The 51,269-nt window shown below is 64.1% G+C and carries 50 protein-coding genes and 3 tRNA genes (1 of these 53 only partly in view); 33 read left to right on the forward strand and 20 right to left on the reverse strand.

Annotated elements, in window-relative coordinates:
* From typA to ACP15K_RS06135, 7 genes are all read right to left on the reverse strand, one after another.
* Window positions 1-589 carry the 5' portion of a translational GTPase TypA gene (typA, locus tag ACP15K_RS06105; RefSeq protein WP_424990067.1) on the reverse strand. The gene continues 1,229 nt to the left of window position 1, outside the view, so only the first 589 of its 1,818 coding nucleotides appear in the window; it begins with the start codon at window positions 587-589; its stop codon lies off the left edge, out of view.
* 96 nt (window positions 590-685) lie between these two features.
* Window positions 686-1,021: a DMT family transporter gene (locus ACP15K_RS06110; RefSeq protein ID WP_193142382.1), complete on the reverse strand. Its 336-nt coding sequence runs from the start codon at window positions 1,019-1,021 to the stop codon at window positions 686-688.
* A 4-nt stretch (window positions 1,022-1,025) separates the two neighbouring features.
* The gene (locus ACP15K_RS06115) at window positions 1,026-1,481 is read right to left on the reverse strand and encodes an Lrp/AsnC family transcriptional regulator (RefSeq protein WP_193142381.1); all 456 of its coding nucleotides are present in this window, start codon (window positions 1,479-1,481) and stop codon (window positions 1,026-1,028) included.
* 219 nt (window positions 1,482-1,700) lie between these two features.
* Window positions 1,701-2,327, reverse strand: a complete 627-nt coding sequence (locus ACP15K_RS06120) for a YitT family protein (RefSeq protein ID WP_193142380.1) — start codon at window positions 2,325-2,327, stop codon at window positions 1,701-1,703.
* Window positions 2,328-2,424: 97 nt separating this feature from the next.
* On the reverse strand, window positions 2,425-3,639 hold the full coding sequence (locus tag ACP15K_RS06125) for an NADP-dependent isocitrate dehydrogenase (RefSeq protein WP_193142379.1): 1,215 nt from the start codon (window positions 3,637-3,639) through the stop codon (window positions 2,425-2,427).
* A 156-nt stretch (window positions 3,640-3,795) separates the two neighbouring features.
* On the reverse strand, window positions 3,796-4,392 hold the full coding sequence (locus ACP15K_RS06130; RefSeq protein ID WP_193142378.1) for an HD domain-containing protein: 597 nt from the start codon (window positions 4,390-4,392) through the stop codon (window positions 3,796-3,798).
* A complete protein-coding gene (locus ACP15K_RS06135; protein WP_193142377.1) occupies window positions 4,392-5,045 on the reverse strand; it encodes an alpha/beta hydrolase in 654 nt (217 codons plus the stop codon). Before ACP15K_RS06135 ends, ACP15K_RS06130 begins: the two co-directional genes overlap by 1 nt.
* Window positions 5,046-5,207: 162 nt before the next feature.
* On the opposite strand from ACP15K_RS06135, the gene ACP15K_RS06140 reads away from it, so the two are divergent.
* From ACP15K_RS06140 to ACP15K_RS06200, 13 genes are all read left to right on the forward strand, one after another.
* Window positions 5,208-5,666, forward strand: a complete 459-nt coding sequence (locus tag ACP15K_RS06140; protein WP_193142376.1) for an Rrf2 family transcriptional regulator — start codon at window positions 5,208-5,210, stop codon at window positions 5,664-5,666.
* Window positions 5,663-6,715: a cysteine desulfurase family protein gene (locus tag ACP15K_RS06145; RefSeq protein ID WP_193142375.1), complete on the forward strand. Its 1,053-nt coding sequence runs from the start codon at window positions 5,663-5,665 to the stop codon at window positions 6,713-6,715. The genes ACP15K_RS06140 and ACP15K_RS06145 overlap by 4 nt, the downstream gene beginning before the upstream one ends.
* A gap of 78 nt (window positions 6,716-6,793) precedes the next feature.
* Window positions 6,794-8,320, forward strand: a complete 1,527-nt coding sequence (sufB, locus tag ACP15K_RS06150) for a Fe-S cluster assembly protein SufB (protein WP_424990068.1) — start codon at window positions 6,794-6,796, stop codon at window positions 8,318-8,320.
* A 98-nt stretch (window positions 8,321-8,418) separates the two neighbouring features.
* Window positions 8,419-8,739 carry a hypothetical protein gene (locus tag ACP15K_RS06155; protein WP_193142373.1) on the forward strand — a complete coding sequence of 107 codons (321 nt, stop codon included), beginning with the start codon at window positions 8,419-8,421 and terminating at the stop codon, window positions 8,737-8,739.
* A 3-nt stretch (window positions 8,740-8,742) separates the two neighbouring features.
* Entirely contained in the window at window positions 8,743-9,267 is a 525-nt protein-coding gene (locus ACP15K_RS06160) for a cupin domain-containing protein (RefSeq protein WP_424990069.1), read from the forward strand.
* Entirely contained in the window at window positions 9,264-9,575 is a 312-nt protein-coding gene (locus tag ACP15K_RS06165; protein WP_193142372.1) for a heavy metal-binding domain-containing protein, read from the forward strand. Before ACP15K_RS06160 ends, ACP15K_RS06165 begins: the two co-directional genes overlap by 4 nt.
* A 53-nt stretch (window positions 9,576-9,628) precedes the next feature.
* Entirely contained in the window at window positions 9,629-10,384 is a 756-nt protein-coding gene (gene sufC, locus ACP15K_RS06170; RefSeq protein ID WP_424990070.1) for a Fe-S cluster assembly ATPase SufC, read from the forward strand.
* The gene (locus ACP15K_RS06175) at window positions 10,384-11,670 is read left to right on the forward strand and encodes a SufB/SufD family protein (protein ID WP_424990071.1); all 1,287 of its coding nucleotides are present in this window, start codon (window positions 10,384-10,386) and stop codon (window positions 11,668-11,670) included. The genes sufC and ACP15K_RS06175 overlap by 1 nt, the downstream gene beginning before the upstream one ends.
* Window positions 11,670-12,182, forward strand: a complete 513-nt coding sequence (locus ACP15K_RS06180) for a YIP1 family protein (RefSeq protein ID WP_424990072.1) — start codon at window positions 11,670-11,672, stop codon at window positions 12,180-12,182. The genes ACP15K_RS06175 and ACP15K_RS06180 overlap by 1 nt, the downstream gene beginning before the upstream one ends.
* Window positions 12,183-12,195: 13 nt before the next feature.
* Entirely contained in the window at window positions 12,196-12,804 is a 609-nt protein-coding gene (locus ACP15K_RS06185; RefSeq protein ID WP_424990073.1) for a YIP1 family protein, read from the forward strand.
* Window positions 12,797-14,017: a cysteine desulfurase gene (locus tag ACP15K_RS06190; RefSeq protein ID WP_193142367.1), complete on the forward strand. Its 1,221-nt coding sequence runs from the start codon at window positions 12,797-12,799 to the stop codon at window positions 14,015-14,017. Before ACP15K_RS06185 ends, ACP15K_RS06190 begins: the two co-directional genes overlap by 8 nt.
* A 62-nt stretch (window positions 14,018-14,079) precedes the next feature.
* A tRNA-Arg gene (locus ACP15K_RS06195) sits at window positions 14,080-14,156 on the forward strand.
* A 654-nt stretch (window positions 14,157-14,810) separates the two neighbouring features.
* Entirely contained in the window at window positions 14,811-16,406 is a 1,596-nt protein-coding gene (locus ACP15K_RS06200) for an arylsulfatase (RefSeq protein ID WP_193142366.1), read from the forward strand.
* A gap of 104 nt (window positions 16,407-16,510) precedes the next feature.
* Here ACP15K_RS06200 and ACP15K_RS06205 read toward each other — a convergent pair whose 3' ends face one another.
* Together ACP15K_RS06205 and ACP15K_RS06210 are read right to left on the reverse strand one after the other, a co-directional pair.
* A complete protein-coding gene (locus tag ACP15K_RS06205; RefSeq protein WP_424990074.1) occupies window positions 16,511-18,463 on the reverse strand; it encodes a multiheme c-type cytochrome in 1,953 nt (650 codons plus the stop codon).
* 17 nt (window positions 18,464-18,480) lie between these two features.
* The gene (locus ACP15K_RS06210; RefSeq protein ID WP_424990075.1) at window positions 18,481-18,804 is read right to left on the reverse strand and encodes a DUF6476 family protein; all 324 of its coding nucleotides are present in this window, start codon (window positions 18,802-18,804) and stop codon (window positions 18,481-18,483) included.
* A gap of 149 nt (window positions 18,805-18,953) precedes the next feature.
* Here ACP15K_RS06210 and ACP15K_RS06215 point away from each other — a divergent pair, with 149 nt between their 5' ends.
* The 3 genes from ACP15K_RS06215 to ACP15K_RS06225 all read left to right on the forward strand — a co-directional run bounded on the left by ACP15K_RS06215 (window position 18,954) and on the right by ACP15K_RS06225 (window position 22,013).
* A complete protein-coding gene (locus ACP15K_RS06215; protein WP_424990076.1) occupies window positions 18,954-19,994 on the forward strand; it encodes a pseudouridine synthase in 1,041 nt (346 codons plus the stop codon).
* A 96-nt stretch (window positions 19,995-20,090) separates the two neighbouring features.
* Window positions 20,091-20,984 (forward strand): RNA polymerase sigma factor RpoH, encoded by an 894-nt coding sequence (rpoH, locus tag ACP15K_RS06220; protein WP_193142363.1) that lies wholly within the window; start codon window positions 20,091-20,093, stop codon window positions 20,982-20,984.
* A 57-nt stretch (window positions 20,985-21,041) separates the two neighbouring features.
* Window positions 21,042-22,013, forward strand: coding sequence for a Gfo/Idh/MocA family protein (locus ACP15K_RS06225; protein ID WP_193142362.1), 972 nt, complete (start codon window positions 21,042-21,044; stop codon window positions 22,011-22,013).
* Window positions 22,014-22,034: 21 nt separating this feature from the next.
* Here the strand turns inward: ACP15K_RS06225 and ACP15K_RS06230 are convergent, their stop codons facing one another.
* Both ACP15K_RS06230 and mdoH read right to left on the reverse strand, forming a co-directional pair.
* Window positions 22,035-22,616, reverse strand: a complete 582-nt coding sequence (locus tag ACP15K_RS06230; protein ID WP_193142361.1) for a YceI family protein — start codon at window positions 22,614-22,616, stop codon at window positions 22,035-22,037.
* A 20-nt stretch (window positions 22,617-22,636) separates the two neighbouring features.
* Window positions 22,637-24,394: a glucans biosynthesis glucosyltransferase MdoH gene (gene mdoH, locus ACP15K_RS06235; protein WP_424990077.1), complete on the reverse strand. Its 1,758-nt coding sequence runs from the start codon at window positions 24,392-24,394 to the stop codon at window positions 22,637-22,639.
* Window positions 24,395-24,645: 251 nt separating this feature from the next.
* On the opposite strand from mdoH, the gene ACP15K_RS06240 reads away from it, so the two are divergent.
* The gene (locus ACP15K_RS06240) at window positions 24,646-25,716 is read left to right on the forward strand and encodes a glycosyltransferase family 4 protein (protein WP_424990078.1); all 1,071 of its coding nucleotides are present in this window, start codon (window positions 24,646-24,648) and stop codon (window positions 25,714-25,716) included.
* Here ACP15K_RS06240 and ACP15K_RS06245 read toward each other — a convergent pair.
* The 6 genes from ACP15K_RS06245 to ACP15K_RS06270 all read right to left on the reverse strand — a co-directional run bounded on the left by ACP15K_RS06245 (window position 25,704) and on the right by ACP15K_RS06270 (window position 30,567).
* Window positions 25,704-25,778: transfer RNA gene (locus ACP15K_RS06245), tRNA-Glu, on the reverse strand. The genes ACP15K_RS06240 and ACP15K_RS06245 overlap by 13 nt on opposite strands.
* 225 nt (window positions 25,779-26,003) lie before the next feature.
* Window positions 26,004-26,078: transfer RNA gene (locus ACP15K_RS06250), tRNA-Glu, on the reverse strand.
* A gap of 76 nt (window positions 26,079-26,154) precedes the next feature.
* Entirely contained in the window at window positions 26,155-27,909 is a 1,755-nt protein-coding gene (gene recJ / locus ACP15K_RS06255; RefSeq protein WP_424990079.1) for a single-stranded-DNA-specific exonuclease RecJ, read from the reverse strand.
* Window position 27,910: 1 nt separating this feature from the next.
* Window positions 27,911-28,876, reverse strand: a complete 966-nt coding sequence (gene glpX / locus ACP15K_RS06260; protein ID WP_193142358.1) for a class II fructose-bisphosphatase — start codon at window positions 28,874-28,876, stop codon at window positions 27,911-27,913.
* A gap of 57 nt (window positions 28,877-28,933) precedes the next feature.
* A complete protein-coding gene (locus ACP15K_RS06265) occupies window positions 28,934-30,220 on the reverse strand; it encodes a homoserine dehydrogenase (RefSeq protein WP_193142357.1) in 1,287 nt (428 codons plus the stop codon).
* Between the two features lie 98 nt (window positions 30,221-30,318).
* Window positions 30,319-30,567, reverse strand: coding sequence for a hypothetical protein (locus ACP15K_RS06270; RefSeq protein ID WP_193142356.1), 249 nt, complete (start codon window positions 30,565-30,567; stop codon window positions 30,319-30,321).
* A gap of 47 nt (window positions 30,568-30,614) precedes the next feature.
* On the opposite strand from ACP15K_RS06270, the gene ACP15K_RS06275 reads away from it, so the two are divergent.
* The 10 genes from ACP15K_RS06275 to ACP15K_RS06320 all read left to right on the forward strand — a co-directional run bounded on the left by ACP15K_RS06275 (window position 30,615) and on the right by ACP15K_RS06320 (window position 41,319).
* Window positions 30,615-31,214: a TetR/AcrR family transcriptional regulator gene (locus tag ACP15K_RS06275; RefSeq protein WP_193142355.1), complete on the forward strand. Its 600-nt coding sequence runs from the start codon at window positions 30,615-30,617 to the stop codon at window positions 31,212-31,214.
* Window positions 31,215-31,244: 30 nt separating this feature from the next.
* Window positions 31,245-31,712, forward strand: a complete 468-nt coding sequence (locus tag ACP15K_RS06280; RefSeq protein ID WP_193142354.1) for a hypothetical protein — start codon at window positions 31,245-31,247, stop codon at window positions 31,710-31,712.
* A gap of 138 nt (window positions 31,713-31,850) precedes the next feature.
* Complete coding sequence (locus tag ACP15K_RS06285; protein ID WP_193142353.1) at window positions 31,851-33,287, forward strand: Glu/Leu/Phe/Val family dehydrogenase; 1,437 nt, start codon at window positions 31,851-31,853, stop codon at window positions 33,285-33,287.
* Window positions 33,288-33,335: 48 nt separating this feature from the next.
* Entirely contained in the window at window positions 33,336-35,276 is a 1,941-nt protein-coding gene (gene dnaG / locus ACP15K_RS06290) for a DNA primase (RefSeq protein WP_424990080.1), read from the forward strand.
* Window positions 35,277-35,403: 127 nt separating this feature from the next.
* The gene (gene rpoD / locus ACP15K_RS06295; RefSeq protein ID WP_193142351.1) at window positions 35,404-37,398 is read left to right on the forward strand and encodes an RNA polymerase sigma factor RpoD; all 1,995 of its coding nucleotides are present in this window, start codon (window positions 35,404-35,406) and stop codon (window positions 37,396-37,398) included.
* 90 nt (window positions 37,399-37,488) lie between these two features.
* Window positions 37,489-37,905 (forward strand): hypothetical protein, encoded by a 417-nt coding sequence (locus ACP15K_RS06300; RefSeq protein WP_424990081.1) that lies wholly within the window; start codon window positions 37,489-37,491, stop codon window positions 37,903-37,905.
* A 129-nt stretch (window positions 37,906-38,034) separates the two neighbouring features.
* Window positions 38,035-38,502, forward strand: a complete 468-nt coding sequence (gene nrdR, locus ACP15K_RS06305) for a transcriptional regulator NrdR (RefSeq protein WP_193142349.1) — start codon at window positions 38,035-38,037, stop codon at window positions 38,500-38,502.
* A gap of 4 nt (window positions 38,503-38,506) precedes the next feature.
* Window positions 38,507-39,619: a bifunctional diaminohydroxyphosphoribosylaminopyrimidine deaminase/5-amino-6-(5-phosphoribosylamino)uracil reductase RibD gene (gene ribD, locus ACP15K_RS06310; protein WP_424990082.1), complete on the forward strand. Its 1,113-nt coding sequence runs from the start codon at window positions 38,507-38,509 to the stop codon at window positions 39,617-39,619.
* A 15-nt stretch (window positions 39,620-39,634) separates the two neighbouring features.
* Window positions 39,635-40,561 (forward strand): ABC transporter ATP-binding protein, encoded by a 927-nt coding sequence (locus ACP15K_RS06315; protein WP_424990083.1) that lies wholly within the window; start codon window positions 39,635-39,637, stop codon window positions 40,559-40,561.
* A complete protein-coding gene (locus ACP15K_RS06320) occupies window positions 40,558-41,319 on the forward strand; it encodes an ABC transporter permease (RefSeq protein ID WP_193142347.1) in 762 nt (253 codons plus the stop codon). Before ACP15K_RS06315 ends, ACP15K_RS06320 begins: the two co-directional genes overlap by 4 nt.
* A gap of 18 nt (window positions 41,320-41,337) precedes the next feature.
* Here the strand turns inward: ACP15K_RS06320 and ACP15K_RS06325 are convergent, their stop codons facing one another.
* Both ACP15K_RS06325 and pepN read right to left on the reverse strand, forming a co-directional pair.
* Window positions 41,338-42,210: a lysophospholipid acyltransferase family protein gene (locus ACP15K_RS06325; protein WP_424990084.1), complete on the reverse strand. Its 873-nt coding sequence runs from the start codon at window positions 42,208-42,210 to the stop codon at window positions 41,338-41,340.
* 125 nt (window positions 42,211-42,335) lie between these two features.
* Window positions 42,336-44,885 (reverse strand): aminopeptidase N, encoded by a 2,550-nt coding sequence (gene pepN, locus ACP15K_RS06330; RefSeq protein ID WP_424990085.1) that lies wholly within the window; start codon window positions 44,883-44,885, stop codon window positions 42,336-42,338.
* A 147-nt stretch (window positions 44,886-45,032) separates the two neighbouring features.
* On the opposite strand from pepN, the gene ACP15K_RS06335 reads away from it, so the two are divergent.
* From ACP15K_RS06335 to ACP15K_RS06345, 3 genes are all read left to right on the forward strand, one after another.
* Window positions 45,033-45,410, forward strand: coding sequence for a VOC family protein (locus ACP15K_RS06335; protein ID WP_424990086.1), 378 nt, complete (start codon window positions 45,033-45,035; stop codon window positions 45,408-45,410).
* Complete coding sequence (locus ACP15K_RS06340; protein WP_424990087.1) at window positions 45,410-46,096, forward strand: helix-turn-helix transcriptional regulator; 687 nt, start codon at window positions 45,410-45,412, stop codon at window positions 46,094-46,096. Before ACP15K_RS06335 ends, ACP15K_RS06340 begins: the two co-directional genes overlap by 1 nt.
* 113 nt (window positions 46,097-46,209) lie before the next feature.
* Window positions 46,210-46,986 carry a gamma-glutamyl-gamma-aminobutyrate hydrolase family protein gene (locus ACP15K_RS06345; RefSeq protein ID WP_193142342.1) on the forward strand — a complete coding sequence of 259 codons (777 nt, stop codon included), beginning with the start codon at window positions 46,210-46,212 and terminating at the stop codon, window positions 46,984-46,986.
* Here the strand turns inward: ACP15K_RS06345 and ACP15K_RS06350 are convergent.
* Complete coding sequence (locus ACP15K_RS06350; protein ID WP_424990088.1) at window positions 46,956-47,450, reverse strand: GNAT family N-acetyltransferase; 495 nt, start codon at window positions 47,448-47,450, stop codon at window positions 46,956-46,958. The genes ACP15K_RS06345 and ACP15K_RS06350 overlap by 31 nt on opposite strands.
* 216 nt (window positions 47,451-47,666) lie before the next feature.
* Here ACP15K_RS06350 and ACP15K_RS06355 point away from each other — a divergent pair, with 216 nt between their 5' ends.
* Genes ACP15K_RS06355 through ACP15K_RS06365 form a run of 3 tightly spaced genes read left to right on the forward strand, consistent with a single transcriptional unit; the run spans window position 47,667 to window position 51,202 of the window.
* Complete coding sequence (locus ACP15K_RS06355) at window positions 47,667-48,125, forward strand: methyltransferase family protein (protein WP_193142340.1); 459 nt, start codon at window positions 47,667-47,669, stop codon at window positions 48,123-48,125.
* Window positions 48,126-48,174: 49 nt separating this feature from the next.
* Window positions 48,175-49,749, forward strand: a complete 1,575-nt coding sequence (locus ACP15K_RS06360; RefSeq protein WP_424990089.1) for a Re/Si-specific NAD(P)(+) transhydrogenase subunit alpha — start codon at window positions 48,175-48,177, stop codon at window positions 49,747-49,749.
* Between the two features lie 13 nt (window positions 49,750-49,762).
* Window positions 49,763-51,202, forward strand: coding sequence for an NAD(P)(+) transhydrogenase (Re/Si-specific) subunit beta (locus ACP15K_RS06365; protein ID WP_424990090.1), 1,440 nt, complete (start codon window positions 49,763-49,765; stop codon window positions 51,200-51,202).
* The last annotated feature ends 67 nt before the right edge of the window (window positions 51,203-51,269 follow it).

Raw genomic sequence — 51,269 nt, forward strand, 5'->3', positions numbered from 1 at the left:
GACGCGGGGCAGGGACGTGATCGACGATCAGGTCGAACAGCGCCGACAGATCCTTGCGTGGTCCGTCCAGTTGGTGATCGGCCCAGCCCGAGCGGCCCGAGGCATACATGTGCGGGAAATCAAGCTGGTCGTCATCGGCGTCGAGCGACGCGAACAGGTCGAACACCTCGTCCAGCGCGCGGTCGGGTTCGGCGTCGGGCTTGTCGACCTTGTTAAGCACAACGATGGGACGCAGGCCAAGCGCCAGCGCCTTCGAGGTCACGAACTTGGTCTGCGGCATCGGGCCTTCAGCGGCATCCACCAGCAGGACAACGCCGTCGACCATGCTCAGGATACGCTCGACCTCGCCACCGAAATCGGCGTGGCCGGGGGTGTCGACGATGTTGACGCGCTTGCCCTTCCATTCCACCGAGGTCGCCTTGGCGAGAATGGTAATGCCGCGCTCCCGCTCCAGATCGTTGCTGTCCATGGCCCGTTCGGCCACGGCCTGGTTTTCACGAAAGGAGCCGGATTGCTTGAGCAGTTCGTCCACAAGTGTGGTCTTGCCGTGGTCCACGTGGGCAATGATTGCGATATTCCGCAGGTCCATGTTCGTCAGCCTTGAAGGGATAAGTTGGACGCGCCTTACTGCGAGTGCAGCATAAAGGCCAGAGGAATCCCGTGATACAGGCCGGAAACCGGGCGTCTAGTGGCCCGAGGACGACGAGAACAGGTTGATGACAAGCACGCCCGAGATGATCAGCCCCATCCCGGCCACCGCCGCCAGATCCAGCTTCTGGCCGTAAAGCACCAGCCCGATCAGCGCCACGCCGATGATCCCCAGCCCGGACCAGATCGCATAGACGATGCCCACCGGCATGACCTTCAGGGTTCCCGACAACATGTAGAAAGAGACCGCATAGCCGACCACGACGATGATCGAGGGCCCAAGTCTGGAAAACTGGTCCGACGCGGCCAATGCGGTCGTGGCGATGATTTCGCTGACGATCGCGGCGAGCAGGTAATAGATGTGCTGGGGCATGGGTCTAGACGGGCAGGGCCGTGCTGTCCTTGAGATTTTCCAGCACGAAACTGGCAGATATCTCGGCCAAGTCCACCCGCGAAATCAGCGCCTGGTGCAGGGCGTCATAGGCCACCATGTCGCTGACCTGCGCCTTCAAAAGGAAGCCCGTGTCGCCGGACAGGCGATAGACGCACAGGATCTCGGGCATGGGGCCGGTCACCTCGGCCAGGGTCTTGACCCATTCGGGGCTTTGGTGCGGCGCGCGCAGGTGAATGAAGGCCGTCAGCGGGCAACCGACCGCCGTGGGATCGATCAGCGCCACCCGTCCGCGCACCACGCCCGCGGCTTCCATGGCGCGGATCCGCCGCCAGCAGGCATTGCGGGACAATCCGGCACGGCCTCCGATCTCTTCGAGAGGGAGGCTCGAATCGCTCTGCAGGATACGAAGTATCCGGCGGTCTGCGTCATCAATTTCCATGCTCAAGCCCCACTCGTGAGAGAGTTTCCCGATGATTTTCGCCAAGGCGGATGGCGTGGGAAAACTGCCCTTCAAGATGCGTGTTTACAGGATACCAGACCGGAAGGGTGGGCGTATAGACGAAAGAAGTTGCCAATTAACTCGCGCAATGCGGGAAATTTACTCGCTATGGGGGAGATATGGGAAAAACCGGCGGAAAGACGCCGTTTGCCCGGCAAGTCAGGGGGCGATGTAGCGATCCCGACGATGGTTGAAGGCGATCATGCCGTTCAGCACCACGGCGCCCAGAAGCGAATAGGCCACCACCGATGCAGGGAACAGGAAATAGGCGATGGTGAAAATCACCACGTCCACCGCCATCTGAACGTGGCCGGCACGAAATCCGGTCTTGTCCTGGATCAGCAGGGCCACCACCCCCAGCCCTCCAAGGCTGCCCTTGTGGCGGAACACCGCCAGCAACCCCAGCCCGGTGACGACGCCAAACAGAACCACGCCCAGAAGCGGGTTCAGGCTGTCCAGCACGAATGCCGTGGGCATGTAGTCGGTCAGCAGCGACAGGGCAGCAACACAGGCCAGCGACTTCAGCGTGAATTCGCGTCCCATCTGGGTCCAGGCAAGCCAATAGAACGGCAGGTTGATCAGGAAGAACCATGTGCCGAAGGACCATCCGGTCAGATAGGACAGGATGATCGCGACCCCGGCGGTCTGCCCGGTGATCAGCCCCAGGTGGGTCAGCAGGGTCATGCCAAGGCTGCAAAGCAGAACCCCGGCACTGAGACCCTGAAGGTCCTCGAGCGGCGAGTGGCGGACGAGATCGGGATCGGGAAAGGGAACGGGTGCTGGCATGGGTCTGCCATAACGCAGACGAACTAGGGCAGCAAGGCTGACTTAAGTTGCCAGGCCCACCGTGGGGCCTGGCCGACAAAATGCGCTCCTTGTTGGCTTAACCAACCAGCGCCTTGTTCAGATTTTCATCGATCTTCTCAAGGAAGCCCATGGTCGTCAGCCAGCCCTGATCGGGGCCCACCAGCAGCGCCAGATCCTTGGTCATGAAGCCCGACTCCACGGTGTCCACGATCACTTTTTCCAGCGTCTCGGCAAAGGCTTTCAGGGGGGCGTTGTTGTCCAGCTTGGCCCGATGCTTCAGGCCGCCGGTCCAGGCGAAGATCGACGCGATGGAGTTGGTCGAGGTCTGATGCCCCTGCTGATGCTGACGATAGTGCCGGGTGACCGTGCCATGCGCGGCCTCGGCCTCGACGATCTTGCCGTCCGGAGTCATCAGTTGCGAGGTCATCAACCCGAGCGAGCCGAAGCCCTGCGCCACGGTGTCGGACTGCACGTCGCCATCGTAGTTCTTGCAGGCCCAGACATAGCCGCCCGACCATTTCAGCGCCGAGGCCACCATGTCGTCGATCAGCCGGTGTTCGTACCAGATCTTGGCGTCGGCGAACTTGTCCTTGAATTCCGTCTCGTAGACCTCTTCGAAGATGTCCTTGAAGCGGCCGTCATAGGCTTTCAGGATGGTGTTCTTGGTGCTCAGATACAGCGGCCATTTCAACCCCAGCGCATAGTTGAACGACGCCCGCGCAAAGTCGTAGATCGACTTGTCGAGGTTGTACATCGCCATGGTCACGCCCGAGCCGGGTGCATCGAAGACCTCGCGCTCGATGACCTCGCCGTCCGCGCCTTCGAACTTGATGGTGATCTTGCCGGGGCCGGGGAAGCGGAAATCGGTGGCGCGATACTGGTCACCATAGGCGTGACGACCCACCACGACGGGCTGGGTCCAGCCCGGCACCAGGCGCGGCACGTTGCGGCAGATGATCGGCTGGCGGAAGATCACACCGCCGATGATGTTGCGGATGGTGCCGTTGGGCGAGCGATACATGCGCTTGAGCCCGAATTCCTCTACCCGCGCCTCGTCGGGCGTGATGGTGGCGCATTTGACCGCGACGCCGACTTCCTTGGTCTTTTCGGCAGCATCGATGGTGATCTGGTCATCGGTGCGATCACGCTCCTCGATGCCCAGGTCGTAATACAGAAGATCCAAATCCAGATACGGCAGGATCAGCTTGTCCTTGATGAATTGCCAGATGATGCGGGTCATCTCGTCGCCGTCCATCTCGACGATGGGGTTGTCTACCTTGATCTTGGTCACGGGGCACCTCGTTTGCGGTGATGCTGAGTCTCGGTGTCCTTGTCATATCGAATTCGGAGGCGCGGGGAAAGGGTTTGTATGCCGTTGTATACAAAAATGCTGTGCAGGACGCACCCGAAACGAAAACCCCGCGCATGATGCGCGGGGGGACTTGGGTCAGTTGGTCTGGAAAAAGGGCAGGATGCGGTGCCGGACCCGCTCCCAAAGCCCTGGCGCTCCGCGCTTGGCCGGGATGCCCACGCGGGTGTCGATGTTCTCCAGCGTCACGTTGTGCAAGATCCAGCTTCCGCCGCCCGAAGCCATGTTCAGCAGCGGCGGCTGGCAGCGGTCCAGCGCGCGGGCAAAACGGGCGTCGGGGCTTTCGCCGGTCTCGAACTCGTCCCAGAGCCTGCGCAGGTCGGATCCCTGATCGGCGGGCAGCAGTCCGAACAACCGATCGGCGGCCTTGCGTTCGGCGGCTTCCTTGGCGGCTTCGTCATGCGCTTCGTGGATCGGGAAGTCGCCCGCGTCGATCTCGACGATGTCGTGGATCAGCAACATGCGGATGACCCGGTCGATCGAGACCTCGGGCCCGGCCTGATCGGAAAGGATCAGGGCGAACATGGCCAGATGCCAGCTGTGTTCACCCGAGTTTTCGCGGCGCGAGCCGTCGGCAATGGGCGAGGCCCGCACGATAGTCTTCAGCTTGTCGATCTCCACCAGAAAATCGAGTTGCCGGTCCAGACGGTCGCCCGTCGTGCTGCCGTCGGCCATCAGCGCGAGGTTTCGGTCAGGCGGCGGCGGACATAGTCGTCCACCGAACCGATCATCGTGTCCATATGCGGATCTTCGAAGAAGTGCCCGGCGCCGTCGATTTCCTCGTGGGTGACGGTGATGCCCTTCTGCTCGTGCAGCTTGCCGACCAGCGACTGGGTATCGGCGGGCGGTGCCACGCGATCGTTCATGCCGTTGATGATCAGGCCCGAGGACGGGCAAGGCGCCAGGAACGAGAAATCGTACATGTTGGCGGGCGGGCTGACCGAGACAAAGCCGGTGATCTCGGGACGCCGCATGAGCAGTTGCATTCCGATCCAGGCACCGAAGGAAAACCCGGCAACCCAGCAATGCTTCGAGTTCTGGTTCATCGACTGCAGGTAGTCGAGCGCCGCGGCAGCATCCGAAAGCTCGCCCACGCCCTGATCGTATTCGCCCTGGCTGCGCCCTACACCGCGGAAATTGAACCGCAGCACGGTGAAGCCCATGTTGAAGAACGCATAGTGCAGGTTATAGACGACCCGGTTGTTCATGGTCCCGCCAAATTGCGGGTGCGGGTGCAGAACGATGGCGATGGGGGCGTCTTTCGCCTTCTGCGGATGATAACGACCTTCAAGACGGCCTTCGGGGCCGGGAAAGATTACCTCGGGCATCGGGCGGTTGACTCTCCTTGCGCTGACGGCTCTGCGAGGTGGCTTGACGCCCGATCCTCGGAAACTTAGAACAATTCTAATGAACTCAGCGGGTTTTGTTTCTCGGGATTTGCAAGTAACCATCCCGGCGAGAATGGTCAATGGCGCAGGGGGTTTGGAGCCATGAAACTCTCCACAAAGGGCAGATATGCCATGGTGGCTCTGACGGATCTGGCGCTTCAACCCGCAGATACGTTGGTCACCCTGGGTGAAATCGCGAAACGGCAGGACATTTCGCTGGCTTATCTGGAGCAATTGTTTGTCAAATTGCGCCGGGCCGGGCTGGTGGATTCCGTGCGTGGTCCGGGCGGTGGCTATCGGCTGTCGCGGTCGCCGACCGATATCCGGGTGTCGGAAATTCTGGGGGCGGTGGATGAAACCGTCAGCGCCCTGCACACCGGGGGGGCGGCTTCGGGCGGGCTGTCGGGGTCGCGGGCGCAGTCGCTGACCAACCGGTTATGGGAAAGCTTCTCGGCGCATGTCTATGTTTTCCTGCACCAAACCCGCCTGTCGGACATCGTCAGCAACGAATTGGCGCCCTGTCCGGCGGTGCCCAGCCTGTTGAAGATCGTCGACGAATGAGCCGCCGATCCCGCGTCTATCTGGACTGGAACGCCACGACGCCGCTGCGCCCCGAGGCGCGCGCGGCGATGATCGCGGCCATGGATCTGGTGGGCAACCCGTCGTCTGTCCATGCCGAGGGCCGTGCCGCAACGGCGGTTCTGGAAAAGGCGCGGGCGCAGGTGGCCGAAGCTTTCGGGGCGCAGGCGGCGGATATCGTGTTCACGTCGGGCGCGACCGAGGCCGCGGCGCTGGCGCTGGCAGGTCGCGATCTGTCGTCGTCGAACATCGAACACGACGCGGTGCGTGCCTGGACGCGGTGCGATCTGGCCTGCGACAACAATGGGCAGGTTGCGGTGGGCGATCCGGCGGCCACAGCCTTGCAGGCCGCCAACAGCGAAACCGGCATCGTGCAGCCGCTGCCCGAGGGGCTGGCGGTCTGCGATTTCACCCAGGCCTTTGGAAAACTGCCGGTGGCCTTCGATTGGTCCGGGGTCGAGATGGGCCTCATCTCTGCGCACAAATTGGGCGGCCCGAAGGGGATCGGTGCATTGGTGCTGAAACGCGGCACCGAGGTCGCCGCCCGGATCAAAGGCGGCGGGCAAGAGATGGGCCGCCGTTCCGGAACCGAAAACCTGATTGGAATCGCGGGCTTCGGGGCCGCAGCTGAAGCAGCGGCGCGCGAACTGGCCGATGGGATCTGGGAAAAAACTGCGGAAATTAGAAAAGTTCTAGATTCATCATTGGAAGCCGGAACGAATGAGACTATTTTTGTCGGGAAATCGGTGGAGCGACTCCCCAACACCTCCTGCGTGATTGCTCCCGGCTGGAAAGGCGAGACTCAGGTCATGCAGATGGATCTGGCCGGGTTCGCGGTTTCGGCGGGGTCGGCGTGCTCGTCCGGCAAGGTGCGCGAAAGCGCCGTGCTGCGGGCGATGGGCTATCCGCCGGAGCAGGCGTCTTGCGCCCTTCGGGTGTCGCTGGGACCGACGACGACATTGGACGAAGTGGAACGCTTCGCAGAAACCTGGACCCGCGCCTATGCCAAGGTCCGAAACCGCGCCGCCTGAGCGCAGCAGATGAACCCGCCGACCGGCGCGGACAAACAAGCGGCACGACAGTGCTGACGGAAGGAACGGAACAACAGGATGGCTGCATTGGACACCCAAACCGAAGTTCGCGAAGGCGTCGATCGGGAAACCGTCGAAACCGTCCAGTCGATGGCGGGCAAGTACAAATACGGGTGGGATACCGAGATCGAGATGGAATACGCTCCCAAGGGCGTGTCCCCCGACATCGTGCGGCTGATCTCGGAAAAGAACGAAGAGCCCGAATGGATGACCGAATGGCGTCTGAAGGCCTTCGAACGCTGGACCCAGCTGGACGAACCCGACTGGGCGATGGTCAGCTATCCCAAGATCGACTTTCAGGACCAGTATTACTACGCCCGTCCGAAAAGCATGAGCGAGAAGCCCAAGTCGCTGGACGATGTCGATCCCAAGCTGCTGGCCACCTATGAAAAGCTGGGCATCCCGCTGAAGGAACAGATGATTCTGGCCGGGGTGGAAGGCGCCGAGGATGCACCGGCCGAGGGCCGCAAGGTTGCCGTGGACGCGGTGTTCGACTCCGTCTCGGTGGGCACCACCTTCCAGAAGGAGTTGAAGCAGGCCGGCGTGATCTTCTGCTCGATTTCGGAAGCCATCAAGACCCACCCCGATCTGGTCAAGAAGTACCTTGGGTCGGTCGTGCCGGTTTCGGACAATTTCTATGCCACGCTGAACTCGGCCGTGTTTTCGGACGGCTCCTTTGTCTACGTCCCGCCGGGCGTGCGTTGCCCGATGGAACTGTCGACCTATTTCCGCATCAACGCGGAAAACACCGGGCAGTTCGAACGGACGCTGATCATTGCCGACAAGGGCAGCTATGTCTCCTATCTGGAAGGCTGCACCGCGCCGCAGCGCGATGTGGCGCAACTGCACGCGGCGGTGGTCGAGATCATCGTCGAAGAAGACGCCGAGGTGAAATACTCGACTGTCCAGAACTGGTATCCGGGCGACGAGAACGGCAAGGGCGGTATCTATAACTTCGTCACCAAGCGCGCCGATTGCCGGGGCGACCGGGCCAAGGTGATGTGGACGCAGGTTGAAACCGGCTCGGCGGTGACGTGGAAATACCCGTCCTGCATCCTGCGCGGCGACGACAGCCAGGGCGAGTTCTATTCCATCGCCATCACCAACAACTATCAGCAGGCCGACACTGGTACCAAGATGGTGCACCTGGGCAAGAACACCAAGTCGCGGATTGTCTCGAAGGGGATCTCGGCGGGCAAGGCCCAGAACACCTATCGCGGGCTTGTGTCGATGCATCCCAAGGCCAAGGACAGCCGCAACTATACCCAGTGCGACAGCCTGTTGATCGGCGGCGAGTGCGGGGCGCATACAGTGCCCTATATCGAGGTGCGCAACAACTCCAGCCGGGTGGAACACGAGGCGACGACCTCCAAGGTGGATGACGACCAGCTGTTCTATTGCCGACAGCGCGGCATGGACGAGGAAGAAGCGGTGGCCCTGGTGGTCAACGGATTCTGCCGCGAAGTGCTGCAGGCGCTGCCGATGGAGTTTGCCATGGAGGCGCAGCAACTGGTGGCGATCTCTCTGGAAGGCTCGGTGGGCTGATGATGCTATACTCCGGCCATGGGCCATCTGCGAACGCGTTGGGCGCCCTGGCGATTCCCGGCGTGGTGCGCGATGGCGTGGCTAGCGGAGGAAAGATCATGCAACCTGTTGTATTGCTTGTGGGCAAACTGCCCGGCATCGTCGGACATCTGGCCGATCAACTGGAGGACCTGCCGGTGCGCTGGCTGGGCGCCCATGACCATGGTGAGGTCATGCGCCAGCTTGATACCGAACCCTCGATTTCCTGCGTCATCATGGGCGCGGGTCTGGACGACAATATCCGGGGCGATCTGGTCGGGTTGATTGCCGAACAGCGCCCGGATGTGTCGATCCACCTGAAAGATCGGGCTTCGGGTCCGGAAGGCATGGCCGATTTCGTCCGCAAGGTCGCTGGCGCCATGGTTCTGAACAGGGGTTAGACGGTGGCAAGTCACGCGAACACCCATCCCGTGGTCAGGTTGGCCGATCTGGAGTTGATCCAGCGCGGCCCCGACCGGCCCTCGACCCGCTTCGGCGCGGCGCTGAACTCTTTCGGCACGCGGCTGGGGATGGGCGATCTGGGCCTGATGTATGTGACGGTCGAACCGGGCAAGCGGGCGTTTCCCTTCCACAACCATCTGGGCAATGACGAGGCCTTCGTCATCCTGGAGGGAAGCGGGATCTATCGCTTCGGCGCGGGCGAGCATCCGGTGCAGGCCGGCGATGTGTGCCTTGCCCCAAGGGGCGGTCCGGACACGGCGCATCAGTTGATCAACACCGGCACCGACACGCTGCGCTATGTGGGGATCAGCACGACGCATGATCCGGACATTGCGGAGTATCCCGACAGCGGCAAGTTCGCCGCCATCGGCATCGCGCCCGGCACCAGCTTCATGCAGGCCCATCTGCTGCATGTGGGTAAGCGCGAGGACGGGCGCGGGTATTGGGACGAAGAGGATCTGGGATGATCGTGACCACCACCAATACAATCGAAGGCCACAAGATCGCCCGCTACCACGGCATCGTGGTGGGCGAGGCCATTCTGGGCGCCAACGTGTTCCGCGATGTGTTCGCGGGCATCACCGATATCATCGGCGGCCGGTCGGGCGCCTATGAGAAGTCTCTGGGCGAGGCGCGCGCCACGGCGCTGGCCGAAATGGAACATCGCGCCAAACAGGCCGGCGGCAATGCCGTGGTCGGCGTCGATCTGGACTATGAAGTTGTCAACAACATGCTGATGGTGTCCGCCTCGGGCACCGCCGTCAGCATCAGTTAAACCGGACAGGCCCCGGCCTGTTCATGGAAATACGTCAGAAGCGGAACCGATTCATGTTGGAAATCAAGAACCTCCACGTCAAACTTGAAGAAGAGGACAAGCGAATCCTCAAGGGTGTGGACCTGAGCATCGAGCCCGGATCGGTCCATGCCATCATGGGCCCCAACGGCTCGGGCAAATCGACCCTGTCCTACGTGCTGTCCGGACGCGACGGCTATGAGGTGACCGCGGGCGCGGCCACTCTGGATGGCCATGACCTGCTGGAGCTTGAACCGGAAGAGCGGGCCGCCCTTGGCCTGTTCCTGGCCTTTCAGTACCCGGTGGAAATTCCCGGCGTCGGCAACATGACCTTCCTGCGCACCGCGGTGAATTCGCAGCGCAAGGCGCGCGGCGAAGAGGAACTCAGCGCCGCCGACTTCCTCAAGCTGATCCGCGCCAAGGCCAAGGCCCTGAAGATCGACGCCGACATGCTGAAACGTCCGGTCAACGTCGGCTTTTCGGGCGGCGAGAAGAAGCGCAACGAGATCCTGCAGATGGCGATGCTGGAACCGAAGATGTGCGTGCTTGACGAAACCGACTCGGGCCTGGACGTCGATGCCATGAAACTGGTGGCCGAAGGCGTGAATGCCCTGCGCAGCCAGGGCCGGTCGTTCCTCGTCATCACCCATTACCAGCGTCTGCTGGATCACATCAAACCGGATGTGGTGCACATCATGGCCGATGGCCGCATCGTGAAATCCGGTGGTCCGGAACTGGCGCTTGAAGTTGAACACAACGGCTATGCCGACATCCTTGCGGAGGCTGTGTGATGGCGCTGACGCAACCGAAACTGGATGCCACCGAGGCGCGTCTGGCGGGGTTGACCCTGCCAGAGTCGCGCGCGCTGGCCAGCAACCGGGCCGAGGCCCTGACCCGGCTGCGCGCCATGGGCCTGCCCGGACGGCGTGACGAGTACTGGAAATACACCCGCCCCGACACGCTGGTCGCGCCCGAGGCGGCGCCGGCAGCCGTCTTTGACACTGACGAGACGCCGGTCTTTGGCGAGGTCGATCGCGTGAAGATCGTCTTTGTGGACGGCGTCTATGATGCCGAAGCCTCGGATGATCTTGATCTGGCAGGGGTGTCCATCGAACGGCTGGCCGATGCGGAAGGTCACGACATCCATTGGTCCAAGGATCTTTACGGTGTGCTGGAAGCCCGCGGGCAGGATCCGGTCGATCGTCCGCTGGCGGCCCTGAACACGGCTTTTGCCACCGATGGCGTGCTGATCCATGTCACCGGCAAGGCTGCCAAACCGGTGTCGCTGATCTATCTGCACGCGGACGCGAACTCCGATGCGATCCTGCATCACGTGGTGCGTCTGGATGCCGGTGCCGATCTGACCCTTCTGGAAAACGGCCCCGCCGCTGCCCGCTTCAACAAGGTGCTGGAGGTGGATGTGGCCGATGGTGCCGCCTTCCATCATGTACGCGCGCAGGGGCGCGATCACGAACGCCGCGCCGCGACCCACATCTTTGCCCGTCTGGGCGAGGAATCGGTGTTCAAGTCCTTCACCTTGACCGCCAATGGCGTGCTGACCCGCAACGAGTGCGTGCTGGAACTGACCGGCGACAATGCGGTGGCCCATGTGGCCGGTGCCTGTGTCGGGGATGGCGATTTTCACCATGACGACACGGTGTTCATTACCCATGACGCCCTGAACTGCGAAAGCCGCCAGGTGTTCAAGAAGGTGCTGCGCAACGGCGCCACCGGCGTTTTTCAGGGCAAGATCCTTGTGAAGGCGGGTGCACAGAAAACCGACGGCTACCAGATCAGCCAGTCGCTGCTTCTGGACGGCGACAGCCAGTTTCTGGCAAAGCCCGAACTGGAGATCTATGCCGATGACGTGGTCTGTTCACACGGGTCGACCTCGGGCGCGATCGACGAGGAAGGGCTGTTCTACCTGCGCTCCCGCGGGATCGAGGAAGGTCCGGCCACCGATCTGCTGACGCTGGCCTTCCTGGCCGAAGCCATCGAGGAGATCGAGGACGAGACCCTGGCGGCGGAAATCCTGGCGCGTCTGGAAGCCTGGCTTGCGCGGCGGCGCGCCGGCTGATGGCGGTCACCACCGACATCCTGGCCACCTATCGCCACCCGCGACAGGTGCTGCGGCGGCTGCTGGCCGGTCCGGCGCATGAAGGTCGGGCGCTGGCCTACCTGATGCTGGGATGTGTGTTGGTGTTCGTCGCGCAATGGCCGCGTCTGTCGCGTCAGGCGGCACTGGATCCGAACCACGACATGGCCGAACTGGCCTCGGGCGAGGTTCTGGTCTGGATCTTCATGGCGCCGCTGGCGTTCTATGCGCTGGCGGCGCTGGCGCATCTGGTGGCGCGGATGCTGGGCGGACAGGGCACCTGGTACCGTGCCCGCATGGCAACCTTCTGGACGCTTGTGGCGCTCAGCCCGTTTTGGCTGCTGCGGGGCATGGTGTCCGGATTTCTTGGACCGGGGGTCGCGCTGGATGCGGTCACGCTGGTCTCTCTTCTGGTGTTCGCGCTGCTATGGGTCGCAACCCTGCGCGAGGCCGAACGCGCGGAACCGGTTGCGTCCGACGTGGCAGGCTCCTAGGTCAGGATCTATGGTGAACAGTACGTTTGATTTGACGCTTGGGGGGCTCATCCGGGCCGCCGTGGCAAGCATCCGCGACCCGCGCGCTGGCGCGCGTGCGGTGATCGGGGCGCAATTCCCCAACCAGATCCTGTGGATGGCCCTGGTGGCGGTGGTCACGGCCTCGGTGGTGATCGGGCAGGGCAGCCTGCTGCTGGTGGCCGGCGAGTCGGCGCTCAACAATCCGTTCCTGATGTATCCGCTGGCCATGTGTGGCATCCAGTTGGTGCTGCTGGTGGTGATGGTCCATGCCACCTATCGCATCGGGCGGATGATGGGCGGCACCGGCAGTTACAACGGCGCCCTGTCCATCGTGGTCTGGCTGCAGTTCGTGCTGGCCTGCCTGCAGGTGCTGCAGACCCTTGCCCTGTTGCTGGCCCCGCCGCTGGCCGACGTGCTGGGCATCGTCGGCCTGGTCCTGTTCCTGTGGCTGTTCACCAACTTCGTGGCCACGCTGCACGGGTTCAAATCGCTGCCGCTGGTCTTCGTGATGATCCTGGTGTCGGCCTTTGCCCTGACCTTCGTGCTGTCCATCGTCCTTAGCCTGCTTGGTATTGTCGGGCCCGGAGCTCTGAATGTTTGACATAGAAACGATCCGCGCCGATTTCCCGATCCTGTCGCGCGAGGTGAATGGCAAGCCGCTGGTCTACCTGGACAATGGCGCCTCGGCGCAGAAGCCGCAGGTGGTCATCGACGCGGTGACGCGCGCCTATGCCGAGGAGTATTCCAACGTTCATCGCGGGCTGCATTTCCTGTCGAACCTCGCCACCGAGAACTACGAGGCCGTGCGCGGCACCATTGCGCGGTTCCTGGGCGCGGCTTCCGAGGACAGCATCATCATGAACTCGGGCACCACCGAGGGCATCAACATGGTGTCTTACGGTTGGGCGGCGCCACGGATGCAAGCCGGCGACGAGATCGTGCTGTCGGTCATGGAGCATCACGCCAACATCATACCCTGGCACTTCCTGCGCGAACGGCAGGGGGTGGTGCTGAAATGGGTTGATGTGGACGCACGCGGCGATCTGGACCCGCAAAAGGTCATCGACGCCATCGGCCCGAAGACCAAACTGGTGGCCATCACCCAGCTTTCCAACGTGCTGGGCACCGTGGTTGACGTGAAGACGATCATCGCGGCGGCCCACGCCAAGGGTGTGCCGGTGCTGGTGGACGGCTCTCAGGGGGCGGTGCACATGCCGGTGGATGTGGCCGATCTGGACTGTGATTTCTACGCGATCACCGGGCACAAGCTGTATGGGCCCTCGGGGTCCGGCGCGATCTATGTCAAGCCCGAGCGCATGGCCGAGATGCAGCCCTTCTTGGGCGGCGGCGACATGATCCGCGACGTGTCGCGGGACTGCGTGACCTACAACAGCCCGCCGATGAAGTTCGAAGCCGGCACGCCGGGCATCGTGCAGATGATCGGGCTGGGGGCGGCGCTGGAGTACCTGATGGGGTTGGGCATGGACAATGTCGCGGCCCATGAACAGGCTTTGCGCGACTATGCCCGCACCCGTCTGGATGGGCTGAATTGGTTGAACGTTCAGGGGCAATCCGCTGACAAGGCTGCGATTTTCTCTTTCACTCTGGAGGGGGCTGCCCATGCGCATGACATTTCGACAGTGCTGGACAAAAAGGGCGTCGCGGTGCGCGCCGGGCACCATTGCGCCCAGCCGCTGATGGAATACCTGGGCGTCCCGGCCACCTGCCGTGCCTCCTTCGGCCTTTACAATACCAAGGCCGAGGTCGACGTTCTGGTCGATGCCCTTGAGCTTTGCCACGAATTTTTCGCCTGACGGGGCTCGCGCGCGATTTCCAAGTTGCGCGGTCCCGCGGCTTTGCCTATACGGACCCGCACGCACCTGTAGCTCAGCTGGATAGAGCGCTGCCCTCCGAAGGCAGAGGCCAGAGGTTCGAATCCTCTCAGGTGCGCCACCTCACATTCGTTGCTGTAGAACTCACCGAAGGCCTTGAAAAACAGGGCTAGACTAGGTGTTCGAAACCCCTCGTTCCGGCCGCAGGGCAAAGGCACTGCAAAAGCCAGTCTCAGGACCATTTTCTTCCGGAGCAGGCCGGAATAATCCCATATTCCCCAATGCTTTGAGGGAAATTACGTGGCACATTCGAGCGACTCCTCAATGGTATGATGAGGCCGGTCAACCGGCACCCCATATATGTCATCGACATATCAGGCTAATTGCATCCCAACACCTTGCGCGGGAACGTGTTTCTCGGGCCGATGGGTCGGAACCTGCCGCACCTCTGCAGTACATTTGACCCGCACGGCCCCTCGGCACCGTTTCGAATTTCCCGAAATTGTCGTTTGATCTGCGCCCTTTGCTGGGCCACAGTAGGGTCGTGTACCGTTGCGCGGTGCCTTGGACCGGTGGGCTGCAAGAGCATGGGCTTTCGCGAAGCGCGCCGGAAGGCTAGTGTTCTCATGGCCGCATGGCCGTCTGGTACAGAATAGGAGTGATGTCTTCTTGCAGTCACGCTTTTGCCAAACCAATGAAGCAAGCTAGGTTTCTTCCCAAACACGTATCGGCGTAACCGGACAGTCTTTGAAGAAAACAACAGGGAGTAATTCGAATGCAATCAAGAGCCGTCAGGATCGGCTTTTCGGCAGCGACAGTGGTCTCGTTGGCCCTTGCGGCCAGCATGGCCGTGGCGCAGGACGAAAAGCCGAACATACTTGTGATCTGGGGCGACGATGTCGGCCAGTCCAACATTTCCGCCTATACGCGCGGTCTGATGGGGTATCACACGCCCAACATCGACCGCATCGCCGAAGAAGGTCTGATGTTCACCGACTATTACGGCGAACAGTCCTGCACCGCCGGGCGGTCATCCTTCATCATGGGGCAATCTGTGTTCCGCACCGGCCTGTCCAAGGTTGGTCTGCCGGGCGCCGAAGAAGGCATGCAGGTCGAAGATCCGACCATCGCGGGCCTGCTGAAGGCCCAGGGCTATGCCACCGGCCAGTTCGGCAAGAACCACCTGGGCGACCGGGATGAGCATCTGCCGACCAACCATGGCTTCGACGAGTTCTTCGGCAACCTCTATCACCTGAACGCCGAGGAAGAGCCCGAGAACGAGGATTACCCCGGCGATATGGTGCTGCCCGATGGGTCGACCTTCCGCGAGTCCTTCGGTCCGCGCGGCGTGGTCAAGTCCTCGGCAGACGGCAATATCGAAGACACCGGCCCGCTGACGAAGAAGCGCATGGAAACCGTCGATGACGAAACCGTCGCCGCGGCACTGGACTTCATCGAGCGTCAGGAAGCCTCGGACACCCCGTGGTTTGTCTGGTGGTCGGGCACCCGGATGCACTTCCGTACGCATGTGAAGCCCGAAATGCGTGCCAAGGCCAATGAAATGGCCGGTCGCAATGTCGACGAATACACCGCAGGCATGATCGAACACGATCTGCACATCGGTCAGTTCCTCGACAAGATCGACGAGCTTGGGATCGCCGACAACACCATCGTGTTCTATTCGACCGACAACGGTCCGCATATGAACACCTGGCCCGATGCCGCGATGACGCCGTTCTGGGGCGAAAAGAACACCCAGTGGGAAGGCGCATGGCGGGTTCCGGCAATGGTGCGCTGGCCCGGCAAGATCGCCGAAGGCGGCGTCGTCAACGAGATCGTGCATCATATGGACTGGCTGCCAACGTTCCTGGCCGCGGCCGGCAATGAAACGGTCAAGGAAGATCTGCTGACCGGCGTGACGGTTTCGGAACTGGGCCGTGACTACAAGGTGCACCTGGATGGCTACAACATCCTGCCGCTGCTGACCGGTGAAACCGACAAGAGCCCGCGTCGGGAGATCTTCTACTTCACCGATGATGGCGACCTTGCCGCGCTGCGCTTCGACGACTGGAAGATCACCTTCCTGGAGCAGAAGGCCTGGGGCACTTTCCGCGCCTGGATGGAGCCGCTGACACCGCTGCGGGTGCCGCTGATCTTCAACCTGCGCCGCGATCCCTACGAGCGCGCCTATCGCACGTCGAACACCTTCTACGACTGGATGCTTGACCGGGCCTACTTCCTGGTGCCGGCACAGCAGTACGTGGGTGCCTTCCTTGAGACCTTCCAGGAATTCCCGCCGCGTCAGGAAGCTGCCTCGTTCAGCCTCGACAAGGTGATGGAGAAACTGACGGCCCCGGCCGGCACGCCGTAAGCGTCCGACTGGGACAGAAAAAGACCGGATCCGCCACCGCGGGTCCGGTCATTTTTTTTGGGGGGCGTCGCGCCGTGGTTGATGTGCTCCGGCGGCCTTGCTTCCTAGGGCTGAAGCTCCAGCAGATACTGTCGCAGGATCGCGCTGTCAGGGTTCTTGATGAGCCCGCGCCGCACCGTCGCCCGCGCGCCTGTCACGTCTCCCACGGCGGCCTGGATGCGGATCATCATGACCCAGGCGTCCTCCATCTGCGGATCCTGCTCCACCGCTTCGCCAAAGGCGGCAAGCGCGGCCGGCATGTTGCGCATGGTCAGGCCAAGACCACCAAGGATCATCTGGGTTTCGGGGAAATCCGCGCGTGCGGTCAGCCCGCCTTGCCATTCCGCCATGGCGCTTTCCAGGTTACGCTGAAGCCGGTCGGGCAGGCGCATGGGCGGCGCGTCGAGGAACTCGCGCACCGTTGCCAGCCGGACCAGTTTCACCGGATCGCCCAGAAGGTTGGCCAGCCGCTGCACCCGCGTGACCGGCTCGGCCCCGCGTTGCACGGACACGGCGGCGGCGCGCACCAGCGGATCTTCGTCGGCCAGAAGCGGCTCCATCAGGTCAGCAATGTCAGGCGTGCTGGCCAGGCCCAGAAGATCCAGCGCCGAGGCGCGCACGATGCCCGGCATCGAGGTTTCCCGCGCGATGTCCATCAGCGCCGAGGTCTGCGTCGCCGGTGCGACCCGCGCAGCAGCAAAGGTGGTTGCGAAATGCGGTCCACGATGTGCGCTGTCGGGGAATTTCTCGTCCAGAACCTGCGCGGCCCAAGCCGCGGTCTGGTCGGTATGGCAGTCGTTGCAGGCGTTGGGGGTGCCGATCTCGACCGTCAGATCGGGGCGCGGCACCCGGAACGAGTGATCGCGGCGCCCGTCGGTCCCCATGTAAACCCGTTCGATCATGTGGCAGGATTTGCACTGGGCGCCGTCGCTGGCCTCGGGATGGAAATGATGCTCGGGGCTGTCATAGTCGGCCAGTGGCAGGGTCGGGAACCGGGTGTTGCCGGCGGTCGAATGACATTGGGTGCAGACCGCGTTGCCGTCCGCCTTCAGGCGCGCGGCATGGGGATCGTGGCAGTCGCTGCACCGCACGCCCTTGTCATACATTTTCGATTGCAGGAACGAGCCGTAGACATAGACCTCGTCCTGGATCTGGCCGTCGGCGTGATAGGCACCCTCGCGCAACAAGGCCAACCGATAGGAATCGTGAAACGGGGTGCCCGGCTCGGGGCTGCGATCCCCGAAGGGCTCGCGGCGGGAATGACAGCCGGCGCATTGCGATATTTCCGCGGCAGCATCCAGCGCGTCGAAATTCAGGGTCAACCCCTTCAAGCCCACGTCTGTCCAGGCAGCATGATCAAAGTTGTCCTGCAATTCGGCCCATTCCAAATGCGCCTTTGACGGGCCATGGCACGCTTCGCAGCCGACGCCGATCTCGGCCTGGCTGCTGGAATAGGTCGCGGTCAGCGGATCATAGGCCTTGTCATAGTCGGTGGCGTGACATTCGGCACACCGTGTGTTCCAGGTCTTGTAGGGTCCGGTCCAGTGCAGGCCTTCTCCGGGCTTCAACTCCTGATCCGGATAGAGATGATACCAGCGGCCTTCCTCGGTATCCCAGACCACGTCGAAGGACTGCAACTTGCCGGGCGCGGTTTCCAGCAGGTACTGCTGAAGGGGTTCGATCCCGACGACACCGGCCAGCGGATAGCGCGTGTCCTTCCCGTCCGGGCCGGGGGTCGTCACATAAGACGTATCGCCTTCCCGCTCGAATTTCGAAATCTCACCATTCAGCGAAAAGCTGGTGCCCTCGAAATCGGCAAGGATATTGTCCGGTGTGGGCGCGGTCCAGGCCAGCGCGTGGTGCGAGCCGGACCAGGCCTTGAAAGCGTCGTCATGACAATCGACGCAGGCGTCGCTGCCGACATAGCTGGGCAGCCGCGGGGTTTGCGCATGGGCGGGGCTGGCGGCACACAGGGCACCAACGCCAAGAATTGCGCTGGCAAGGGCAGGGCGGAGCATTGCAGTCGTGAGGGGGATCATTGGGCTTCCACCGTAATATTGACCTGCTGGCGCAGTTGACCCGTGGCCTTGTCGAAAATCAGGATCTCATCCTGCGCTGTCACCACCGCATACCATGCCGCGCCATAGGTCACGGCCACCGGCACGGTGCCATCGGGCAGGGTGATGATCTCGGGCAGGGCCGGGGCGGTGTCACCAGAGAATTTCCAGATCATCAGACCGACGATCGTCACGATTCCCAAGATCATCACCGCCGTCAGTACCGAGACGAGAACTCTCAGAAAGCGCAGGTTGGCGGGCTCCGGCCCGGCCGCGTCGCTGTTGTCTACAATGCCTGTCATTTTCTGCCCTGTCTCTTTGAGCGCCTTGATACGCGTCATGAACCAATTTCGCCAGTCAGCGCTGATCAAATATTTGCGCCCACCGGCCAAGATTGCTTGCGTCGAATTTGTCCCGGGGGTACGGCTGACCACCCCATTCAGGACCCGACATGACCCAGCCGCAGGCCATCACCGTCATCATTTCCGCCGACCCGCCAAAGCGGCTGGACAAGGCGCTTGCCCGCGATGTGCCTGACGCTGCGGCGCTCAGCCGGTCGCGGCTGGCGCGGCTGATCGGCGACGGCGCGGTGCGGCGGGCCGGCACGGTGCTGACCGATCCCAAGGCACGGGTGTCCGAGGGCGACGAGATCACCGTGCTGGTCGATGCCCCGGCCGAGGTCGAAACCCGGCCCGAGGACATCCCGCTGGAAATCCCGTTCGAGGATGACGATCTGATCGTCGTCAACAAGCCCGTGGGCATGGTGGTGCATCCCGCGCCCGGCACGCCGGGCGGTACGCTGGTCAACGCCTTGCTGCATCATTTCGGCGACAACCTGTCGGGCGTGGGCGGCGAGAAGCGGCCCGGCATCGTGCACCGCATCGACAAGGACACCTCGGGCCTGCTGGTGGTGGCCAAAAGCGACCGGGCCCATCACGGGCTGGCCGCGCAGTTCGAGGCGCATTCGGTCAACCGCCGCTACGTCGCCTTCGTGCACGGCGTACCGGATGCGGGCGATCCGCGCCTGCGCGGGCTGCCCGGTATCGGGTTCGAGCCCGGCGGCATCCTGCGGCTGACCACCCAGATCGGCCGCCATCGGACCGAGCGGCAGAAACAGGCGGTACTGGCCAATGGCGGGCGCCACGCCATCACCCGCGCCCGTGTCGCGCAGACCTTCGGCGATCCGGCGGGGGCGGCGCGCGTGGAATGCTGGCTGGAAACCGGGCGGACCCATCAGATCCGGGTGCATATGGCCTATGCCGGTCACGCGTTGCTGGGCGATCAGACCTATGGCGCACGCCGGCGGCTGCCGAAAAAGGGCTTCCCGCCCGAAGCCCGCGCCGCCGCCGATGCGTTTCCACGTCAGGCCTTGCACGCCGCGACACTTGGTTTTGAACATCCCGTGAGCCACGAGATGTTAAGCTTTTCCGCAGAGTTACCCGCAGATATGATGGCGTTGGAATGTCATCTTTCTGCGACTTCGGGGCCTTGACGGGTTCGTGAACATTGGCGAAACATCTTGATCCGCCATGATTGCGCCACCATTTAATGTAAAAGAGCGAAACATAAAACGATAGGGACCGTCCAGTTGAACAAGTTTGCCAATCTTCCCGCGCCGTCTCCCGAACAGGGGCTGAACCGGTATCTTCAGGAGATCCGGCATTTTCCGATGCTGGAACCGGAAGAGGAATACATGCTGGCCAAACGGTGGGTCGAGGATCAGGACACCGAGGCCGCCCACAAGATGGTGACATCGCACCTGCGGCTCGCCGCCAAGATCGCCATGGGCTATCGCGGCTACGGGCTGCCGCAGGCCGAGGTGATCTCGGAAGCCAACGTCGGCCTGATGCAGGCGGTCAAGCGGTTTGATCCGGAAAAGGGTTTCCGTCTGGCCACTTACGCCATGTGGTGGATCCGCGCCTCGATCCAGGAATACATCCTGCGGTCGTGGTCGCTTGTAAAGCTGGGCACCACTTCGGGCCAGAAGAAACTGTTCTTCAACCTGCGCAAGGCCAAGGCGCGCATCGGCGCGCTGGAAGATGGCGACCTGCGCCCCGAGAACGTCAAGCGCATCGCCAATGATCTGAACGTGACTGAGGATGAGGTCATCTCGATGAACCGCCGGATGTCGGGCGGCGATGCCTCGTTGAACGCCATGGTCGGATCCGAGGATGACAGTGCGACCCAGTGGCAGGATTGGCTGGAGGATGAAACCGCTGATCAGGCCGGCAGCTATGAAGAGGCTGACGAACTGGCCGTCCGGCGCGAGCTTCTGGAAGAAGCCATGGACGCGCTGAACGATCGCGAGAAAGACATCCTTGTGCAGCGACGCTTGCAGGATCGCCCGGTCACGCTGGAAGAGCTTTCGGGCCAATATGATGTCAGCCGCGAACGCATCCGCCAGATCGAGGTGCGGGCCTTTGAAAAGCTGCAAAAGCGCATGAAGGACCTGGCCCAGAAGAAGGGTCTGACGGCGATCTAGCCGTTGCCATCGCCCCCTGTTAGCGTCTAACACTTGGCGCAAAACAGGGGGTTTTTCATGTCACACGTTTCCTGGGGCGTTCTTGGCGCCGCGCAATTTGCCCGCAATTTCATGGCGCCTGCGCTGCATCTGGCACCGGGCGGCAAGCTGGCCGCACTGGCCACGCGTTCGACCGACAAGATCGACGGATTTCAGGCCATCGCGCCCGATCTGACGGTGCATGACAGCTATGACGCGCTTCTGGCCGATCCGGCCATCGATGCGGTCTATATCCCGCTGCCCAACACGATGCATGTGGACTGGACCCTGAAGGCACTGGCGGCGGGCAAGCACGTGCTTACCGAAAAGCCGATCGCGATGCAGGCCGGGGAAATCGACCGGCTGATCGCGGCCCGCGATGACAGCGGTTTGCTGGCGGCCGAGGCCTATATGATCGTGCATCACCCGCAGTGGCAGTTCGCCCGCGACCAGATCAAGGCCGGGGCCATCGGTGATCTGGTGCATGTGTCGGGCATGTTCTGTTTCGACAATGCCGATCCCGACAACATCCGCAACAAGGCCGAAACGGGCGGCGGCGCCCTGCGCGACATCGGTTGTTATGTCATGGGCGGCGCGCGCTTCGCCACCGGTCAGGAACCCGGCGAGATCCGGTCCGCCATCCGCTGGGAAAACGGCTATGACGTGTTCAGCCAGATCGACGCGCAGTTTCCGGGCTTTACCTATCACGCGGTGGTGTCGACCCGCCTGTCGCCCGCGCAGGAAATGGTGTTCTACGGCCGTACCGGCACGCTGCGTCTGACCACGCCCTTCAACGCGCAGGTGTTCGGAGAGGCCAAGGTCGAGATTCAGCGTGGCGGGGCCGAGGTGCAGATCCACCGCTTCGGCGCGGCCCGGCAGTACGAATTGCAGGTCGCGGCCTTCAACACCTCGGTGCGGACCGGTGCGGCCTATCCCTGTCCGCTGGAGTTCTCGAAGGGCACGCAGATCGCCATCGATCAGGTCTTCGCCAACGCCCGTACGCTGGACTGAGCGCCGCGCGTGGGTCGAGGGTCAGTCCTGAAGGACGCCTTCGGCCTCGATGATCAGATAGACCTCGTCGCCAACCAAGCCGTTGGCGACGCCATAGTCCATCCCGAACTCCGACCGTTTCACCATTCCACGCGCCGAAATGCCCACGGTCTGCTTGCTATGCCCGAACGGGTAGTCGGCGACCTGGTTCAGGGTCACGTCCAGGGTCAGCGGCTGGCTGACGCCCCGCAGGGTCAATGTGCCCGTAACGGTGCCGGTGGTGTCGGTGATCGGGGTGCCGCCATCGGCGGTAAAGGTGAAGGTCGGATGCGCCTCGGCCGACAGGAAATCCTGGCTGCGCACATGGCCGTCGCGGGCATCGTGATCAGTCTGGACAGAGGCGGCGCCAATGGTCACCTCGACCGCGCCCAACACCTTGGTGTCCGGGTCAAAGTCGAAGCCCCCTGACACATCTGGGAACCGGCCCAGTACATTGGCATACCCGATGTGATCCACCAGAAAAGCCACCACCACGTGATCGCGGTCCAGCGTGTATCGGGCCATGTCGGCCTGTGCGGTCAGCGGCAGAACCGTTGCGAGGGCGAGAAGGGCGAGGCGTTTCATGGGACGGTCTCCTTGGGCAGTCAAGCGGCTTTCAGAATTTCGGGGCGGGTCTCGTCGCGGTCCCTGTGGTCATCCTCGGGAATGTCGAAGATGCCGTTGCGGATCGACCAGGCGCCCCAGGTGGGCAGGGTGGTCAGCACCGCGATCGGGATGGCAAATGTCAGGGCCAGCAGCACCGGCGCCCCGAAGATCATCGCCCAGGGCGCGGTGCTGGCCAGATACAGGCTCAGCCCGGTGCCGGTGATGGTTTGCGGCCAGAGCATTCGCGTGGCCTCGTCCCAGCCCAGCCGGTGACGCTCGCGGGTCTGGGCGCGCCACTGGATACGGCGGCCGAACAGCAGACCCACCGCAAAGATCGAAATCGAGAAGGCCACCGCCGGCGCGGTCAGCATCGACAGGGCCAGTTCCAGCAGGCCCGAGGTGACGACGCGTCTGCGCCCGCCATAGCGGCGGGCCTCGTCCGGGTTCAGCCAGACCTGGGCCAGCCCCATGATCTTGGGAAACAGGTTCAGGGTCATGATCGCGGCGAACAGCGCCAACCCATAGCCGATGGGCACCCCGGCCAACTGGCCGCTGCCGCCCGCCAGGATCGCGCCCATCAGGATGAAGGCCATCCAGGCGGGTGCAGTCAGGTACATCAGGATCGCCAGCACCAGTTGCAGCCGACTGACGGGCATCAGACCGGGGGTGGCCAGCAGGCGGAAATACTGGAAGTTGCCATTGCACCAGCGCAATTCCCGCAGGATGAAATCGGTCAGGCTGGGCGGGTTTTCCTCATAGCTTTCGTCTTCTTCGGCCAGCACCCGCACCTCGTACCCGGCGCGGCGCAACAGGGCGGCTTCGACCTGGTCGTGACTCAGGATATGGCCCGACAACGGTCCCTTGCCGGGCAGGACCGGCAACATGCAATTGTCACGGAACGGCGCGGTGCGGACCACCGCGTTATGTCCCCAGTAGGGGCCGCAATCGGCTTGCCACCACGCCGAGCCAAGGGTGAAGCTGCGCATGCCGTGGCGCATGCCGAACTGGAAGGCGCGGGTGAAGAAGCTCTGCGCCGGGCGGCCAACCACCAGACCTTGCAGAAGTCCCAGTTCCGGGTTCGCCTCCATCACGCGCACAAGGCGCAGGACGGCGCTGGCGCTCATGACGCTGTCGGCGTCCAGTGGCAGGAAGAGGTCGTGATCATCGCCGCAACGGGACAGGAATTCGGCGATGTTGCCGGCCTTGTAACCGCTGTTGTCCAGCCGCTGACGATAGACAATGCGGGCGCCGGGGGCGCGGGTCCGCCAAATGTCCACGCGTTGACGTTCGGCGGCGGCGATGGCGGGCAGGTTGGTGTCGCTGAGCACATGGAACTCGAATTGCCCGGCCCAGGGCGTGCGGGCGAGGTCGCGCTGGACGGCCTCGAACCGGCTCAGTGCGCCGTCGGCGGATTCGTTGCGCAGCGGCATGATGATGGCGCAGCGCAGGGTGATGGGGGCGTCGGGATCGGTACGGCGCAACTGCGGGGTCACATAGCCCGCCGCATCCTTGTGGCACAGGTCCAGGTACAGGCCGATGATCGCGTTCCAGAAGCCGATGCTGAGCCAGGGCAGGGTCAGCGCATAGACAACCAGCATTGCGCCTTCCAGCGGCGAGACCCCGTTGAAGGCCAGAAGACGCGCCATGGCGGCCAGAAGCGCCAGGACGGTTCCGGTATTCAGGGCCAGCACCAGCAGGCGCCGCCGCCGGACGACGGCGGTCAGTGTGGCGTCGGACGGGCTGGCAGGGCCGGACACGGAAAGACTTGGATCGGTAATGGCCAAACGGATCGTCCTGTGTTTGCGTCCCGCGCCAACAACTCGGCGCAGGTGTCAACCGATGACATGACGGATGCGCGGCTCAATGCAAGCCAAGCCTGATGACATTTCCGACAGCGCCGGCGGGAATACGCGCAAGTGACCCCTTGCACGCCCTGTCGTGCCGGGAAATGCTGCAACCTCAGGCGTTTCGCGGATGGGCGCAGGCGTCGGGCGACAGGAGACGGCTCATGCCCCCCAGATGCGCAGCACTTGCGGTGCCCGGCGACATTGCCACCAAAACCGGCGGCTATCTGTACGATGCGCGCCTGATGGCGGCGCTGTCAGGGGCCGGGTGGAACATGCGCCTGATCCGCCTTCCGGACGGGTTTCCTCATCCCGATGCCGCCGAACGGGCCGAGGCACAGGCGGCCCTGGCCGGGCTGCCGCCCGATTGCCCGGTGATCGTCGATGGGCTGGCCTATGGCGCGATGGACACGGGCAGGCTTCGCGCGGTGGCGGCCCCGCTGGTGGCGCTGGTGCATCATCCGCTGGCGCTGGAAACCGGGCTTGCCCCCGAGGTTGCCACCGCCCTGGTCGAGCGGGAGCGGGACAATCTGGTGCTGGCCCGTCACATTCTGGTGCCCAGCCCGCACACCGCCCGGGTTCTGAAGGCGGACTACGGCGTGCCGGGGGACAAGCTGACCGTGGTGGAGCCGGGCGTAGTCCGGCCTGCTCTGACGGCCGCGACAAAGGCCGAGCCGCCGCTGATCCTGTCCGTGGGCATTCAGGCCGCACGCAAGGGCCATGACGTGTTTCTGCGGTCGTTGGCGCATCTGTCCGATCTGGAGTGGCAAGCGGTGATTGTCGGGCGCGTGCATGACGCAGCGGTGGCGCACGCGCTGGCGGAGTTGCGGGACGCCTTGGGATTGACCGACCGGGTGCGTCTGGCCGGCCTGGTTGGGGACGTCGAGTTGCAGGACCTTTACCGCGCAGCGCGGGTCTTTGCGCTGGCCACCCGGTACGAGGGCTATGGCATGGTCTTTGCCGAGGCCCTGGTGCACGGGCTGCCCATCGTGACCTGCCGCGTCGGGGCGGTGCCCGACACGGTGCCGGAAGGGGCAGGGATATTGGTGGAGGCGGAGGATGCTTGTGGCTTTGCCGATGCGTTGCGCCGGGTGCTGAGCGATACAGACACGCGCCTGTGGATGGCATCGGCCTCAAGCCAAGCTGGGCAAAAGCTGCCCGATTGGGCGATGCAAGCGCAGCGGGTCGGTGGCGTTCTGAAGGGATTTCTGAGCGGGGAAAGTGGCAGTCCGTAGGGGAATCGAACCCCTCTTTCCAGGTTGAAAACCTGGCGTCCTAACCGATAGACGAACGGACCGCGCTTGGCGTGAGGGGCTATCTATCGGCTGGACCGCATCGGCGCAACCCCTGATACGCGCGGATTTCCCGGTTTTTCAGGGCGGCGTTTCCATGGCCTGCGCGGCCTTGCAATGGCTGCTGCGGTGCCTGTGGTGGGCTAGGGAAATTGAGTACTTGCGCCAAGAAGAAAGACACGGCGCGCGTCACTTTACGGGCGTTCATATGGGGCGGTGTCGGGGAAAAGTGGCAGTCCGTAGGGGAATCGAACCCCTCTTTCCAGGTTGAAAACCTGGCGTCCTAACCGATAGACGAACGGACCGCGCTTGGCGTGGGGCGGTATTTAGGAAAACCGGCCTCGGCACGCAAGGGGAAAATCGCGCGAAAGATGGATTTTTTCAGCCCGGCAGGGCGGCATCTTCCAGGCGCAACTGCACCTTTTCCCGACCGCCCCAGGTGTTGATTTCTAGGCGGCCGGCGACATGAATGCGGGCGCCGGTGCGCGCCTCGATCGCGGGGCCAAGATCGCTGTCGAACGCGCCGAAGCAGATGGCGTCCATGCGCGCGCCCATGTCATCGCCCAGCGTCAGTTTCAGGTGGGTCTGGCCGACCCGGCGGGCGTAGGTGACAAGGCAATCGGGCAGCGCAAAACGCGGCGCCGGGGCACTGGCACCGAAGGGGCCGGCCTGTTCCAGCGCGGTGACCAGATCGGGTTTGGCGGCACCGGGCATGAGCATCGCGTCAAGTTTCAGATCACCGGGACCGGCGCGGCCCGCGCCCTGTTTTTCCATCAGCGCGGAGAGGGCCGCCATGGCGGGTTCCAGTTGCGCGCGGCTGAGGCTGAGACCGGCAGCCATCTTGTGCCCGCCGCCTTTTTCCAGCAGCCCCTGGGCCGCGATGCGGTGGATCGAGGCGCCAAGATCGACGCCGGCGATCGAGCGGCCCGAGCCCTTGCCCGAATCGCCTTCGAAGCCGATGACCACGGCGGGGCGATTGGTGGCCTCTTTCAGGCGGGCGGCGACGATGCCGACCACGCCGGGGTGCCAGCCGTCGCCAGCCGCCCAGACCAGCGGGGCATCGAACCCGCGCGCTTCGGCCTGCGCCATGGCGGCCTCGCGGACGCGGGCCTCGATCTCGCGGCGCTCGCTGTTGAGCTGGTCGAGGCGGGCGGCCAGACCGGCGGCCTCTTGCGGATCATCGGTGGCCAGCAGACGCGCGCCAAGATCGGCGGTGCCGACCCGTCCGCCGGCGTTGATGCGCGGGCCGAAGACGAAGCCGAGGTGGTAGCTGGCGGGCGCCGTGTCCAGCCGCGCCACATCGCCAAGCGCCACAAGGCCGAGGTTACGGCGTTGGCCCATGACCTTCAGCCCCTGTCGCACCAGCGCCCGGTTGACCCCGATCAGGGGCGCCACATCGGCCACGGTGGCCAGCGCCACCAGGTCCAGCAGTGCCATCAAGTCGGGGCCCTTTTGCCCGGCAGCGCGCATCTGGCGGTTGACCTCGACCAGCATCAGGAAGACCACGCTGGCCGCGCAGAGGTGCGCGAGGTCGCCGCTTTCGTCCTGGCGGTTGGGGTTCACTACGGCGCGGGCCCGGGGCAGGGTTTCGCCGCCCAGGTGATGGTCCAGAACGATGACCTCGGCAGCGGTGGCCGCTTCCAGCGCGTCATGAGAAAGCGTGCCGCAATCGACGCAGACGATCAGGTCGTGCGCGGCAGCAAGCTGCGACATGGCTTCGGGGTTGGGGCCGTAGCCCTCGTCGATGCGGTCGGGCACATAGAGGGTTGCCGCCTGTCCCATGTCGCGCAGCCAGCGCAGCAGCAGGGCGGCGGACGATCCGCCATCCACGTCGTAATCGGCAAAGATGGCGATCCGCGCCCCGGCCTTCGCGGCCTTCAGGAACACCGCGGCGGCGGTCTCCATGTCTTTCAGCACACGCGGATCGGGCATCAGATCCTTCAGCTTCGGCGCGAGAAAGGTTTCGGCATCTTCGGGGGCGACGCCGCGCCGTGCCAGAACCGCGCAGACCGGCAAGGGCAGGCCGGCGCGCTGGTGCAGCGTTTCCGCTGCGCGTTGCAGATCGGGCGTCGGCCCGATCCAGCGCCGCCCGGTCAGGGACCGGGTGACGCCCAGAAACCCGTTCGGGTCAGTCACCTCAGGCGGTGGGGTTGCGATAGATCATGCGCCGCACAGACCCGGTTTTCGACCGCATCAGCAGGGTTTCGGTCGTCAGATAGCCCACTTCGCGTTTCAGACCGGCCACCAGCGAACCGTCGGTGACGCCCGTGGCCGCGAAAATCACGTCCTCGGTGACCAGTTCGTCGCGGGTATAGACCTTGTCCAGATCGGTGATGCCGGCCTTGGCGGCGCGGCCACGCTCGTCATCGTTGCGGAACATCAGCTGGCCGTAGATCTGGCCGCCCATGCACTTCAGGGCCGCTGCGGCCAGCACGCCTTCGGGTGCGCCGCCCGAGCCCATGTACATGTCGATGCCGGTGACGGCGGCTTCGGCGCAATGGATCACACCGGCCACATCGCCGTCGGTGATCAGGCGGATGGCGCAGCCGGTGGTGCGTAATTCGGCCACCATGTCGTCATGGCGCGGGCGTTCCAGCGCGCAGACGGTGATGTCGGACGGATCGCAATTCTTGGCCTTGGCCAGGGCCGCGACGCGTTCGGCCGGAGACATGTCCATCGTCACGGTGTCGGGGGCGAAGCCCGGCCCGATGGCCAGCTTGTCCATGTAGACGTCGGGGGCGTGCAGCATCGAGCCGCGCGGCCCCATGGCGATCACGGTCAGCGCGTTGGGCATGTCCTTGGCGGTCAGTGTGGTGCCTTCCAGCGGATCCAGCGCGATGTCCACGGCCGGGCCCGCGCCGGTGCCGACTTCCTCGCCGATATACAGCATCGGGGCTTCGTCCCGTTCGCCTTCACCGATGACCACGACCCCGGCGATGTCGAGCATGTTCAACTGCGTGCGCATGGCGTTGACCGCGGCCTGGTCGGCGGCTTTCTCGTCTCCGCGCCCGATCAGCTTGGCCGAGGCCATGGCGGCCGCTTCGGAAACCCGGGCAAGGCCCAGCGAAAGCATGCGGTCGTTGAAATCTCTGGGTGTGGCCATGGAACGGTCCTCGTCTTGGATGTCTGTCGCCTTGCGGGGGCAGGGCTGGTGAACGGGTTACACTTCTTCGATGCGGATGGCGACGGGCTGTTCCGCCAGCACGCCGGTGGCATCGAACCGGGACATCGCCTGATCCAGTGCTTCGCGCGTGGTTTTATGGGTGACGATCAGCACCGGGGCGCTGCCCTCGGCATGGCCGTACTGACGCATCCGGTCGATCGAAACTCCGGCATCGCCCAGCGTGGTGGCGATCTTGGCCAGCGCGCCGGGTTTGTCCAGCAGGCTCAGGCGCAGGTAGAAGGGGGCCGGGGCCGCGCTGGTGGCTGCCGGGGCATCGGCCAGGCTTGTGGCGGGCTGGCCGAAGACCGGCATCCGCAGGCCGCGGGCAATGTCAATCACGTCGGACATCACCGCAGACGCCGTCGGGCCTTCGCCTGCTCCTGCGCCGCGCAGCACGATCTGGCCGCAGCTGTCGCCTTCGATCACCACCATGTTGGTGGCGCGTTCCAGCCGTCCCAGCGGCGACCCCTTGGGCACAAGGCAGGGCGTCATGCGCTGAACCAGCCCGCGTCCGGTCATCTGCGCCACGCCCAGCAGCTTGACGCGGAAGCCCATGTCCGAGGCGCGGTTGATGTCCTCGATGGTGATGCGGTCGATGCCTTCCAGATGCACGCCGTCGAAATTGACCTTGGTGCCGAAGGCCACCGCCGACAGCAGTGCCAGCTTGTGGCCCGCGTCGATGCCGCCCACGTCCAGGGTCGGGTCGGCTTCCAGATAGCCCAGGTCCGAGGCTTCCTTGAACACCTCGTCATAGCTGAGGCCTGCCTTTTCCATCCGGGTCAGGATGTAATTGCAGGTGCCGTTCATCACGCCCATGATCCGGGTGACCTTGTTGCCAGCCAGGCCTTCGGTCAGTGCCTTGACCACCGGAATGCCCCCGGCAACGGCGGCTTCATAGCGCAGCACGCAGCCATTGGCCTCGGCCAGTTCCGCCAGCTCCTGCCCGTGGACGGCCAGCATCGCCTTGTTGGCGGTGATCACATCCTTGCAGGCGTGCAGCGCGGCTTCGGTGGAGGCCTTGGCCGGACCGTCTTCGCCGCCCATCAGTTCGACCACCACATCCACGTCATCGCGCTTGGCCAGCGCCACCGGATCGTCTTCCCAGCCATAGGTCGACAGATCAACGCCGCGCTCCTTGTGGCGGGTGCGGGCAGAGACGGCCGAGATGGCAATCGGGCGTCCGCAGCGTGCCGACAGCAGGGCGGCATGTTGCTGAACGATCCTGACCACGCCGACGCCGACGGTGCCCAGACCTGCAATTCCAAGACGAAGGGGCTGGCTCATAACTAATCCTCAACTGCCGTCGCGTGACCGCGCTGTTAGCCGCTTCCGGCGGTAACTGCAACGCGATGTCATCGCGGGACGGCGGGCCTGCGCCGGGTTCACGGCGCGTTGCGCAGATCCTCGGCGCGGCGGCGCAGATCCTCGCCGCGCGCGGTCAGTTCGGTCTGGATCGCGTCGGGTTCAGAATCGACCGGGTTGGCGTCCAGAACCGCCAGGGTCGAGCGGATTTCGGGCACCTCCAGCGTTTCGGGCGGCGCGAACAGCGGGTTGTCGTCATAGCCTTCGGGCGCGCAGCCGGACAGACCCACCGCGATCGCCACACCACCGAATATTCTGGTTATGAACATCCGTTCACCTCTTGGCCCTCTCCTGTCTCACCGTTACAACGGCAACCATGGCAAGAACAGCAGGATCCTTCGGCGGCGTCACCGGACCGCGCGTCCTCAGCACAGCACAGCGGCTTTTCGCGCGCCATGGTTACGCGGCGGTGTCGATGCGCCAGATCGCATCCGAAGTGGGGGTGCAGGCGGGTGCTCTTTACAACTACATCCCCGACAAGCAAAGCCTGCTGTTCGACCTGATGCGCACCCACATGGACGAGGTTCTACAGGCCTGGGCGGACGAACCGCGCCCGACCGGCGACCCGCTGGCCGAGCTGGAAGCCTTTGCCCGCTTTCACGTCCGCTTTCACCTGGAACGGCGCGAGGCCGTGTTCATCGCCTATATGGAGTTGCGCAATCTCGATCCCGAGAACCTTGAGGCGCTGTTGCAGCGCCGGAAGGCCTATGAGGAGTCGCTGACCGATATCCTGCGCCGGGCCCGGGCGGCGGGTCTGGTCTCGGTCTCCGACCCCAAGGTGGCGGCCTATGGTGTGATCGCCATGTTGACCGGGGTCCAGACCTGGTTCAAGGATGGCGGCGATCTGAGCCGCGAGATGGTCGCGGACATCTATTGGGAAATGACCCGTGGCGCCGTGGGCGCGACCCGGAGCTGACCCCACCCTATTTCCTGACAGGATCCCTGAATGACCTCCTCTCCCATCGCCACGCTCAACGCCTCGGTCCCGCGCCGCTATCTGGCCGGATTCGTTCTTCTGTCGATCGGCGGGCTGCTGCTGTGGATCGGCCTGACCAAGCCGCCGGCCTCGATCGGCTGGCAGATCTACATGCTGGTGCTGGGCGGGCTGGCCCTGTGGCTGACCGCGCGCTTCTGGCAGGCCACGGCAGGCAGCATCCTGCTGACCCACGAAGGGCTGTTCGACGAAAGCGGGCAATGCCTGGTGCGGCTGGACAATATTGAGAAGGTCGAACGCGGCACCTTCGCCTTCAAGCCTTCGAACGGCTTTCTGCTGGTTCTGAAGGAAAAACTGCCGCGCGGCTGGCAACCGGGCCTTTGGTGGTGTCTGGGCCGGCGCATGGGATTTGGCGGGGTGACACCGCCGTCGCAGGGAAAATTCATGGCCGAGATGCTGGCGATGGAGCTGGCGAAATAGCCGATAGGCGCCGATCTGCACAAAAAAACACCGAAATGAAAACTTTAGGGTGGCCCCGTTAGGTATCTCTGCCAAGGATTGGACAAGCGCGATTCCAAGAACGTGCTGCCCTGCGACAGACAGAGAGGTCATCGAACCATGCCCGACGGAATCATCAAGGAACCGAGCTTTCGCGAATCCGTGGATCTGATGTTCAACAGGGCCGTGTCCCTGATGGATCTGGAACCGGGTCTGGAAGAGAAGATCCGCGTCTGCAATGCCACCTACACCGTGCGTTTCGGGGTGCGCCTGCGCGGCAAGATGCACACCTTCACCGGCTACCGGTCGGTTCATTCCGAACATATGGAGCCGGTCAAGGGCGGCATCCGTTATTCGCTGGGGGTACATCAGGACGAGGTCGAGGCGCTGGCGGCGCTGATGACCTATAAATGCGCGCTGGTGGAAACCCCGTTCGGCGGCTCGAAAGGCGGGCTGTGCATCGATCCGCGCGAATGGGAAGAGCATGAACTGGAACGGATCACCCGACGCTTTGCCTATGAGCTGGCCAAGCGCGACCTGATCAACCCCTCGCAGAACGTGCCGGCCCCCGACATGGGCACGGGCGAGCGCGAGATGGCCTGGATCGCCGACCAGTACCGCCGCATGAACACCACCGACATCAATGCCGCTGCCTGCGTGACCGGCAAGCCGCCCCATGCGGGCGGCATCGCCGGCCGGGTCGAGGCCACCGGGCGCGGCGTGCAATACGCCCTGCGCGAGTTCTTCCGGCATCCCGAAGACGTGGCCCTGGCCGGGCTTTCGGGCAAGCTGGACGGCAAGCGCGTGATCGTGCAGGGGCTGGGCAACGTGGGCTACCACGCCGCCCATTTCCTTGAGACCGAGGATGGCGCGAAGATCACCGGCATCATCGAACATGACGGCGCGCTGTTCTCGCCCAACGGGCTGGACGTGGACGCCGTGCGCGCCTGGATCGTGAAATACGGCGGCGTCACCGGCTATCCGGACGCCACCCACACCAGCGATGGCGGCACCGTTCTGGAGCAGGAGTGCGACATCCTGATCCCGGCCGCGCTGGAAGGGGTGATCCATCTGGGCAATGTGGCCAACATCAAGGCGCCGCTGATCATCGAGGCCGCCAATGGTCCGATCACCGCCGGGGCCGACGAATACCTGCGCGAAAAGGGCACCGTCATCATTCCCGACATGTATGCCAACGCCGGTGGTGTGACGGTCAGTTACTTCGAATGGGTCAAGAACCTCAGCCACATCCGCTTTGGCCGGATGCAGCGGCGCCAGGAAGAAGCGCGCCACCAGCTGGTGGTGGACGAGTTGGAGCGGCTGGACAAATACCTTGGCGATGCCTGGTCCATGACACCGGATTTCAAGCAGAAGTACCTGCGCGGCGCGGACGAGCTGGAACTGGTGCGCTCGGGTCTGGATGACACCATGCGTACCGCCTATCAATCGATGCGCGAGGTCTGGCATGGCCGCGATGATGTCACCGACCTGCGGGTGTCGGCCTATCTGGTGGCGATCCACCGGGTCGCGGACAGCTATCGCGCGGCGGGTCTCTGACGCGCGGGACCGCTGGACAGGGCGCAGGCTTGGGTCAATATAGGGACCATGAGTCTGCCCCCCGGTTTCCTTGAAGAACTGCGCACCCGCACCAGCCTGTCTGGGGTCGTGGGGCGCAAGGTTCTGTGGGATGCCCGCAAGTCCAACCCCGGACGCGGCGACATGTGGGCGCCGTGTCCTTTCCACGAGGAAAAGACCGCCAGCTTCCATGTCGACGACCGCAAGGGGTTCTATTACTGCTTCGGGTGTCAGGCCAAGGGCGACGCGATCAGCTTCCTGCGCGAAACCGAGAACATGGATTTCATGGAGGCAGTGCGGGCGCTGGCCTCGGACGCGGGCATGACCGTGCCCGAGAACTCGCCGCAAGAGCGTGAACGCGCCGAGCGCCGCAACACCCTGACCGATGTGATGGAAGAAGCGGTGCGCTTCTTCCGGCGGCAACTGTCCGGCGGCGGCGCGGCACAAGCGCGGGCCTATCTGGAGCGTCGCGGCCTGGACGCCGCCGCGCTGGACCGGTTCGAGATCGGCTTTGCCCCCAACGGGCGGCAGGTCTTGCAGCAGCATCTGGTGGGCAAGGGGATTTCCTTTGACCAGATGGCGGCGGCGGGTCTGGCGCGCAGCCCGCAGGATGGCCGTGGCAGCCCCTATGACGTGTTTCGCGATCGCATCATCTTTCCGATCCGCGATCCGCGCGGGCGCTGCATCGCTTTCGGGGGCCGCGCCATGGCGGCGGATGCGCAGGCCAAGTACCTGAATTCGCCCGACACCGACCTGTTCGACAAGAGCCGCACGCTTTACAATCACGGGCCCGCTCGCACCGTTTCGGGCAAGGATCACCCGCTGGTGGTGGCCGAAGGCTACATGGATGTGATCGCCCTGTGCCGCGCCGGGTTCGAGGGTGCGGTGGCGCCGCTGGGCACCGCCGTCACCGAACATCATCTGCAAATGCTGTGGCGCATGTCGCCAGAGCCGATCCTTGCACTGGACGGTGACACCGCCGGGGTGCGGGCCGCGATGCGGGTGATCGACCGGGCGCTGCCGCTGCTGGAAGCCGGGCGCGGGCTGCGCTTCTGTCTGATGCCGCAGGGCAAGGATCCCGACGATCTGATCCGCGAGCAGGGGCGGGAGGCAATGCAGACGGCGCTGGACAGTGCTTGCCCGATGATCGACCTGCTGTGGCGGCGCGAGACCGAGGGCAAGAGCTTCGACGGCCCCGACCGCCGCGCCGCGCTGGACGCCCGCTTGCAGCAACTGGTCGGGCAGATCCCCGACAAGACCGTGCAGCATCACTACCGCACCGCGCTGCGCGACTTGCAATGGCAGGCATTCCGCCCGCCGCGCAAGGCCCGCGCCGCGTTCCGGGCCGACCCCAAGCCGGTGCCCAGCTCGTCCACCCGCAACTCGTTGCTGGCAGGCTCCGATGGGCGCACCGAAGTTGCGCTGCGCGAGGCGGTGATCCTGGCCACGGTGATCTCGACCCCCGAGGCGCTGGACGAGGTGGCCGATACCCTGGCCGAGATGAGCTTTGCCGGACCCGATCATCAACGCATTCTGGATGCGGTGCTGATGTGGCACATGCGGCAGGAAAACGACCTGCGCGCGCAGGTTCTGGCTGCGGTCGGGGCCCAGTGCCTTGAAAAGCTGTTCACGCAGGGCCATGTGGCAGTAGCCCCCGCCGTGCGTGCGCCCGGCAACCTTGAGATCGCCGAAATGTGCCTGTCCGAGGAACTGCCAAAACTGCAAAGCCGCGCCGGGCTGGAACACGAACTGCGCGAGGCCGTGGAATCCCCGCAGGCGATCCCGGCGGACCGGCTGGCCTGGCGTCTGGCCAAGGCCAGCGAGGCGCGCAATCAGGCCGACCGCAGCGTGCTGGACGACCGCACCGAATACGACACCGGCGCCAATGGCGCGAAACTGAACCGGGATGAGAAAGAGGCGTTTGGCAAACTGATAGACCGAATCAGCTTCTCCAAACCGAAGCGCAGGTAGGCAAACCATGCGTTTTGGTGAGGAAATCCCAAAAAAAAACAGTTAGACGGAAGACCGAATCACTTGGGCGTACTATGTGATTCCATGAGACCCGTCGCGAATCAGCGAATCCACCGAGGAGCCCCGCATGGCAGCCAAAGACGCCGACGATCGTAAGCAAGACGAGACCGAAGCAGAGCCGATGCTGGACATGAGCCAGACAGCGGTCAAGAAGATGATCGCCGAAGCCAAGGATCGCGGCTTCATCACCTACGATCAGCTCAACCAGGTGCTGCCCCCCGATCAGGTCTCGTCGGAACAGATCGAGGACGTGATGTCGATGCTGTCCGAAATGGGCATCAACATCATCGAGGAGGAAGAAGCCGAAGACGCGGACACCAGCAAGTCCACCGGCCTGACCACCACCTCAAGCTCGCGCGAAGTCACGGTTGCGCAGACCGAAACCGAAAAGCTGGATCGTACCGACGATCCGGTGCGCATGTACCTGCGCGAAATGGGCTCGGTCGAGCTTTTGTCGCGCGAAGGCGAGATCGCCATCGCCAAGCGGATCGAGGCCGGGCGCAACACGATGATCGCGGGCCTGTGCGAAAGCCCGCTGACCTTCCAGGCGATCACCATCTGGCGCGACGAACTTCTGTCCGAAGACATTCTTCTGCGCGATGTGATCGATCTGGAAACCACCTTCGGCAACGCCATGGACGAAGACGGCGAGGAAGAGACCACGCCCGTTGTCGCGCCGGTCAATGCCGATGGTACGGCCAAGCCTGCCGAGGGCACGCAGGCGCAGGAACTGGATGCCGACGGCAACCCGATCCAGGCCGATGATGACGACGACGAGGACGATCAGGCCAACATGTCGCTGGCCGCAATGGAAGCGGCGCTGAAGCCGCGGGTTCTGGAAACCCTCGACCGCATTGCCGACGACTATGAACAACTGTCCGAGTTTCAGGACCAGCGGATCTCGGCCACGCTGAACGAGGATGAAAGCTTCTCGGCCTCGGAAGAGGCGCGCTATCAGAAGCTGCGCTCGGAAATCGTGGAGCTGGTCAACAGCCTGCATCTGCACGCCAACCGGATCGAAGCGCTGATCGACCAGCTGTACGGCATCAACCGCCGGATCATGTCCATCGACAGCTCGATGGTGAAGCTGGCGGATCAGGCGCGGATCAATCGGCGCGATTTCATCGACGCCTACCGCGGCTACGAACTGGATCCGAACTGGATCGAGCGGATGCAGGAAAACCCCGGCCGGGGCTGGCAGGCGCTGTTCGAACGCTCGCTGCCCAAGGTTGAAGAACTGCGCTCGGAAATGGTGCAGGTCGGCCAATACGTCGGTCTCGACATCAGCGAATTCCGTCGCATCGTCCAGCAGGTCCAGAAGGGCGAGAAGGAAGCCCGTCAGGCCAAGAAGGAAATGGTCGAAGCGAACCTGCGGCTGGTGATCTCGATCGCCAAGAAATACACGAACCGCGGCCTGCAATTCCTTGATCTCATTCAGGAAGGCAACATCGGCCTGATGAAGGCGGTGGACAAGTTCGAATACCGCCGGGGCTACAAGTTCTCGACCTATGCGACGTGGTGGATCCGCCAGGCGATCACCCGATCCATCGCGGATCAGGCGCGGACCATCCGGATTCCGGTCCATATGATCGAAACAATCAACAAGCTGGTCCGCACCGGCCGCCAGATGCTGCACGAGATCGGTCGCGAGGCGACACCGGAAGAACTGGCCGCCAAGCTGCAGATGCCGCTGGAAAAGGTTCGCAAGGTGATGAAGATCGCCAAGGAACCGATCAGCCTTGAAACCCCCATCGGGGACGAGGAAGACAGCCAACTGGGCGATTTCATCGAGGACAAGAACGCCGTTCTGCCGCTGGACAGCGCCATTCAGGACAACCTGAAGGAAACCACCACGCGGGTTCTGGCCAGCCTCACCCCGCGCGAGGAACGGGTTCTGCGGATGCGGTTTGGCATCGGCATGAACACGGATCACACGCTGGAAGAGGTGGGCCAGCAGTTCAGCGTGACCCGCGAACGGATCCGCCAGATCGAAGCCAAGGCGCTGCGCAAGCTCAAGCATCCCTCGCGGTCGCGGAAATTGCGCTCGTTCCTCGATCAATAGTCGGGCCTTGTCCTTGAATGTGATCTCGCGCCCGCTGGTAACCCGGCGGGCGTATGCTATTTTACCTGCAACAGATCGTGGAGCAGTCGTATGAAACTCAAGGCCGTCACCGCCTTTACCCTCCTGACCCTGGGAGCCTGCAGCGGAGCCGACACAAGCGGCATCTTCATGGCCGCAAACGGCTACCGTGTCTTGCCAACGGCGGATCCCAACCGGTTTGAAGTGCTGGCACGGGCCGGGGCCGGCGGGTCGGATTACTACTGCGCGGCGGCGGACTATGCGTTTCGCCGTCTGGATGCGAGCCCGGCCGACCGGGTGGTTGTTCAGTCGTCGCCGTCAGTCGGTCAGCGCACCGGATCGCTCAGCGCCTTTTTCTCGGTCGCAAAGCAGGGCAGCGTGCCGCGCTCCAACACGCTCCATTACAGCATGCAGCCCGGCCAGAACGCGCAGATCGGTCTGGCACGCCAGAACTGCCGAAAGAACACGTTCAAGAATGACAACGACTAGGTCCACAACGGTTGCGGCTTGTGGTGGTGAGTTGACCAAACACTAAGGGTGGCGTTGCCCCGCAAGAGGCGGTAGACTTTTTGCGAGGGCGCGCAACCCGGCGCGTCGCTGGACGATTGGGAGACGCCCATGCGCTGTCCGTTTTGCGGCAATGTCGACACCCAGGTGAAGGATTCACGCCCCGCCGAGGATCATGTAGCGATCCGCAGGCGGCGCTTCTGTCCCGAATGCGGCGGCCGGTTCACCACCTATGAACGGGTGCAATTGCGCGATCTCGTGGTGGTCAAATCCAATGGCCGGCGCGAGGATTTCGACCGCGACAAGCTGGAACGCTCGATCCGCATCGCCCTGCAGAAGCGACCGGTTGAGCCTGATCGCGTCGAGAAAATGATCTCGGGCATCGTGCGGCGGCTGGAATCGCTGGGCGAGCAGGACATTCCCTCGCGCGCCATCGGCGAGATCGTGATGGAAACCCTGGCCCGGATCGACACTGTGGCCTACGTCCGGTTTGCCAGCGTTTACAAGAACTTCCAGGCTGCGGATGATTTCGACAAGTTCGTGTCGGAACTGCGCCCGGATCATCCCAAGGACAAGTGATCCGGTGACAACGGCGGATCAGCGCCACATGCGCCACGCGCTGACCCTTGGCGCGCGGGGGTTGGGCCGGTGCTGGCCAAACCCGGCGGTGGGCTGCGTGATCGTGCGTGAGGGGCGGATTGTCGGCCGGGGCTGGACCCAGCCCGGCGGGCGCCCCCATGCCGAGGCCGTTGCCCTTGCGCAGGCGGGCGCCGCGGCGCGCGGGGCCACAGCCTATGTCACGCTGGAGCCCTGTGCCCATACCGGCAAGACACCGCCCTGCGCCGACGCGCTGGTGGCGGCTGGCATTGCCCGGGTTGTGGTGGCCCTGCGCGATCCCGACCCGCGCGTGGATGGCGGCGGGCTGGCCCGGTTGCGCGCTGCGGGCCTGATCGTCGATGTCGGGGTTTGCGCGCGTGAGGCTGCGGCCAGCCACGCCGGTTTCCTGCGCCGCATCCGTGATGGCCGCCCCATGGTGACGCTGAAACTGGCCAACAGCTTCGACGGGCGGATCGCAACGCAGACCGGCGACAGCCAATGGATCACCGGCCCCGCCGCGCGGCGGCTGGTACATCTGGAACGGGCCGCCCATGACGCGGTGCTGGTGGGCGGTGGCACGGCGCGCGACGACGATCCCTCGCTGACCGTGCGCGGTCTGGGCATCTCGCATCAGCCCGTGCGGGTCGTGGCTTCGACACGCTTGGATCTGCCGCGCGACGGCCTGCTGGCGCGCACTGCAAGGCAGGTGCCGGTCTGGCTGCTGCACGGGGCAGGGGCGGACCCGGATCGCGTGTCGGCATGGACGGACCTGGGCGCGCACTGCCTGTCCGTGGAAACTGGCCCGGATGGCCCTCTTGATCCCGCAGCCTGCCTGCGGGCGCTGGGGCAGGCCGGTCTGACGCGCGTGTTTTGCGAGGGCGGCGGACAGTTCGCGGCGGCGCTGCTGCGTGCCGACTTGGTGGATCGCCTGATCGGTTTTACCGCCGGGGTGGCGATCGGGGCCGAGGGCCGGCCCTCGCTGGGGGCCATGGGCCTGACCGCGCTGCGGGGCGCACCGCGCTTCCATCTGAGCGACAGCCGTGCCATTGAGGGGGACGTGTTGCATGTCTGGCTGCGCCCAGGCGCGGACCAGTCCTGAGCCGGGAGAGTGCCCTTGTCCGTCATCGTTTCCGTGCAAGAGCTGCACAAGTCCTATGCCGACGGCTTCGAGGCGCTGAAAGGCGTCAATCTTGAAATCGAGGAAGGCGAGATTCTGGCGCTGCTGGGGCCGAACGGCGCGGGCAAGACGACCCTGATCTCGACCATCTGCGGCATCGCCATCCCCACCTCGGGCAAAATCACCGTCGGCGGACACGACGTGATCGACGACTTTCGCGGCGCCCGCCAGATGATCGGTCTTGTGCCGCAGGAAGTGGCGCTGGAACCCTTCGCCCGTGTCAGTGCGACGGTGGCCTTCTCGCGGGGCCTGTTCGGCAAGAACCCGAAGGATCCGATTGTCGAGGACGTGCTGCGGCAACTGTCGCTGTGGGACAAGCGCAACGCTTCTACCCGTGAATTGTCGGGCGGCATGCGGCGCCGGGTGCTGATCGCCAAGGCGCTGGCGCATGAGCCACGGGTGCTGTTCCTGGATGAACCCACCGCCGGCGTCGACGTGGAACTGCGCCGCGACATGTGGGACATCGTCCGCCGTCTGAAGGCGCAGGGCGTGACCATCATCCTGACCACCCATTACATCGAGGAGGCCGAGGCCATCGCCGACCGCATCGGTGTCATCAACGACGGCCGGATCCTGCTGGTCGAGGAAAAGGCCACCCTGATGGAACGACTGGGCAAGAAGCAGCTGCGGCTGGAGTTGCGCGAACCGGCGGACACTCTGCCCGACACCCTGTCGGACTATGCGCTGGAACGGGTCGAGGATGGCAACGCCCTGATTTACACCTATGACGTCATGGCCGAACGCAGCGGCATCACCCGGCTGTTGTCGGACCTGTCGGACGCAGGCCTGCATTTGCGGGATCTGCAAACCAGCCAAAGCTCTCTGGAAGATATCTTCGTGGATCTGGTGAAGGATCGCCCATGAACCCGCAAGCCATCCTGACCATGTATCGCTTCGAAATGGCCCGGTTTTTCCGCACCCTGTCGCAAAGCCTGATTTCGCCGGTGCTGTCGACTTCGTTGTATTTCGTGGTCTTCGGCGCCGCCATCGGCTCGCGCATCGACGAGGTCGAGGGCGTGGATTACGGCGCTTTCATCGTGCCGGGGCTGATCATGCTCAGCGTGATGACCCAGTCGATCTCGAACGCCTCCTTCGGGATCTACTTTCCGAAGTTCATGGGCACGATCTATGAACATCTGTCGGCGCCGGTGACATTCCTGGAAATCGTCATTGGCTACGTCGGCGCGGCGGCCACCAAGTCGTTCCTGATCGGCATCATCATCCTTCTGACGGCCTTCTTCTTCGTGGATCTCGACATCCAGCACCCGATCGCGATGCTGCTGTTCCTGATGCTGACCTGCCTGTCGTTCAGCCTTCTGGGCTTCATCATCGGCATCTGGGCCGACAATTTCGAACAGTTGCAACTGATCCCGTTGCTGGTGATCACGCCGCTGGTGTTTCTGGGGGGCAGTTTCTATTCGATCACCATGCTGCCGCCGTTCTGGCAGGGCGTGTCGCTGTTCAACCCGGTGGTCTATCTGATCTCGGGTTTCCGCTGGTCGTTCTTCGGGGCTTCGGATGTGGCTGTCGGGTGGAGCCTTCTGGCCATCGCCGGGTTTACCGCGATCTGCCTTGGTGTGGTCTGGTGGATCTTCAAGACCGGTTATCGCCTGCGCGACTGAGCCGCCAACCGCCGCGGTCTATCCCAGCGCCGGGCGCGCCCAGGCCGGCAGGCGCGTGTTCTGCACCAGCGACACCGATGGCGCATAGCGTCCGCCCAGGGCCAGCGTCGCCATGCGCAGCATCTCGATCCCCTCGTCGGATTTCGCGGGCAGCGAGGCCGGGGAAATCGGCTCTCCGACGGTGATGCGATAGGGCTGGCGGTGCTTGTTCAGCGTCTCGTGGAACAGGGTGATGTCGCGCAGGGTCGGGTGGATCAGGTCGAACAGGTAGAACAGCGCCGAGTTGCGCGCCCGCACGTTGACCGGGATCACCGGCAGGTCGAACTTGCGCGCGATCATCGCCGCCGAGGCCATCCACGGCCGTTCGTACAGCTTCAGCCCGCGCCGCTTGGCCAGGCGGCCGGACGGGAAGATGACGCCAAGCCGCCCCTGTTCCACCGCCTTGCGGGTATAGGCCATGGTCTCGCGGGTCTTGGCATGGCTGCGCTTTTCCTTGCGCCATTCGACCGGCGCGATCAGCGTCTCCATCTGCGGCAGCACCTTCAGGATATCGCTGTTGGCGTAGAAATAGCTGTCCTGCCGGATGCCGCTCAGCACCGAATGCAGAATGATGCCATCGGCGATGCCGGTGGGGTGGTTGGCCACGATCAGGGCCGCGCCCTGCCGGGGTATATTCTCCAGCCCCGAGACCTGAACATCCTTGGCCAGCATTTCGCCCATGGTGCCCATGATCACGTCCATGGGCTTGTCTTCCAGGTATTCGCCCAGGCGGATGGTCTTGTTGTAGCCCAGCATTCCCGTCAACAGAATCCGCGAAGGCGCAGACCACGGATGGCCCGCGTAAAGCCACGGGGCGCGTTCTTCGATCAGGGGGTCGATTCTGTCTTTCATCGGGGCACCCAACCACGGTTTTGCAAAGCCGGTGTGACGCAAGTCTACCGCAACACCCTGCACGGTTCCATCCACGCGAACACGATGGCGGGCAGGGCGGCAGTAAACCGCGCCCTGCTGCAGTCTTAGCCCGCCAGAATTCGTGTGACCATCTCTTTGGTATCCCGCGACAAAACCGGGACTGCGGCGATCTTTTCCAGGGCGTCGCGCATCAGCGCCTGACGATCGGCATCATAGTGTTTCCAAGTCCCGAAGGCGGTGGTCATGCGGGCCGTGGTCATCGGGTTCAGGCGATCCAGACGGATCAGCCAGTCCGCCATCAGCGCATACCCCTCGCCCGAGGGATCGTGGAACCCCGCAAGGTTGCTGGAGAACCCGCCAAAGACCGCGCGGAAGCGATTGGGGTTCTCCCATGTGAAATCCGGATGCTCGGTCAGGCGGCGCACGGTTGCGACGGCCTGCGCCGGTGGGGTCAGGCCGGATTGCAGGCCGAACCACTTGTCCAGAACCAGGCGCTCGTGCTGCCACTGGCTGTGGAAATGCTCCAGCGCGTCGTGGGCGGCATCGATACGTTGCAGCGCCGACAAGGCGGCCATTTGCTGTGTCATGTTGGCAGCTTCAGAATATTGCACTTTGGCCCGCGCGCCCGCGTCGGTGCGGCTGAGCAGCGCCAGCGCCCCATTGGCCAGCGCCCGCTTGCCCGCGTCCTCGGCCACGGGGCGGTAGGGGCCGGGCACCTGATGCGCATCGAACAGCGCCACCAGATCCGCCTGCAGATGGGTGGCCATGGCGGTTTCCATGGCTGTCAGTGCGTCATGGATGGCCAGCGGATCGGGCACATGGCCCGCGTCGAACAGGGCCTGCGTCAGGTCCTGCTGGCTGGGCAGACGCAGCACCAGCGCCCGGAACGCCGGGTCCAGACTGTCGTCGGCCAGCAGCGCCTGAAGCGCCTCCAGATAGGCCGGATCGGGCGCGGCCCGGTCGGTCAGCATTGCCAGCAGCGCGTGACGCGCCAGCGCCCGCCCGGCTTCCCAGCGGTTGAACGGGTCGGTGTCATGGGCCAGCAGCAGGCGCTTTTGCGCGGCCGTCAGGGGGTGGTGCAGGTTCACCGGGGCCGAAAAGCCGCGCAGGATCGACGGCACCGGACGTGTGGACAGACCGTTGAAGGTGAAGCTCTGCCGGGCCTCGGTCACTTCCAGCACGCGGGTCGGCACCACTTCGGTGCCATCGGTGTCCAGCAGGCCGACGGCGATGGGAATGACCATGGGCGGCTTGTCGGTCTGGCCCGGCGTGTCTGGAACGCTTTGCTGGAAGGTCAGCGCATAGGTGCCATCGGTCCAGTCGTCGGTGACTTTCACATGCGGTGTACCGGCGGTGGAATACCAAAGCTTGAACTGGCTCAGATCCCGGCCCGAGACGTCTTCGAAAACCTTCAGCCAATCCTCGATGGTGCAGGCCTGCCCGTCGTGCCGGTCGAAATACAGGTCCAGCGCCTTGGCATAGGTGGCGTCGCCCACCAGCCGGTGCAGCATGCCGATCACCTCGGCGCCCTTGTCATAGACCGTGGCGGTGTAGAAATTGTTGATCTCGACAAAGCTCTCGGGGCGGACCGGATGGGCCAGCGGGCCGCCGTCCTCGCGGAACTGGGCACTGCGCAGCACCAGCACATCGTCGATCCGCTTCACCGGCTCCGAGCGCACGTCCTTGGTGAACTGCTGGTCGCGATAGACCGTCAGACCTTCCTTCAGGCACAGCTGGAACCAGTCGCGGCAGGTGATGCGGTTGCCGGTCCAGTTGTGGAAATACTCGTGCGCGATGATCGACTCGATGCGTTCGAAATTCGCGTCCGTGGCGGTTTCAGGACTGGCCAGAACGGCGGCAGAGTTGAAGATGTTCAGCCCCTTGTTCTCCATCGCGCCGGCGTTGAAATCATCCACCGCCACGATGTTGAACACGTCCAGATCGTATTCGCGGCCATAGACGCGCTCGTCCCACGCCATCGAGGTTTTCAGAGCTTCCATCCCGAAGGCGCATTTGTCCTGATCGCCGTCGCGCACCCAGATCGCCAGGTCCACCGATGTCCCCGAGGCGGTTGTGAAACTGTCGCGATGGGCGTGCAGATCGCCCGCCACCAGGGCGAACAGATAGGCCGGTTTCGGCCAGGGATCGTCCCATTCGGCCCAGCCGTCGCCGGCGGCGGCCGGATTGCCGTTGGACAGCAGCACCGGCAGATCGCTTTCGATGCGCACCGTAAACGGCGCCATCACGTCGGGGCGGTCGGGGTAGTAGGTGATCTTGCGGAACCCTTCGGCCTCGCATTGCGTGCAATACATGCCGTTGGACATGTACAGCCCTTCCAGCGCCTTGTTGGCCTCGGGATTGATCTCGACCTCGGCTTCCCAGACGAAAGGGGCGTCGGGCACCGGGCAGGTCAGGCCGTCGCCGGTCAGCGTCGGGGTCACTTCGGTGCCGTCGATGGTGGCGCGGATCAGGGTCAGATCCTGTCCGTGCAGGGTGAACGGGCCGGGCGCGTCGGGGTTGGGCCGGAAGGCGATGCGCGACAGCACCCGCGTTGCCGTGGGATGCAGGCGGAAGGTCAGCTCGACGCGATCCACCTGGAAGGCCGGCGGGGTGTAATCGGCCAGAAAGATCGGTTGCGCGCTGTCTTTGGTCATGTCCTGCTCCTTTTGGCCGCCTCGTGTCAGGTGTATCCTGTTGCCGCGCCGGTACAAGGGGCGGCGGCTTGAAGCCTCCTGACAGAATGCTGTCAGGAGGGGTGTGTCACAACGGGCATGTCACCAACTCCGAGGAAAGGATCAACCATGAGCTTCACGCCGGATCATGCCACCGTCTGGATCGAAATCCCCGTCACCGATCTGGGCAAATCCATCGCCTTCTACGAAGCCGCCACGGGCGGCAAGCTGGAACGCCAGCAGATGGGCCCCAATGAGACCGCCGTTTTCCAGACCGCTGACCCTGCGGGCGGTGTCGCGGGGCATCTGTACGAAGGCAAGCCAGCCGCGCAGGGGCAGGGGCCGACCATCCATCTGGCCATTGCGGGCACGCTGGAAGAGGCACTGGAACGTCTGCGCAAGGCCGGCGGCACGGTTCTGTCGGACCCGATCCCGATCCCGGCGGGCCGGTTCGCCTATTGCCAGGATCTTGACGGCAACTCCATCGGCCTGTTCGAGGGCACCTGATGCGTCGGGCCGACCGCCTGTTCCAGATCGTGCAGTATCTGCGGGGCGGTCGGCTGACCACGGCGGCCGCCCTGGCCGCACGCCTTGAGGTGTCCGAACGCACCATCTATCGCGATATTGCCGATCTGCAATCCACCGGCGTGCCGGTCGAGGGCGAGGCCGGCATCGGTTATGTGATGCGCGAAGGCTTCGACCTGCCGCCGCTGATGTTCACCCGCGACGAGATCGTGGCGCTGGTGGCCGGGGCGCGTCTGTTGCGCGCCTGGGGCGGCGCCAGCATGGCCCGCAGCGCCGAGGAAGCCCTGGTCAAGATCGAGGCGGTCCTGCCCGAGGCCGAGCGCGACCGCGCCCGGCAGGTGCAGATCCATTCCTTCGCGCCGGAGATGACCGAGGCCATCGCCTTGCGGCTGGATGACATCGAGGCCGCGATCGAGAGCCGCCAACGGCTCGAACTGTCCTATATGGACGTCGAGGGTGCGCAGACGACACGCACCATCCGGCCGCTGGGCCTGTGGTTCTGGGGCAAGGTCTGGACCCTGGTCGCCTGGTGCGAATTGCGGCAGGACTTCCGCATGTTCCGGGTCGACCGAATTGCCAGCAGCACCCCGGCCGGCACCTTCCGACCCGAGCACGGCCGCACCTTGCAGGACTTTTTCCGAATGATGGAACATTGCCCGCCGTTCTGACAGGCTGCGGAACAATCGGGCCGAAAAAAAACGCGCCGCCCAGTCGTGGCAGTGATCTCGACGCGCCAATCAAAACCGAATACGGTTGAGCGTCGTAGCTTCGCGAGGTTCCCATGACGCGCCCGATGGTCGGCATTATCGGTAATTCCTACCTGTTGAATGACCAGTACCCGGCCCATGCCGGTGGCACCATGAACTCGCAGGCCATTGCCGAGGTGTCCGGCGCCATGCCGTTGCTGATCCCCGCCGATCCGCGCTTTGTCTCGGTCGAGGAACTGTTGGCGAATTTCTCGGGCTTCCTGTTCACCGGTGGACGACCCAACATCCATCCCGAGGAATACGGCGAGGCCGAGACCGAAGCCCATGGCGCGTTCGACCGTGCCCGCGATGCGATCACCCTGCCGCTGATCCGCGCCTGCGTCGAGCGCGGCCAGCCCTTCCTTGGCATCTGCCGCGGGTTCCAGGAGGTCAATGTCGCCCTGGGCGGCAGCCTGCATCCGGAAATCCGCGATCTGCCGGGGCGGATGAACCACCGGATGCCGCCCGATGGCACGCTGCACGAGAAGTTCGAATTGCGCCACACCGTCCGCTTCACCGACAACGGGCCGTTCAACCGCCTTCTTGGCACGCGCGAAGTTTTCACCAACACGTTGCACGGGCAGGGCGTGAAAACCCCCGGTCCGCGCATCGTCATCGATGGCTGGGCCGAGGACGAGACGCCCGAGGCGCTCTATGTGCGCGATGCGCCCGGCTTCACCCTGTCGGTGCAATGGCATCCGGAATGGAACGCGGCCAACGATCCGGTCTCGCGCCCCCTGTTCGAAGCCTTTGGCGCGGCGGTGCGCGACTGGGCCTTGGGTCAGCGCAGCGGCAGTTTGCGCAGCGCCTGAAGCGGCTTTTCCATGATCGCGTTGTCCAGCTTCTGGCCCCGGATTTCGACGGTCTGATGCGTGACCAGCCGCCAGCCCATGCGCTGAAAGAACGGCTGCGCCCTGAGACTGGCCTCGGTCGTCAGGCGGGACAGGCCGCGCGCCTGCGCTTCGGCCAGAACCCTGTCGTGCAAGGCGTCGGCGACACCTTGGCCCATGACACGCGGCAGCACGAATGCCAGATCCAGATGGCCGTCGCGACCCAGTGTCATGAACCCCACAGGATTGTCGTGCTGTTCCGCGACGAAGGTCAGGTGATCGCCCAAACGGTCGCCCCAATCGGGTGGGCAATGCTGCGCCGCGCCCGACCACGCGTCCCGCTGTGCTGCTGAATATTGCGCTTGTGCGCCGACCTGCACGGCTTCGACGAAAATCCGGCGCAGCGCGGGTGCATCGGTGGCGAAATAGGGACGAACGCGGGTCATGGAGCATCCTTTCCAGCCTGCCTGCGCAGGCGCAAGCGAAACTCGGTCGATTGGGACGCGTGTCGGTCATCCGGATCAGGTGGGCTTCTCCTTCTTTGGTCTACAATTGCTGCACTGCGGCTATTTGTGTTTGAAATATTCGCCTGAGCCGTCTAAGAGACGGGAAATATTGTTGCGCCAGCCCCGGCGCGGAACAGGTGAATCGGACCGATCGCTATGGACCTGCTGTCAAAATGGCTCGATTGGCCGCCACTCTGGCTGGCGCTGTTCCTTGGGCTCGCGCGGGTCCAGTCGCAAAGCCTGCCCCTGGGTGGGTTTCCTGGTGCCGGCTTCGATCTGTTGGCCGGTCTGTGTATCGGCGCGGGGCTGATCGTGATGGCGCTGGCCGTGCTGGAACTTCGGCGTCAGCGCACAACGATCGTGCCGCACCGCGTACCGGACCAACTGGCGCAGGAAGGCATCTTCCGGCGCAGTCGCAACCCGATCTATCTGGGCGACACGCTGGTTCTGGTGGGGTTCGTCCTCTACTGGGACGCCGTGCCGTCGCTTCTGCTGGTGCCGTTGTTCATGTGGGTGATCACCGATCGGTTCATCCAGAAGGAAGAGGCGGCAATGGCCGAGAAATTCGGACCGCAGTTTGATGCCTACGCTGCGAAAACAAGACGCTGGATCTGAGACTTGCGGGGCGCGGCCCCGGACGCAACATCTGAAGGGAGTTGGAGTTTTGAAGTTAGGAGTACCCAAGGAGTTATATCCTGGCGAGTGTCGGGTTGCCTTGACGCCGCAGTCTGCGGGTCAGTTGGGCAAGCTGGGCTATGCGTGTCTGGTTGAGTCCGGGGCCGGGGCTGCGGCGGGGATTTCGGATGCGGCCTATGCCGCGGCCGGGGTCGAGGTCGTGGCGGATGCGGCGGCGCTGTATGCGGGCGCCGACATCGTGGCCAAGGTGCGGCCTCCGGAAGAATCCGAGGTGGATCTGCTGCGCGAGGGGCAGATCCTGATCTCGTTCTTCTGGCCGGCGGCGAACGAGGCGCTGATGGCGCGCGCGAAGGATCGCGGCGCCACGGTGATCGCCATGGACATGGTGCCGCGGATCAGCCGGGCCCAGAAGATGGACGCGCTGAGCTCGATGGCCAATATCGCGGGCTACCGCGCGGTGATCGAGGCGGGCGCCAACTTCGGCCGCTTCTTCACCGGCCAGGTGACGGCGGCGGGCAAGGTGCCCCCCGCGAAGGTTCTGGTGGTGGGGGCCGGCGTGGCCGGGCTGGCGGCGATCGGGGCGTCGACCTCGCTGGGCGCGATCACCCTGGCCTTCGACGTGCGGCCCGAGGTGGCCGAGCAGATCGAATCGATGGGGGCGGAGTTCGTCTACCTCGAGTTCGACGAGGAACAGACCGACGGCGCGGCGACGGGCGGCTATGCGGCGCCCTCGAGCCCCGAGTTCCGCGAGGCGCAGCTGGCCAAGTTCCGCGAGCTGGCCCCGGAGGTGGACATCGTCATCACCACGGCGCTGATCCCGAACCGGCCGGCGCCGAAGCTGTGGACCGAGGACATGGTCGGGCTGATGAAGCCGGGCTCGGTGATCGTTGATCTGGCGGCCGAGCGTGGCGGCAACTGCGACCTGACGGTTCCGGACGAGAAGATCGTGACCGACAATGGCGTGACCGTGGTCGGCTACACCGATTTCCCCAGCCGGATGGCGGCGCAAAGCTCGACGCTTTATGCCACCAACATCCGCCACATGATGACCGATCTGACGCCCGGCAAGGACGGTCAGCCGGTGGTCAACATGGAAGATGACGTGATCCGCGGCGCCACGGTGACCCACGCGGGCGAGATCACCTTCCCGCCGCCGCCGCCGAAGATCGCGGCAATCGCGGCGCAGAAGCCCAAGGAAAAGCCCAAGGAACTGACGCCGGAAGAGAAGAAGGCCCGGGAAGTGGCCGCCTTCAAGGCCGCCACCAAACAGCAGGTGACCCTGCTGGGGGTGGGCGCGGCCTTGATGCTGATCGTGGGCGCCTTTGCCCCGGCCAGTTTCATGGCGCATTTCATCGTCTTCGTTCTGGCCTGTTTCGTGGGCTTCCAGGTGATCTGGAACGTCAGCCACAGCCTGCACACGCCCTTGATGGCGGTGACCAATGCAATCTCGGGCATCGTGATCCTGGGCGCCCTTCTGCAGGTCGGGTCCGGCAACTGGCTGGTGGTTCTGCTGGCGTCGATCTCGATCCTGATTGCCACGATCAACATCGTCGGCGGCTTCCTGGTGACACGCCGGATGCTGGCAATGTTCCAGAAATCCTGAGGAGTTCAGTGACATGAGTATCGGACTTGTTTCGGCGGCCTATATCGCTGCCGCCGTTCTGTTCATCCTGAGCCTCGGGGGGCTCTCGGGCCAGGAGAGCGCCAAGCGCGCGATCTGGTACGGGATCGTGGGCATGGCCTTTGCCGTGGTCGCGACGATCTTCGGGCCAGGCATGGGCAACTATTTCATCGTGATCCTGATGGTGGCGCTTGGCGCCATCGCCGGCACCATCGTGGCCAAGCGGGTCGAGATGACCGAGATGCCGCAACTGGTGGCGGCGCTGCACAGTTTCGTCGGTCTTGCGGCGGTCTTCATCGGGCTCAACGCCGACCTGGAACTGGGCGCGGTGACCGCGCTGAAGGAGGCCGGCGGCGACCTGAGCGCGCTGGCGGGCTTCGCGGCCACCCTGGCCAAGAAGACCAGCGTCGAGATCGGCATCCTGAAGACCGAGGTGTTCCTTGGCATCTTCATCGGGGCGGTGACCTTCACCGGGTCGGTCGTGGCCTTCGGCAAGCTGGCGGGCAAGGTCGACGGCAAGCCCAAACAGCTGCCCGGCGGGCATATGCTGAACGCGGCGTCGCTGGCGCTGTGCGTTCTGCTGGGGATCATGTATATCGCCGGCGCGGGCATCTGGACCATGGTGCTGGTGACGCTGATCGCGGGCTTCATCGGCTACCATCTGATCATGGGCATCGGCGGCGCCGACATGCCGGTGGTGGTGTCGATGCTGAACAGCTACTCGGGGTGGGCCGCGGCCGCCATCGGCTTCACGCTGGGCAACGATCTGCTGATCGTGACTGGCGCGCTGGTGGGCTCTTCGGGGGCGATCCTGAGCTACATCATGTGCAAGGCGATGAACCGGGCCTTCGTGTCGGTGATCCTGGGCGGCTTTGGCGGCACCTCGGGGCCGCAGATGGCGGTCGAGGGCGAGATGATCGCCACCGATGCCGACAGCGTCGCCGCGGCCCTGAACGATGCCGACGAGATCATCATCATCCCCGGCTACGGGATGGCGGTGGCCCAGGCCCAGCAATCGGTGAGCGAGCTGACCAAGCGCCTGCGCGCCAAGGGCAAGACTGTGCGGTTTGCGATCCATCCGGTTGCCGGACGCCTCCCTGGTCACATGAACGTTCTGCTGGCCGAAGCGCGGGTGCCCTACGACATCGTTATGGAAATGGACGAAATCAATGAAGATTTCCCCAAGACCGACGTGGCGATCGTGATCGGCTCGAACGACATCGTGAACCCGGCCGCACAAGACGACCCCAACAGCCCCATCGCCGGGATGCCGGTGCTGGAATGCTGGAAGGCGAAACAGGTGTTCGTGTCCAAACGCGGCCAGGGCACCGGCTATTCGGGCATCGAGAACCCGCTGTTCTTCAAGGACAACACGCGGATGTTCTACGGCGACGCCAAGAAAAGCCTCGACGACTTGCTTACCCGCATCGACTGACAACACACCCCAGGCCCCGGACAAAACCCGGGGCCTGATGGCAGAAACCCAACCCCCGAAGGGGGGG

The organism is Fluviibacterium sp. S390 (genome assembly GCF_049800695.1).
GTDB lineage: Bacteria > Pseudomonadota > Alphaproteobacteria > Rhodobacterales > Rhodobacteraceae > Meridianimarinicoccus.

Bases quoted from the DNA above. Each gene is read 5' to 3' on its own strand.
- ACP15K_RS06190 (WP_193142367.1), top strand. From the start codon at position 12,797: ATGTTTGACATAGAAACGATCCGCGCCGATTTCCCGATCCTGTCGCGC.
- sufC (WP_424990070.1), top strand. From the start codon at position 9,629: ATGTTGGAAATCAAGAACCTCCACGTCAAACTTGAAGAAGAGGACAAG.
- ACP15K_RS06335 (WP_424990086.1), top strand. From the start codon at position 45,033: ATGAGCTTCACGCCGGATCATGCCACCGTCTGGATCGAAATCCCCGTC.
- ACP15K_RS06280 (WP_193142354.1), top strand. From the start codon at position 31,245: ATGACCTCCTCTCCCATCGCCACGCTCAACGCCTCGGTCCCGCGCCGC.
- sufB (WP_424990068.1), top strand. From the start codon at position 6,794: ATGGCTGCATTGGACACCCAAACCGAAGTTCGCGAAGGCGTCGATCGG.
- ACP15K_RS06345 (WP_193142342.1), top strand. From the start codon at position 46,210: ATGACGCGCCCGATGGTCGGCATTATCGGTAATTCCTACCTGTTGAAT.
- ACP15K_RS06355 (WP_193142340.1), top strand. From the start codon at position 47,667: ATGGACCTGCTGTCAAAATGGCTCGATTGGCCGCCACTCTGGCTGGCG.
- ACP15K_RS06205 (WP_424990074.1), bottom strand. From the start codon at position 18,463: ATGCTCCGCCCTGCCCTTGCCAGCGCAATTCTTGGCGTTGGTGCCCTG.
- ACP15K_RS06130 (WP_193142378.1), bottom strand. From the start codon at position 4,392: ATGGCCGACGGCAGCACGACGGGCGACCGTCTGGACCGGCAACTCGAT.
- ACP15K_RS06240 (WP_424990078.1), top strand. From the start codon at position 24,646: ATGCCCCCCAGATGCGCAGCACTTGCGGTGCCCGGCGACATTGCCACC.
- ACP15K_RS06155 (WP_193142373.1), top strand. From the start codon at position 8,419: ATGCAACCTGTTGTATTGCTTGTGGGCAAACTGCCCGGCATCGTCGGA.
- glpX (WP_193142358.1), bottom strand. From the start codon at position 28,876: ATGGCCACACCCAGAGATTTCAACGACCGCATGCTTTCGCTGGGCCTT.
- ACP15K_RS06340 (WP_424990087.1), top strand. From the start codon at position 45,410: ATGCGTCGGGCCGACCGCCTGTTCCAGATCGTGCAGTATCTGCGGGGC.
- ACP15K_RS06325 (WP_424990084.1), bottom strand. From the start codon at position 42,210: ATGAAAGACAGAATCGACCCCCTGATCGAAGAACGCGCCCCGTGGCTT.
- nrdR (WP_193142349.1), top strand. From the start codon at position 38,035: ATGCGCTGTCCGTTTTGCGGCAATGTCGACACCCAGGTGAAGGATTCA.
- ACP15K_RS06320 (WP_193142347.1), top strand. From the start codon at position 40,558: ATGAACCCGCAAGCCATCCTGACCATGTATCGCTTCGAAATGGCCCGG.
- ACP15K_RS06225 (WP_193142362.1), top strand. From the start codon at position 21,042: ATGTCACACGTTTCCTGGGGCGTTCTTGGCGCCGCGCAATTTGCCCGC.
- ACP15K_RS06350 (WP_424990088.1), bottom strand. From the start codon at position 47,450: ATGACCCGCGTTCGTCCCTATTTCGCCACCGATGCACCCGCGCTGCGC.
- ACP15K_RS06180 (WP_424990072.1), top strand. From the start codon at position 11,670: ATGGCGGTCACCACCGACATCCTGGCCACCTATCGCCACCCGCGACAG.
- ACP15K_RS06210 (WP_424990075.1), bottom strand. From the start codon at position 18,804: ATGACAGGCATTGTAGACAACAGCGACGCGGCCGGGCCGGAGCCCGCC.
- dnaG (WP_424990080.1), top strand. From the start codon at position 33,336: ATGAGTCTGCCCCCCGGTTTCCTTGAAGAACTGCGCACCCGCACCAGC.
- ACP15K_RS06230 (WP_193142361.1), bottom strand. From the start codon at position 22,616: ATGAAACGCCTCGCCCTTCTCGCCCTCGCAACGGTTCTGCCGCTGACC.
- ACP15K_RS06145 (WP_193142375.1), top strand. From the start codon at position 5,663: ATGAGCCGCCGATCCCGCGTCTATCTGGACTGGAACGCCACGACGCCG.
- ACP15K_RS06270 (WP_193142356.1), bottom strand. From the start codon at position 30,567: ATGTTCATAACCAGAATATTCGGTGGTGTGGCGATCGCGGTGGGTCTG.
- ACP15K_RS06110 (WP_193142382.1), bottom strand. From the start codon at position 1,021: ATGCCCCAGCACATCTATTACCTGCTCGCCGCGATCGTCAGCGAAATC.
- ACP15K_RS06165 (WP_193142372.1), top strand. From the start codon at position 9,264: ATGATCGTGACCACCACCAATACAATCGAAGGCCACAAGATCGCCCGC.
- ACP15K_RS06265 (WP_193142357.1), bottom strand. From the start codon at position 30,220: ATGAGCCAGCCCCTTCGTCTTGGAATTGCAGGTCTGGGCACCGTCGGC.
- ACP15K_RS06215 (WP_424990076.1), top strand. From the start codon at position 18,954: ATGACCCAGCCGCAGGCCATCACCGTCATCATTTCCGCCGACCCGCCA.
- ACP15K_RS06140 (WP_193142376.1), top strand. From the start codon at position 5,208: ATGAAACTCTCCACAAAGGGCAGATATGCCATGGTGGCTCTGACGGAT.
- ACP15K_RS06135 (WP_193142377.1), bottom strand. From the start codon at position 5,045: ATGCCCGAGGTAATCTTTCCCGGCCCCGAAGGCCGTCTTGAAGGTCGT.
- pepN (WP_424990085.1), bottom strand. From the start codon at position 44,885: ATGACCAAAGACAGCGCGCAACCGATCTTTCTGGCCGATTACACCCCG.
- ACP15K_RS06175 (WP_424990071.1), top strand. From the start codon at position 10,384: ATGGCGCTGACGCAACCGAAACTGGATGCCACCGAGGCGCGTCTGGCG.
- ACP15K_RS06120 (WP_193142380.1), bottom strand. From the start codon at position 2,327: ATGCCAGCACCCGTTCCCTTTCCCGATCCCGATCTCGTCCGCCACTCG.
- ACP15K_RS06200 (WP_193142366.1), top strand. From the start codon at position 14,811: ATGCAATCAAGAGCCGTCAGGATCGGCTTTTCGGCAGCGACAGTGGTC.
- rpoD (WP_193142351.1), top strand. From the start codon at position 35,404: ATGGCAGCCAAAGACGCCGACGATCGTAAGCAAGACGAGACCGAAGCA.
- ACP15K_RS06275 (WP_193142355.1), top strand. From the start codon at position 30,615: ATGGCAAGAACAGCAGGATCCTTCGGCGGCGTCACCGGACCGCGCGTC.
- ACP15K_RS06365 (WP_424990090.1), top strand. From the start codon at position 49,763: ATGAGTATCGGACTTGTTTCGGCGGCCTATATCGCTGCCGCCGTTCTG.
- ACP15K_RS06300 (WP_424990081.1), top strand. From the start codon at position 37,489: ATGAAACTCAAGGCCGTCACCGCCTTTACCCTCCTGACCCTGGGAGCC.
- ACP15K_RS06285 (WP_193142353.1), top strand. From the start codon at position 31,851: ATGCCCGACGGAATCATCAAGGAACCGAGCTTTCGCGAATCCGTGGAT.
- ACP15K_RS06115 (WP_193142381.1), bottom strand. From the start codon at position 1,481: ATGGAAATTGATGACGCAGACCGCCGGATACTTCGTATCCTGCAGAGC.